This window comes from Magnetovibrio sp. PR-2, from assembly GCF_036689815.1.
GTDB lineage: Bacteria > Pseudomonadota > Alphaproteobacteria > Rhodospirillales > Magnetovibrionaceae > Magnetovibrio.
Genome location: NZ_JBAHUR010000006.1, coordinates 1 through 57671, shown reverse-complemented (window position 1 = coordinate 57671; position 57671 = coordinate 1). Strand labels below are relative to the sequence as shown.

Genomic DNA, 57671 nt, shown 5'->3' with positions numbered 1-57671 from the left:
TTGGGTTTCCCCACCAAAAGTCGATGCCAAAAAACACCATCTTCGGCTTGGATATCTCAAGCATATCGTCAATCAAGAGCTCGGCTTCGCGGGCCGAGTTCACCGTGCGGCCTAAGTTGATGAACGTGTCCTCAAAAAACGTTTCTCTCATTTGTAAAACGCGTGAAGAGCCGATGACAACGACATCGGGGCGCGCTGCGCGATACAGCTCCAATTTATACGCGTAGACATTGTTGTGCAGCGCAGTGCCATACAAACCGCCTTCGGCGCGTTGGTGCTCGACAACTTCGGTGATCGAATCAAGCTCACCCGAATTCAATAAGAAGACGTAGCTTGCAATGCCAAACGGAAATGACAAAGCCAGAGGAATGGCAAACGCGATGAAAAAGTTTCTGGTTTTAGCCTGCATTCTTATCCAACCCGGTGTCCGGGTTCCTCGCTCATCGAGCTTGCACTAGAACTGAAAATACAAAAATTCGCCGCCGTGAGACATATATATCAGGCACACGATACACATGCACGACAAGGCCCCGCCCCAAACCGGCGTCGCCGACCAACGCAGGCGTTTGGTGTGGCGCATCAATGCGTGCGTTCTTTGCGTTATCAAAGGTGATTCATACGCCGTCCATTCAAGCGTCGACGGCAAGAACCAGGCAACACCCAGCAAAGCGACCAACATCAGCACTTGGCGCGAACCTGCATACAGATAGCCTTCTTTGAATTCCACGCCCAATTGAACCGCAAGGTCTGCGTAGGAACCTAAATAGGCGCTGTAAGTCACCGGCAAGACGATGCCGTTCAGCCCGACCATGCCTTGGACGATGTTCATCGCGCCATCAAATGAGGTCGCGCGAAAAAACACCCAGGCGAAGACCACAAATAAGAACGTGACGATGCGCCCCAGCCACACCTGAACCCAGCTTTTTTTGAGCTGCTCGCTCGTCTCGCCTTTTAAGGAACGGTAGTAGTGATTGACGGTCAGTCCCACGCCATGAAGCCCGCCCCAGATGACGAAGTTCCAACTGGCCCCGTGCCAAAATCCCCCTAACAACATCACGACCAAGATGTTCATGTATTGGCGCGGTTCGCCTTTGCGGTTGCCGCCCAGAGGGATATACAAATAATCTTTCAAAAAGCGAGACAGCGTGATGTGCCAACGGTTCCAAAACTCAATCAGGCTTGAAGCTTTATAGGGCGAGAGAAAGTTGATCGGCAGCTTTAGCCCTAACATCAAGCCTAAGCCGATGGCCATGTCCGAATAGCCAGAGAAATCAAAATAGATTTGGAACGTGTAAGCCAACACACCACCCCAAGCTTCCAACAGCGGGATGGCTATACCGCTCTCTGCGGCCTCGAACACAGGCGTTGCATAGACCGCAATACCATCAGCCAAGATGACCTTCTTGGACAAACCCAATACAAAAATGGATAGGCCTTGAGCAAACTGGGACGATGAAAACCGTCCCAATGCACCGCCGACGATTTGCGGCATGATCTCTTTGTGATGAACGATTGGACCGGCGATCAGTTGCGGGAAAAATGTTACAAACAAAAAGTAGTGATGAAACTTGTGCTCATGCACTTTGTTTTGGAACACATCAACCAGATAGGCGATCTGCTGAAATGTAAAAAAGGAAATGCCGAGCGGTAAAACCACGCTTAGGAAACCGACGTCCCCGCCCAACAGAACGTTGAAGTTCTCGATAAAGAAGTTCGAATATTTGTAAAACCCAAGAAGGCCGAGGTTGAAAACGACGCCGGACACCAAAACCGCCAGGCGAACACGCGCCATAGCCGTATACCGATCCAACAACAGCCCAAGGGAAAAGTTGACCCCAATGGATAAGAAGATGATCCAAACAAGCTGCCAATTCCAAAATCCATAATAAACAATGGATGCGAGGATCAGAAAAACGATAACGGCGTCGCTGCTCTTTTTGCGAAAAAAGTACGTCAGCATCAAAACGGCTGGTAAAAAAAACAACGTGAATGTGTAGCTACTAAAGACCATTCAACAATCAACCTTGCCGGCCCGAGGTTGGAATCCTGGAAACGATCACACCGCCAAAATACAACAACACGCCCAGCCATGCCAAGCCACTCACAACCGCACCCCAAAACAGCGGTACAGAGTGGTATTCAAACACGATCTCGTGACTTCCAGCTGTCAGCTGCACACCGCGCCCAACGATATTGACCGGTAAAATATCAGCGGCCTCGCCGTCCACTGTCGCCGTCCAACCAGGATACACCACGTCTGAAACCACCAACAAAGTAGGACTGTTGTTGTCGGTCTGAACCATCACTTTGGTTGGCGTATAGACCAACTCAACAGGTGGGTGTGCGGTTTTGTTAGCTTGGGGTCGCAAGGCAATGTCCAGCGGCTGTCCGGATTTACGTTCGACAAGGGCCCGGGAAACAGACAAGCCGTGTTCATTCACATACGTCCGCGCATCGTCAAAATTCAAAACGACTTCAGCGGCCGGGTAAACGACTGCGCGGGGCAAGGCGAACGGGTCTTCGTAAAGATCAAATCCACTATAGTCGTCGTGTGCAACATGCTGAAAGCCTAAACCTTCGACAAACAATTTATCTTCCGGCCCGTCCAAGAAGAAGTACCGGATGTTCAAAGCCCGCGTCAGAGCGTGTCGATTAGGGGTGAAAAAGGCTTCGGCCGTTGACCAAATTGCAATGCGCTCACAAGCTGAACGCTGAGAGAACCCAAGACGTTTGACAACATCCCATGTGCGCGCCAGAGGGAAAGATGAAAAATTAAACGCCCAGTCAAGATTGCGTCCGCTCACAATCAACCGCGACGCATCACCGATATTGTCTTTGGTGCACAACGCCAATGCACGACCTTGATTGGGCACTTCAATATAGTGCTCGAAGTCCCGGTCTTGAATGTTTTGCAAGTAAACGAGTGTCCTATCGCTTCCGGGTCTTTCGCGGAAAGAAGACTGAATGGACCACGACCCGACATCAAGCAAGCCAATCACAAGCAATCCTCTAAGCAATCCTTGCCGGTCGATCTTCCCCATCTGGGCCGCAAACAAAACAACTGAAACGGCCAACCCAACAAGGATTGGACGGAGCAACTCCGCTGAAAAAACGGCCCCCTTCGCAAAGAGCAAATAAATGGCCCAGAGAATGCTCAAAGCAAGCAAAATAAATCCGACATTGCGGGCCTTCAAAAACGACACTTCATCCCCAAGTTTTTGCGCCGCTCGAACGACCATCAGCAACACAACAAAGTTGAGCGCCAAAAACCAAAATGCAGAAAGACGCACCGAGCCCATGCCCGGCATCATCCGGATGATTTCTTTAATCGGTGTCAATCCGCCTGCGGCAAAGACAATGGCGGCAATCAAAAGCGTAACGCCTAGGATTTGGTTTCGCCGCGCTGCGCTGTACCACACCATACACAGAAAAGCAGGGATCCAGCCGAGATAGGACAAGTTCGAGAATTCAAAAAACTGTCGGGATTTTTCCAAAGCGCCGGGAAACAAGAAAGGAGCTAAGAATAGCGACTTCGGATTGAAGCGCCCGGTGGCCACATAATCCTCAAACTTTTGATCTCGATGCACTGCGAACATGTCAAATTCAAGAACGGGCAAAATTTGAATGATGATGAGCGCCGCACACAGGCCGAAAAACACACCGCCCGCAACGAACATTCTCTTAAATGCCGGCATCCAGTTTTGGGCAACATTGGCATAAGGGGCGAGCAGATAAATGAAATAGCCCATCATAAAAAATGCAATGCTGGCGGACAGATAAAACCACGTGAACGAGGTCGACGCAAAAAAATGCAATGCGTGCAACACCGATGCAACCACCAAAAGCACGTTCTTTTGTTCGTTAAAGCCCTTCCAAAAAAAGTAAATCGTCCAAGGCACAAACAATATCCGTTCCGGATAGAGCCCAATCACGGAAGAAATAAACAAGATACCGCTTAGAACGAATGCCGCTCCCGCCAAGAGCGTGATCTCACGATCATCGCTAAAACATTCAAACAGTTTCCAGGCCCCAACGAGGCCCAAGCTGATACACGCAAACCAGGTGATGTAACTGCTGAAGGGCTCAGCCACCCAGTAGCCTAAGTACGCCGGCGGATAGAACGAGCTGAACAGCGGATTCCCTATTCGCGGGACGCCATATCCTATATTTGACAACCATTGAAAAGAGAGCTCAGGACTTAGTGCAGAATACAGCCCCGAAACAAACCACGCACGAAACATCAGGTTCTCGTTGGCAACCGGGGACCAATCGACAAGGAAGGGCGACAGCATGACTGCTGAGATCAACACGGCAAAAACATAACGCCAGTGTTTCTTGAGATGCATCATGATCGTCCTGTCCCTACTCCCGAATACCCTTTACACCGCCTGGTGTGACGATACGCTTATTTTTTCACAGCTACGCAGTATGCATTCCAGCCATAATCGTTCGCCGCCTCATCCGTGTCCCAGTCGTAAAAGCCCAACACGTCAAAACCCGCTGCCTCAAGCGGCGGGCGAAGGTCGGTTTCAGAGAGATGGCGAACGCTATGGGTTTCATCCAGCATCTGCCACAATTCTTCGTCGGGACGTTTGACAAAAATCTGATAGTTCACATCGACAATGTTGCTGTTTTCACAAAATCCGGGTTCGGCGATACGTACGACTTCAAGCTTTTCATCCTGAACGCGTTTGACCCGTAACGTGGGCGGATCGTTCAAAACAGCCGGACTGTTCCACATATCGAAGACCAACACACCGCCGGGCTTCAAATGTTCCGCCGCGGTTTTCGCGCTGTCCATTAGGGCCTGATCGGTGGTTTGATAACACATCACATGGAACAAAGAGATCACCGCATCGACCGTTCGGCCCAAACGATAGCTCTGCGCATTGCCCTGGTCCAATTCAATGCGCGATGTCAAATCCGGATAGTGCGCCACACGATTTTCAGCGTGCTTGAGCATTTCCGCACTGAGATCGGTGGCGATCAGGTTGTAGCCTTTTTGTGCCAAAGCCAGAGCATGGCGCGCCGTGCCGCAGCCCAATTCCAAAACCGTTCCGTCTTGCGTGACACCATACTTCGAAAGTAGGCCCGCCACTTTGTCGGCTTCTTGTTGATAGTTCTTATCCGCGTAGATCAGGTCGTAATAATCCGCGTAAAGATTGAAGACTGCATCGCTCAATGGTGGCCTCACTTTTAACTGCGTGGTTAGGCTTTATGAAAATCGGGTCAACGTGCAAAAATATCCTCGGCAACATCACAGACGCGTTCGATCTGAGCATCGGTAATGCCCAAACCCGAAGGGATATAAAACCCGCGACGTGCGATGCGTTCGGAAACCGGGTATTGCTCGCCTTCGAACAGGTTCATGTCACGCAGCACAGGCTGTTCGTGCATGGGCCAGAAAAACGGTCGGCACCCGATTTTGTATTCGGCAAATTTCTGCATGGCTTCTTCAGCGTCGAAACCGATGTCATCGTCCAAAACGATCGGAAACACCCAATAGACGTTTTCAGCATAATCGGTTTTGTCCAGGGGCAACTGAATGCCCTCGATGGGCGACAACGCATCGAGGTATGCAGCACCCATCTTGCGTTTTTTTGTGATGAAGTCGTCCAGACGCTCAACCTGGGCCAAACCGACGGCGGCTTGAATGTTGGTCATGCGCATGTTGCGGCCAAGTTCCGTGTGGCGAAACCGGGGCTGTTGGAAACACAAGTTGCGATACCAGCGACATCGTTCGGCCAATTCATCATCGTCGGTCACGACCATGCCGCCTTCGCCGGTCGTCACGTGCTTGTTGGCGTAAAAACTGAATGCCCCCAGGTCACCCATACCACCGCAGGGACGACCTTTGTATTTCAGGCCAATGGCCTCCGCCGTATCTTCGATAACCTTAAGACCGTGTTCCTCGGCCAGCGCCAAAATGGGGTCCATATCAACCGGAAGGCCGTAGATGTGGACCGGCATGATGGCTTTGGTTTTGGACGTGATTTTCGCCCGGACCTCGTCAATCGACATGTTCCAGGTCCGCGGATCGCAGTCCACCAACACCGGTTTCAGTCCATGGTTCAGCAAGGCGGTCATGCACGAAATAATCGTGAACGACGGCAAAATGACTTCGTCGCCTTCGGCCAAGTCCAAAGACCAAACGGCGACGTCCAACGCGTCTGTGCCGTTGGTCAGGGAAATGGCGTGCTTGCGATTGTGATAGGCGGCAAAGGCCTCTTCAAACCGCTTAACAAAAGGGCCTTCGGACGAAATCCAACCGTCGCGGATACACTCTTGGAGATATTCGCCTTCATTGCCGTCTAGCAGCGGCTCATTGACAGGGATGAAATTTGACACAGTTCCAACCTATTCGTCGGGATCTTGCAGCGGCTGGTCCAGCCCGAACGTGTCATCCTCATAGTTCTCACCACCGCGCGGGCCGCGGGTAAAGATATAAAACAGGCTATCTTCCAACGCTTTGACGGCATGCTTTTCCAAGATGTCGGTTTTGACCAGATCGCCCTCATTCAAGGTTTGTGCGGCCACCGGTTCGTCACCGGATTGAGACAAGTACCGTACGCTGCCGCTGTGAACATAGAGCCATTGGATGGTGTCTTTGTGATAATGGTTGGCCCGCACGGCGCCTTTTTTTGACGTGATCACGGTGATCGCATCGACAGGCTCGCGCACAAGAATATCTTTGATATATCCGCGATCATCTTCGAAAAAGATTTTGGGGGTAACGACGTCCATTGGTGGCTCCTTAAACAATCTCAGGCTTGGGAATCGGGATGATGAATTTCCCGCCTTTTTCTCTAAACTCAGTGAGGTTTTTAATGATCTCGTCTTTGAAGTTCCAGGCCAACAGCAGCGCATAATCGACATCTTCTGCAATCAGTTGGTCATCTGAAACCACGGGAATGTGCCCCCCCGGAGAATAACGTCCCAGCTTTAACATGGATTTCTCTGTGAGAAACTCCAAGGTTTCCGTTCCAATCTTGCAGTAGTTCAGCAAGGTCATGCCTTTGGCCGGCGCACTCACCCCAGCGATTTTTTTGCCTTCGTCTTTCAACGAGCGCAGCAACTTCATCAGTTCATCACGGTGATCAGCAACGCGTTGGCCGAACGCAGTGAGCGTTTCCATACCGTGGATGTCGCGTTCGTCTTCGAAGGCGACAAACTTGCCCACGCTCTCTTGAACCGGGTGACCGTCTTTCTGGCCGACAAAAATACGAATAGAGCCCCCGTGAATATCCATCTCCCGAACATCAAAGACTTCCATACCGTGCTTTTGGAAAAACGTAACCAGCGGTTTGATGGAAATGTAAGACAGGTGTTCATGATAGATCGTGTCGTATTCCAGATTATCGATCAAGTGGACCAGATACGGTGCCTCAATGATGAACACACCATCTTCAACCAACAAAGTTTGAACGGCGGAAATCATAGAATCCAAATCATGGATGTGGGCAAAGACGTTGCTGCCGGTGATGATTTTTGCTTTTTGATGCTTTTCAATTATCGTATCAGCCAGCGTGGGCGAGAAGAAATCCCCGATGGTCGGAATGCCGTTGTGCTCGGCAATAGCGGCGATGTTTTTGGCCGGATCGACACCCAAAACCTTGCACCCGCGACGCTTAAAGCCGCCGAGCAACACGCCGACATTACTGCCGACGTCAATGACCAAATCTTCATCACAAAGATTGAAATCATCAAAGACTTGTCCGGCAAAGCCGTCAAAGTGGCTGACCCCGGTTTTGGTCATGGACGATTCATATGGATAATCGTTTTGGTACAGAACGCTAGGATCCACGACGTGATCCAACTGAACAAAACCACAGCATTCGCAACGCACCACCCGTAACGGATAGTGGGTTTCCGGTTGATTCAAGTCCTCAGCCCGCACAAAACTATCGGCGGGCGGGGTGAAGCCCAGATCCAAAAACGGTTTTGAGAGCGCCCCATCGCACAAACGACATCGCAGCATAGAAATATCCAATCGCTTAAACTTTAGTCACAACTGACAAGCTTGCGTATTATCGATATTTCGAAACAAAAAGATATTAAGAAATGCCCCTTTTGGGGCCGTTTATGGGCGATTTTGGCTAAATTCTGCGTGTGACTAGGCCCATGATCACAATAAAGCAATCGAACATGATTTTCATCAGGGTGAAGGCACCGCTGGTGGTTTTCGATTCGCCGCGTTCGCGGGGCATCATCACCACCGGAACTTCTTCAACTTTGAAGCCCGCGCGCACCGTCTGAACCAAAAAACGAATGCAATAATCTAGGTATTTACCTTTGACTTCGATGGTATCAAAGACAGATCGGCGCACGGCGTAAAATCCGCTGGTATAGTCAAAATACTCCGGCTCCAACAGATTGCGCACCGTCCAATTGCCAATCTTCGAAATCGCGATGCCGAAAATGGAATCTTCGCTGTCTTGAATGTTGCGCAATAGCACGGACCACGACGTCTTGCCGTTTTCACTTGCACCTTTGATGCCGCCGCCCTCTTTGTAGCGCGAGCCCACAACCATATCCGCACCTTGGTCGAGCAGCCCCAAAAAGTGGTTCAAGTGATGGGGCGGCATGGTGAGATCGGCATCCAGCCAAACGATAACCTCACCTTGGGCTGCACGAATGCCTTCGTTGATGGAATTCACCAAGCCCTTGTCTTCGGTACGCACGATCAGCTTCAGATTCCCGTACTCCGACATCGCCTTCTTCACGACTTCCGCCGTACCGTCGGGGGAATCATCATCGACCACGATGATTTCACGATTTTGCTCATGCACATCCCGTTCAATGGCTTCAAACAAAGGCAACATGTTGTCTGCTTCGTTATAGCTGGGAACGATGATGGTGAGTTTATAAGTGGCAGCGTCCGTCAATTGATTACGGTCCATTAAACGTTTAAAAACGTTGTGTATTCAGTGCGCACGGCTCAGGATTTAAGCCGCACGTTTGTTGGATTCCGCCAGTTTCATAGCGCCCTTCGCCTTCGACATAAATTCGTAAAAAGACCGGGTCTTCATCACACTGCGGAAAATATATTTTATCCGGAAATAGAATTTTCGATAGGCTTCCTTTTGAAGATCCGTCAATTGAGCCAAGGTCAGGTGTTCATCCCAGTGGTCCACGAGGAAATTCTTCGTCGGCTTTTTCGCAAATTCCTGCCAACGGCCGGCCTCTGCAATGCCCTGGGCCACGGCGTCGTTATACATTTGCGTGTTGGGATAAAGCGTTAAGATCGAAACTTGAGCGTAATCCGGATCCAGTTTCATCAAGAAATCAATGTTTTTGCGCACATCTGCAACGGATTTCTCAAACGGCTGGCCGATGATGTAGTCGGCAACCGTGATGATGCCAAGCTCGCGGCACCACTTAAACGCCTGCTCGATCTTGGCCGTTGTCGTGGCTTTTTTCAAAATCTTCAGCCCTTCGTCCGTGCCGGTTTCGACGCCGAACGAAATCATTCGCAAGCCCGTGGCTTTTGCGCGGACCAGGGATTCATAAGTCACGCCGTTCACCCGGCCACGGAAGTCCCAGGTGATGTTCAGCTTGCGCCGCTCCAGCTCTTCGGTGAGGTCCAAGACCTTGCGTTCGTTGATGTTGAACAGATCATCATAGAACCGAAATTCCGTATAGCCCATCTCCAGACATTGCTCGATCTCGTCAACGACTAACTTCGCAGACCGTTCGCGGTAACTTTTGATGGGCACATCACAAAATGTGCAGAGATAAGGACACCCGCGCGAACTGAGAATGGTCGCAAGATTGTTGGTGATGCCCAAGATGTTCTGATAACGGTAGTGGCGGATCCATTTACGATCAACCATCGGCAGAGCATCAATATCTTCGACATAGGCCGCCGGGACCGACACACGCGCTAAAAAACGCTTATCGCGCACCGGGTTGTCGGCATATCGCTTGATGGATTCGCGCGTGTAGACGCCGCGAATGTGAGTGAAATCCTCACCCTTATCCAGGCAGTTCACCAGATCGGTAAAGGCTTCCTCACCCTCGCCGACGACAATGCTGTCAAATTCCGGCAATTGTGCCGCTTCGTTGGGATAGGCGATGGAGTGGTGCCCGCCCAAGCTGACGTGCGCGTTGGGGTTGACCTCTTTCGCCATCGCCCCCGTCATACACACGTCAACCAAGCTCACCGTAAAGCTGGTCACGCCCACAATGTCAGGTTTGATTTCTTCGAAGTAGGTGCGCAAGTCTTCATAGGAAATGCGTTCCGCGACACAGTCTTTGAAGAAGAATTCGTGGCCTTCAGTATGCGCTTCGAGATGCGAAAGGACATACAAGATCCCCAACGGCGGAAATTCGCCAAATGAATCCGCTTCCAAGAATTCCTCGCCATGCTCGTCTGGGTGCTCAACAACCGTGTTCAAAGCCGGGGGGTTAATCATCAAAATTCGCATCGAGAGGCCGTCCGCTAACTGTTCAAAACACAAATGGAGCGCACCAGCCGGATTTTCCAGCTGTTGTGACTGTCTTACTATAAAAAAACACCAATTAAAACCAGTTAGACAGTGTGGTTAACCAGCTCTTCTTCGCGTTCCAGATCCAGCTCATCATGGGGGGTCATCACCCAAACCATGCCGCCGATCAAGCCCGTCAATGCGTGAATAAGGCCATAGAACAACGAAAGGATTATCGCTTCATTTACACCCACGCCAGCAGCACCCAAAGCAAAGACCACCACGCCTTCGCGCACGCCCCAGCCCGCAATGGAAATCGGGGCTGCGGAAACCAGCAAAGCCGGCGGCAACAAAATCGCGCACGTGGTCCAGCTCAAGGCGATGTCACATACCTGGGCAACGATGAAAACCATCGTAATATCAAATATATGCATGATGATGGACAGCACCACGATGCGCGTGCCCGAGCCGGAGTTCACGATCACACCAATAGAGGCGTTGGAAATGCCCACAAGCCAGCTCAACACCTTCATCTGTTTCCAGCGCACCGGGAAGTGTTGGATGACATACAAGCTCACCACACCGCTAATACCGATGCCGATGACGATGCCTTCACCAATGGTCATCAGCTCGTTTTCGGTGAGGGAATATACGAACGGCCAGCCAAACAGGCACAAGAGCACCAATCCCATGAAGCCGAAAATCCGGTCCGAAATGATCGAATTGGCCGCAACTGAAATGCTCAGCCCCCAACGTTTCGCCAACCAGATGCGCACCACGTCACCGCCAATGGTGGATGGCAATACTTGGTTGAAAAACATACCGATAATGATGTTTTTTCCGGCATTGATCAGCGTCAAAGGGGATTTGAGAAAGCTCAAAATCAATCCCCAGCGATAGGCCAACACAAACGTAAACGACGCATTGACCATCGCCAGAGCGACCACGGTCGACAGCGTTGCGACATTGACATACGCCAACAAAGAAGACGTATCCAAGTTTATAAAGAGCCAACTCAGCAAGCCGATGGAAACGACCAGCTTAGCCAGTAGAGGGGCGGATTTTCGAAGCGTCATACGGATAAAACCGGCAAATAATGAGGATTGGCGAGCGAAACCCGGAGGTTTAGCTGCGTCATACTACCAATCTTGCGTAGAATTACATCCAATTTGTCAGTGAACCCGATCACGTACGCTCCAGCAATTGTGTAAAAATTTCGCGATGTCGTCTTTCCCAGTGGCGGATATCAAAGCGCTGCTCTGCGCGCTGTCTGGCTGAAGCAGCGAACGTCGGCAAATCTGCAACGATATCTTTCATCCCCTGGGCCATGGCCTCGTCCGTCGGCACTTTGGGGGCATCCCAACCTTGCTCACAAGCCAAGCCGATACCGGCTTCTCCAACAAGTTCTCCGACACCGCCGGTATCGGAATACAGCACTGGCAAGCCTGACGCCAAAGCTTCCAACACGGTATTGGGACACGGGTCGTTGTGCTTGGTCATGATGTAGGCATCAGCGGCCTGGTATATGCCCGGGGCCTCTTCTTGGGTGTAGCGCCCCAAAAAGCGAACCCGTTCAGCCACCTCCAACTCGTCGGCAAGGTTTTGTGCCTGCTTCAATGCCTCAGGAGCTACCCAACCGGCGACCAACAGCTCGGCATCCACATCCTTGGCAGCGGCTAACCCCTTGATGGAGCTTTCCACCCGGTAATACATGTGGTCGTCGATCTTGCCCGTGAGCAAGAACCGAACCGCATGATCGGTTGACGGGCTCGTTTTTTCCGCCGGGCAATAAAAGGTCGTATCCACAGCGTTGTAGAGGATTTCACCCGGACCTTCTCGCTCGCCTAAGAATTTGTCCGCCGAACGCTTGCAAAACTCGCTTTGATAAAACACGTAATCGGCCTGGTGGTAGGTGCGCGCCATGCGCTGATTTTGCCCCTGCCAATCCCCCGCGTACCAGCCCGAATAAAACACGCCATTTTGGTTGTGAACCAAGGGCACGCTGCGCCAAGCCAACACCTTTAAGGCGATGTCCGGCAAGTAAGGCGTATTCGACAGAGTGTAGACGAGGTTAAAGCCCCAAAACGCCTCAGCAAATAAGCCACGCAGACGCTTCACTTTGACCAACGGTCCACCCACGTCTCCCGGGCGAGCGCCGCCGTAGAAGACGCAGATTTCATTGCGCATTCTAGGGATCACCAGATTCAACGCGCCATGCAAGGCCAGGGCTCCGCCCCAACCCAACCGCATCAGTTTTTTGATCACCGGATCGTGTAACATGGCGCTATAAATGCCACATCTATCCCGATTAGGGAATCGGTCTTTCTGTCTAGAAAAAAAGAGCAGCATTTCCAACCAATCACTGTTATCATCCCGCCTCGCCGCTGCCATAGCTTCACCACGTCGCGTGGCCGCCGTTTCCAGACATGTTTCGATTGTTTTAGCTAAGCCCAAAGAATGCGTGATCCCCAAACATCGCCAGCGCCGCTCATCTCGGTTATTTTGCCGTGCTACAACACGCACGAATACTTGGGCGAAGCCTTGGATAGCCTACGTGCTCAAACCTTTCAAGACTTTGAAGCCGTTCTCGTAGACGATGGCTCAAACAACCCCGACACCGTCGCTTTCCTCGACAACTTAGGCCCCGACGTCCGCATGATCCGTCAGGTGAACATGGGCCTGCCTGCGGCACGAAACACCGCGTTTCGAAATGCCCGCGGCACCTATGTGCTGCCCCTGGATTGCGACGACTGGCTGGATCCGAAGTATTTGGAAACAGCTTACGAAGTTCTCAAGAACAGCCCCCCCAAAACGGTTGTCTACAGCCATTTGAACGCATTTGGCGATATCAACGGCGTTTTGTACAAAAACTATAATTTCTTCGAACAGCTGTTTCTCAACCAACTGCCCTACTGCCTGCTGATGCCGAAATCCGCTTGGTATGACCTAGGCGGATACGACGAAAGCATGCGCAGCGGCTATGAGGATTGGGAATTCAACATCCGCCTGGGACGCCACGGCTATTTCGGCGTCCCCATCGATGAAGCCCTGTTCCATTACCGTGTCAGCGAGTCTGGTATGTTGAAAAGTATCTCACGCAACAAGCACGGTTGGTTGTGGGGTGATATCCAGAAGAAAAACTTCCGTGCTTACAGCATCTCGGCATTGTTCAAAAGCTGGTGGAAATGGCGCAAAAAATCGTCTACCTATCCACTTGGCCTGTACTTCTTTTGGATCTTGCTGCACCGCGGCATGCCAAGTTCCGTCTTTGCATATGCGTTTGCCAAGCTGCTGCCGTATTCGCATTCAGCACGGGTTTCCCAGACGTCATCGTAATCGACTGCCCAAGTTAAAATATTGTGGAATAATTCATGTCAACTAAATCTGCCCTTATCACTGGTATCACCGGCCAAGACGGCGCGCTCCTTGCTGAACTGTTGCTCGAAAAGGGCTACACGGTTCACGGTATCAAGCGGCGCTCGTCTTCTTTCAATACCGAGCGGGTCGATCACCTCTATCACGACCCCCATGAAAAAGACGGTCGTTTCTTCATGCACTACGGCGATCTGACGGATTCGACGAACCTGATCCGTTTGATCCAAGAAACGAAGCCGGACGAAATCTACAATCTTGCGGCGCAAAGCCACGTGCAAGTCAGTTTCGACACTCCGGAATACACCGCCAACGCCGATGCCATCGGAACGTTACGTATTCTTGAAGCCATGCGTATCTTGGGCATGGAAAAAACCTCCCGCTTTTATCAGGCGTCCACTTCGGAATTGTTCGGCGATGCACCCGCACCCCAATCCGAAACCACGCCGTTTCAGCCGCGCAGCCCGTATGCCGCGGCGAAGCTCTACAGTTACTGGATCGTTCGCAACTACCGCGAAGCTTATAATATGCACGCGTCGAACGGCATTTTGTTCAACCACGAAGGGCCGACACGCGGCGAAACCTTTGTGACGCGTAAAATCACCCGCGCCGTTGCTGCGATCAAACACGGGCTACAAGACAAGATCTACCTGGGCAACTTGGATGCGTGTCGCGACTGGGGTCACGCCCGCGATTATGTCGAAGGCATGTGGCGCATCGTCCAACATGACACCCCAGACGACTTCGTGCTGTGCACCGAAGAAACCCATTCCGTTCGCGAATTCGTAGAACTGGCCTTTTCGCACATCGGGCGCACCATCGAATGGAAAGGCGAAGGCGTCGATCAGTTGGGCATTGATGCGGACAACGGTGACGTGTTGATCGAGATTGATCCGCGCTACTTCCGTCCGACCGAGGTCGAGTACTTGCTCGGCGACTGCTCCAAAGCCAAAGAAACCCTGGGCTGGAAACACACCACACCGTTCAGTGACCTCGTCAAAGAAATGGTGGAATACGATCTGAATTTGGTCCAACAACAAACGAACCGTAATTTTGGCCATGACGGATAAAGTCTACTCTCTCGCAGGAAAACGTGTCTGGGTCGCCGGACACAAAGGCATGGTCGGCTCGGCATTGGTCCGGCAGCTGTCCAAGTTGGATTGCGAGGTTCTCACTGCGGATCGAAACGAACTGGACTTGCTGCGCCAAGAGGCCGTGGAACAGTGGGTGCATGACAAACGCCCGGACGCCATTTTTTTGGCTGCCGGGAAAGTTGGCGGCATCTATGCAAACGATACGTGGCCTGCGGACTTCATCTACAACAACCTCATGATTGAGGCGAACATCATTCATTCGGCCTTTTTAAACAAGGTGGAGAAGCTCTTATTCTTGGGATCGTCCTGCATCTATCCGAAGATGGCGCCCCAACCCATGACCGAAGACGCTTTGTTGACCGGCCCCTTGGAGCCCACCAACGAATGGTATGCCATTGCTAAAATTTCTGGCATCAAGTTGTGCCAAGCTTATCGCAAGCAACACGGTTGCGATTACATCTCCGCCATGCCGACCAACCTGTATGGCCCCGGCGACAACTACGACCCGGTTTCCAGCCATGTGGTTGCGGCACTGATCGCCAAAGCCCATCGTGCCAAAGTCGAAGACGAGCAAAATATTGAAATCTGGGGCACAGGCACGCCGAAACGAGAATTCTTGTTTGTTGACGACCTGGCCGATGGATTGGTCTATTTGATGGAACACTATTCCGATCACGATCACATCAACATCGGCAGCGGTATAGAAGCAACCATTCAAGAGCTTGCCAACATCATTGGCGAAGCAACAGGCTATGATGGCGGTTACACCTACAACACGGATAAGCCCGATGGTACGCCACGCAAGTTGATGGACTGCTCACGCATTCATAACATGGGCTGGAAGTCGCAAACATCGCTGCGTGACGGCATGGTCAACGCGTATCAATGGTACCTAGAGAACACTCTCTCTTAATCACTGAAATCCATGCGAGATATGACACAGACTCACACCGGCAATCTCAACCTTGCAAAGGTTACCGCTCTTTTGATCGGTGCCGGTGTGCCGCTGATGATGTTTGGACGCAGCGTGATGCAAGCTGACTTGGCGCTGGCATTGCTCTGCACGCTGGTTTTTGCATGGCGCACTCCAGGTGTATTTTCCCGCGTAGCGCAAGCGGGAACACCGCTTATCAAAGGGCTGATGGTGCTCACGGCTCTGCTATGGCTGCCTGGCTTCTTCGAAAGCCTGGACATCACCAAATCCTTTAAAACCTGGTCCAGAACTTTTGTGTTCATTGCCCTATGCGCGTTGATCTGGGCGTTTTTGCGACACGACAAAAGTTATCGCGAGCTCGCACTCAAGACTCTTGTTGTCGTTACCAACACCCTCACCGCGATTTCGTGCATCAGTTTCTGGTTTTGGCCGGAGCTGATGGAGTTTTTGAGAAACGAGCACGACCTCGTGTTGCGCCCGGATCTTTGGCTAAAGTCTTACGGCGCATCGACCTTATGCTTAGCACCCGTCATGGTCTGGGCTGCCTATAAGCTGCCAAAGAACTGGACTGCGAGCTGCCTCGCTGCAATGGTAATGTGCTGCATCGTCATTTTCGAAACGTCAAACCGTGCTTCGATCGCGGGGTTGATCGGTATCGTGCTCACCTTGGCAGCGGTCTTCAGTTTAAGAAACCAAAGGGCCCGCATGCCGATCCTTGCAGCAGCAGTCTTGTTGGTCTGCGTCATGTTCGTCTGGCTGCTGAACTTCGGGCCAACGTTTTTGTCCCCCCCCAACGCCTATCTGCCGACGTGGCTGATTGATCCGCACCGTCAAATTATCTGGAAATTCACTTTCGAACACACCCAAGAAGTCATGTGGTTCGGTCGCGGCATCGATACCATTAACCTCACGCCCGGCACCGACGGAGATGCTTCCCCGGGGAATTTGCCCTTGATACCGTCCCATCCGCACAACTGGCTCTTGGAAATATATTCTGAAACAGGATTGGCGGGGCTGATGTCTTTGTTGTCTCTCTTGGCCATGGTATTGTGGGCCCATGTCAAATCGGCATTGAAAAACCACGATGGGAATATGCATGAAAGCCTCACCATCTTAGCGCTCAGTGCAGGCTTTTGGGTCTCAGCATCGTTCAACTTTTCGATCTGGTCAACGTGGTGGCTTCTGACATATTTCATGCTTTTTGCGTTGGTGACATCTTTCCGCAACCCTGAAACGATTCCAAACGAAGTCGCAAGTTAATCGTCTTCATCACGTTCCCCCCCCCTTATTTTGCGCCATGATAATAAGTTTAACATGTCACAAATCATGGGATAGAATTCGCCCATCGTGATGCAATGCAGGAGATCACTTCATGTCCGTTCTTGGTGACGTAGAACAGCTCGTTTCAACTTTGAACACCAAGGGAATTATTTCTTTCCCTGGTTTTTTCGACACGCAAATCGTTGAGGCTTTAAAGGCCCAAGGACGGGAGTTGATGGATGCGGACGAACCTTATCTGAAGTACTTTCGTGACGGTCCAAACTGCCGCATTGCGGCGGCCCCATGCAACTTGGATGAGCACAATGCTTGGGACAAACTTTCAGCCTCGCAAAAGGCTTTGGAAAGCTGCGGTATTGATGAAATCGCCAAAGGCTTCTTAGGTGATGGGTATGGCTTGGCGCAGATGATCTGCGATTATTCCCAACCGCCACATGATGGCGAGTTGTTCCCGCTCCACTTTGACAATTTCGACGGTCAGAAATGCCTTAAGGCATTCATCTATCTAACCGACTGCGACAAATCCAATGCTGCTTTTCGCTATGTTCCCTATAGCCAACACATTGCCAATGCCCACGTTGCATCTGTACGCAAAACCACCACAACACGTCGTGATGATGACAATGCTTTGTCAGAACTGCTGGACACCAAAGACCAACATCTAAAAGAGTTCTTGGCTGAAAGCCCTGAGAACCGCGCCATGCTTGAAAAACTTGAATTCTTGGCCAGTTCTCCCAATGACAGCTATGAATACTGTGTGGAAGGTCCTGCAGGAACGTTGGTGATTTTCGACACCATGGGCATCCACGGCGGTGGCAAGATTGAGAGTGCCGAACGGATGGTTTTCCGTTGCCATTATGTGGATTCAGATTACGTCTTCAAGCACTTGTCGGATCAACTCCCGCCACTTCAGGCCATTGCCTCTAAGGTTGCGCGTAGATTCCGAAATGCTTTTGCCTCATAACTAGCAAGGCTGAAACGCAGGCACGAAGATGGCGGTTGTAGAGCAATAGCCCCCTCTTATGTCGCCCCTGTATGCGTACGAACAACCTTAACAACATGCTCAACATCTTCATCGCGCATGGACGGGAAAATGGGCAGGGATAAAGCTTGGTTGTAGGCTTGCTCTGTTCCGGGGAAGTGTTCGGCAACGTCTCCCAATCGTTTGCGATGATAGGGATGACGATAGACCGGAATGTAGTGCACCTGGGTGCCGACACCATCTGCGCGCAGCTTTTTCATGAACTGCGTTTTGGTGCAGCCCAGTCCTTCAAAATCGAACAGGCCGACATACAGATGATGCGATGAGCGTTCGCGGTACTCCGGTCGGTTTTGCGCAGGACGCATGTGGATGAGATCGCCAAAACACTGGTCGTAATATTTTGCAATTTCTCGACGGCGTTTGGTGAAGGTATCTAGTTTACCCAACTGCGACAAACCCAGGGCGGCTTGGATATCGGTCATACGATAATTGTAGCCCAACACCTGTTGCTCGTAATACCAAGGCGCGCTGTCAATCCCATCGCTGGCTTGTTCGATGTCGACGACATCATCGCCGCGCACAATGCCGTGGCCTTTGAACTGCAACAACCGCTTGTAGAGTTCTTTGTCGTTGGTCGTCACCATTCCGCCGTCACCGGTGGTGATTGGCTTGACCGGGTGGAATGAGAAAATCGCCATATCGCTATCGGCGCATGAGCCAATCGGCCGCCCCTGTTCATCATCGCCGCCCAAGCTGTGGCTTGCATCTTCGATGATGATACTTTTGGGGCTGATATCTTTTAAGGCTCCGACGTTCACGCTCAAACCGCCATAGTGAACAGGGACGATGGTCTTCACATCGTATGAAGATTTGTCGACATACGCAGCAACTGCATCATTTGAAAGGCAGAGGGTATCAATATCTATATCGCCAAGGTCACTGTCCGCTCCACAGTAGAGAGCGGCGTTGGCCGACGCAACAAATGTAAACGCACTGGTGAGACTGACGTCGCGGGGGCTCATGCCCGAAGCGAGCATGGCAATATGCAAAGCCGCAGTTCCGCTGGTGACGGATATCGCATATTTGGCGCCAACGCGCTCAGCCAGTGCTTCTTCGAAGCGCGTGACCGTCTGACCCTGCGTTAGCCAATCGCCCCGCAAAACGTCCTCAACGGCACGTCTGTCGGCTTCATCGACGTAGTGACGACCATAGGACAGAAATTTGTGATTTGATGTCATGAAAGTTTCTCTCCCATATACCTTTTACTCCCGTTTCTCGGGAAACACATTAATGAAACCCTAAATTACATACATCGTCCATATATATCTTCATATCTTTCGATATCGTCTTCGCCCAAATAACTGCCCGTTTGCACCTCAATGATGCGAAGTGGTTGATCTGCCTTGTTTTCCAGGCGGTGTTTCACATTGGCGGGAATATAGGTCGATTGGTTCACATCCAGGGTAATCTCTTCCTCGTCACGCACAACCGAAGCCTGTCCCGAAACCACGACCCAGTGTTCAGAACGGTGCTTGTGGCTTTGCAGGCTCAAAATTCCGCCAGGTTTGATCGATAGCTGTTTCACCTGAAAATGGTTTGCTTGCTCCATGCACTGATACCACCCCCAAGGGCGATAGACGCGTTTGTGGAGCATGTGTTCATCGCGCCCTTCGTCTTGAAGTTGGCTGACGATGTTCTTAACATTTTGGGCGTGGTCCTTGTCCGCGACCAAAACAACGTCGTCGGTCGCCACCACAATGGTGTCGCGCACACCCAACGAGGCAACCAGTTGCCCGGACGAGCGGACATAAGACCTTTGAACATTGTGAGCAATCACGTCACCCAGCAAGATGTTCCCGTCTTCATCTTTGTCCCCGACGGCCCAAAGTGCTGACCAAGAGCCCACATCGTCCCAGCCCATATCCACAGGAACGATAGCGGCATGTTCGGTTTTTTCCATGACGGCGTAGTCGATGGAATCGCCTTTGATGTCGTGAAAATGGTTTTCAGCTAAGCGGAAGAAATCCATGTCCCGCTGGCCTTCGACGACGGCTGTCTTGCACAAGTCCACCATATCCGGGTGGCTGCGGGACAGCTCTTCAAGATAATCACGGGCTTTGAACAAGAAAATGCCGCTGTTCCAATAATAATCGCCCTGTTGCAAATACTGCTCAGCCGTCGCCAGATCAGGTTTTTCAACAAAGCGGTCAACCGCAAAGCATCCTTCATAGGCGTCTAAGTCGCTGCCCTTTTGGATGTAGCCAAAACCCGTTTCCGGAGCCTTGGGCACAATGCCAAACGTCACAAGCGCTTTGTCTTCGGCAGCGGCCCGCGCCTGCGCACAGGCCTTGAGAAACACATCTGGTTTCGTGATCAAATGATCGGACGGCATCAACAACATCAAAGCATCCGGATCGTCTTGCATCAACACTTCTGCAGCAACAGCAGCTGCCGGTGCCGTGTTGCGCCCAACAGGTTCCAAAATGATGGACGCCGGTTTTATCCCTGCTTTGTGCAATTGTTCGGCAATGATGAAGCGGTGTTCCGCGTTACAGATCACGACAGGCGACCCGAAATTGTCACCTGAAACGCGCGCCGCAGTTTCCACCAACATGGATTGATCGGAATACAGAGACTGAAGTTGTTTAGGGTACAAAGTTCGAGACATCGGCCAAAGGCGCGTGCCAGAACCGCCGGATAGAATAACGGGAACAATGGTGCTCATGAGCGGACAACTTTATCGGCAATTAAGGGAATTTAAGAAACTTTGGCCAGCGTTTCCGAAGAGGCATGAACCCGGACTTCGCGGCCCATCAAATCCAAAAGCAAAATGACGCGCTTGTCGTCGCAGACTTCTTCCAACAGGGCTGTATGATCGGCAAACGCACCTTCCAGCACACGCATGTTGTCGCCTTTTTTCAGACCTTCAGGCGCAATGGAAATCACGCCATCAATGTCTTCACGCCGTCGGATCATATCGACGATAGAGCCGTCGATCGATTGCGGGTGGGGGCCGAACTGCACTAAGGACAAAACGCCAACCGTGCCGTTGATGGAGCGCCAAGGCTGAGAGGCCGTATCCATGTTCACAAATAAATACCCCGGGAACACCGGACGCAAGACTGACTGGGTTTTGCGCGCATGGCGGACGGTCTTGCGGTACTTGGGCAAGTAGACTTTAAAGTCCTGGTTCCTCAGGTGCCACGAAGCCCGGTCTTCATATGAGGTTTTGACGCGGACGACATACCATTTCGTCATGGCTTGTCCTCCTCAGGTGCTTGTTGGCGGACATGCAACAGGGGCACCGCATAAATCGTGTCCTTGCCCATTACCTTGCACATGTCGTCATAGACCTGCTGGGGCTGTTCGCGACATGTGATAACCAATGCATCCGCATCGACTTCGTCAGCGTTCTGCACCACCTTCAATCCGCACATTTCAGATTGATTGGAGCCTTCAGCAACGACACCGACCAGCTCAAAGCCAGTCTCTTGTGCAGACAGCATGGCGATTTCCGCCAACTCTCCGGCACCGTACAAAACGGCCTTTTTCTTGTTTTGACGCAGCAACTCTTCGAACAAAGCCGTATACTCGTTTCGCCCCTTGCGAAAAAAGCTGAGCGAGGCCGCCAGATAGTCCGCAACAAGACGGCTTTTTTCAGCAAACCCCTGTGGGGTCACATAGTAGGCATACCGCTTAGCGGGCGCCTGCTGGACTTTGATCAGTCCCTTTCGCACAGAACGCTTCAATAAGCCGTTGGCCATACCAAGCGCAACGCCCATACGGGTGGCCAGGCTGCGTTGCGAAACGTGCTGATCTTCTTCCAGCGTAGAAAGCAAATCCAAAGTCGCCTGATCGCCGAAATTAACGCTGTTTTGGGATTCTCGAGAATCCGTCATGGCATCTGCAGTCCCTGCATGTTCACATTATGAACGCAATATACATGAGAACGGATTCGTTGCGCAAGCCTCAACACGCAGAGTTATTTTTATTCAATAAATACAATGATTTAAAACTGTTTACAGCAAACACGACAAGCAGCGCGATCAAGACAGGGTCAAACACCACCGTATAACGGGTGAAAGCCGTATTGCCGAGGCTGATCAAACCGTAGCCAGCCAGCACGCTGATGCTGAGCACCGCCCCCGCAAGAACATCGCCTTGTCCCCAGCCCCGAAACCGCAAAATCTGCCAACAAAACCAAATCGATACCATCAGCGCGAGATAGGCCAGCCCCTTTTGGAAGGCCCCCAACACGAGGCGCGGCCATTCGATCAAGCGCAAACCTTCTTGACCGGTCGTGCTGAGAGCTAAAAGCGTATCCGCCTCAATCAAAGTGCCGCCCCCACCTGCTCCGGAGATCAGTTCCGCGTGTTGCGCATAAACATCCGTGTTCATGGTGGCGCATCGAGAGAAATACTGGGCCATGGGCACCCGGATCGGGAGGCTCTTGTTCCAAGCGCTGATGAAATTGCTCGATACAATTTGGACCGCGCCCAAGGGATCGTTCAGAACCGCACTTTTCGCCAAATCGCCGGTGATTTGCGATATGCGGGGATCGTATTCGAACGCCACCGCTTTGGGCTCTGCCAGATCCAGATGTGTGCGCACAGACGGCAAGATGATCCGGTAAATCGCCCCAACCGTAGTCAGCTCCGCAACCTTGGCCATTTCGAAGGGGTACCCACGCTCAGAAAACGGGGGGAAGTCGCGGCTGTAATGCGCCAGCTTTTGTTCCAACTGTGCAGCCAGTTCCGGATTGGCACTGCCCATATCCGCTCGGATCAAAGGTGCGAAATTGCCTGACAGGGAAATGGCCCCAAACTTGTGCAAACCGAAGAAGGCATAATTATAATGGTGGTAAAGCCCTTGGGCTCCAATAATGACAATCAACGGAAGGGCCAGCGCCAAAACGACCCGCCGCCAGACATGGCGCAGCATCCACATCAGCATCAGGCCTGTGACCATAAACGAAATGCCGTTGGGGCGAACAACAATCATCAAACCCAATGTGAGGCCAACGCCCAACAGTACAATCCACGAAGGGCTGCGCAGCGCCCATAAAACGCCCGCAAGGTGGAAACAGATCAGTGCCGCGAACAGCGCTTCACTCATCACGGCCGGCGCCAAGATCAACAAACCGGAGCTCACCATCGGTATCAACGCGACGATCAAGCCCGCCCCAAAGCTTCCGACAACCCGGCGCACGCTCAACCCAAGGGTGGCAAAACTCAACAGCATCAGGTTCAACTGAACCGGATAAATCCACTTCATATCCCCCGTCAGCGTGACAATGGCGTCCAAAAAGAACATGTAGCCCGAAGACCGGATCGCGCTGGGCTGCAGATAGCCAACTGTGTCGGGTTCTAAACACGCGACGATGGGCAAGCGCACCAGCATCTCGACATTGACCCAAACAGCGACCAGCCCAATGGCCCCCCAAAAAGCTGCGGTTGAACCTTCTGAAAACCCGCGTGCCAGGCGGTGCGCAATTCTCTCTGCCCAACGGCTGAGATATAGGACTTTCAGGACCTTGGGTGCTTCGCCCCAGTTCACGACAAAGACTGCCAGCGCGGCAAAACTCAAAACCCCGAGGCTGGCCGCCCCTTGCAACACGGCTAAGCGCGAAAGGGTCGTGCCGGGGAAGCGGTCCAAGATGTCTACGCCAATGGGGCCACTGAACAATGCCAACACAGCCATAACGGTGCACAAGAGCACAAGGGCGCTGCCCACGAGTGTGCCCGTCAAAGCACCTTGCGGATGTTGTTTCGCCCACGTGTCAATGTGTTGGGCTATCTTGTGCGCGCGCGTCGCCATCTCAGGGGTTCCCCGGAAAAGTGGAGTCGTATATGTATACGGATCACGTCATAAAGGAAATCCTCGTTCGTGCACATTTCCACCTGCCCGCTTTGCCACAGCGACGAACTCACGTTCTGGTTCAAGACACCCCACAGCCGGGTTGAACGCTGCCCGTCGTGTGGGCTGGGCATGCTCAACCCCCAGCCGGACGATGCCACGCTGGAAGGCATTTATGATTCCACCTACTTCATCGGCTCCAACAATGAACGGCTCCGCGCCCAGGGCAATGCGCTCAAACGCGGCACCGCGCGACTGCAGTTAGACACAATTGCTGAATTTCTGAACACGGATAGCACCGAAAAAAAACATCCTAAGCTGTTGGAAATCGGCTGCGGGCTTGGCAATTTCTTGTACGTCGCCGATCAAGCCGGATTTGATGTGCAAGGCATCGACGTTTCCCAAAGCGCGGTCCAACATGCCAATGACGCGTTAGGCAAACCGTGTGCTCAGGCGGGTTTGCTCGAAGACATGAACTTGCCCCAGGGCGGCTATGACATTGTCGTCTTGGCCGATGTGATCGAACATGTGCGCGATCCCAAGGCGTTTTTGGCGCATGTGCAGACCTTGGTGAAACCTGGCGGCATCATCTTCATGGCGGCCCCCAGTCTCGACAGTTTTACGGCCCGTCTGATGGGGCGCTATTGGATTGAGTTTAAGCTCGAACACCTGTTCTACTTCAACCGCAAAACGCTCAGCCAACTGCTGCGCACAACTGGTTTTGAAGATATCCGCATCACCGCTGGGCACAAAATTTTGAGCTTCGACTACATCGTTGGGCACTTCGTCCAGTTCCCCGTGCCGGTGATGAGCCCACTGGTGCGCTTGGTCAATTGGGTCTTGCCCACAAAACTCACCAAACGCCCCTTAACGATCGTCGCATCCGGCATCAATGCCGTGGCACGAAAGCCGCTCGACGCGCAAGACGCACGGCATGTATCCGGAGCCATGCCCGAAAACAGCTAAACCCGGCCCAAACGCTTGATGTAGCCGGCGTGATACCCGTTTTGAGCTCAAAATCATCGATTTCTTGTGAACGCGACCCCATATACACTTCCACTTAGCACACCGTCAGTTCATCCCCTGTGTGGCTTTACACCAAACCGTGGATCCTGGCGAGTTTATGCGTGTCCGCGCCAACAAATGGCTGTATAACTCTAGTTGTTCAACACCACCTTGAGAAACACATGCTGAAATATTTGTCATTGGATAAGCTCTCTTTTGGTTTGGTATTTGCCGTCTCTGTCTGCCTCTTGCACGTCGGCCAAGCTGGTGCAGCCGACCAAATCAAACTTCTGCAATCCAAACTCTCTCAAGTCGCCCAGGGGGAGCGCGCTTTTCTCGATCAAGTGTCGGTGCGTGATCTTTATCTGGAAGACGTGAAGCTCAAGTCCCACGGGGTTAATTTCTTTAACGGCTGCCAAGAACAAAAACTCAACAAGCACAAATTGCTGCCCATAAATGACGTTCCTGTGGTGAACTACAAAGGCATTCCCATTGTCGGAAGCCCCTATTTTTCGATCCCTGTCGTCACGAAAAAAAATAACAATGCGCTGTACATCCAGCGCCTGAAACGCGCGATTGATCTGGTTGAAACCCATCTGCCAAAAAGCTTTGCCAAAATTCAGAGAACCATGCGGGCTGCGCGGGGGTATATGATCATCGACAACATATGCCCGACCCAGGGCGCTTTGGCTTACGCAGCGTTTGTCCCGCGCCTCAAAGAACGACACTTTGTGGTTTTGGTGTCTTCGACACTGTTGTTGGTTGACGACCTGTTCAGCGACTACGATGTTGCGGCTCAACTGGTTCACGAAATGGAAGGGCACGCAGTGCAGTTCTTCCAAGAAGGCACCACAGATGAAATCAATGCGTTCACCAAACAAGCCGCATTTGCCCAAGCGACGGGGAACGACAAGTTCAAAGACGTGAACAACCGAGCGCAAAACATCAAATCAAAGATCAAACTGAGCTTGTCGACCACAGGCACTTACGTCAAAAACAAAACCGACGTGCCGTCTTTTTCCGTGAAATAGTGTCAAAGATTTGAAGCGCTTGGACTTTTTCGCGAACACCCTTAAACTACCTTTCAGGTCATAGAGGTGGAGGACGAATGATGAAAGATCGTGGGTTAGATTACGGCATGGACGAAGTTCAAGCACCGCCCGGTTCGCGCAATGCAAACAAGTCCCCCTTAGACCACCTGTGCCGCTTTGTTTTATTCGAGAAAGGACAAACCTTGTTTGAAGAGGGCGGGCGTGGCAACGAAGCCTACATCATCAAGTCCGGCAGTGTGAAAATCAGCCAAGCTTCCAGTTCCGACTTGGGCACATTCGGCCCAGGTGAGATTATCGGTGAGCTGGCCGTGATCTCCGACATGGGGCGCATTGCCACCGCGACGGCGTTGGAAGAAACCGTCTGTGTCGGCCTATCACGCCAAGCCATGCAACACATGATGGACAGTGTCGATATGGAAATGCGCACCATCATCGAATTTTTGGTGGACTACATCCGCGACGTCACCGAAGGTACATTTATCGACGACAGCGAAGCCGATCGCAGCAGCCGGATTTTACAAGTCCTGATCGACAGCCCCGAGACCCAAAACAAGCTCGCCCTGCAAGAGCCGTTTTTCCAGCTGTTGTGCAAAACGCTGTTGGACCGCGCCGGGCGCAATCACACCTAAGTTATTCAGCGGCTGAGGCATCTTCACCTTCCGGCTCTTCCAAGCGCACGCTGGCCAGGGCTTCAAACACTTTACGTCTGTGGCTCAACTCGCTTTCCAGCTGTGCCACTAATTTGGCGGCCCGTTCCGGGTCTTTGCGCGCCACTTGGCGGAAGCGATTTTCTTTATCCAACAAGTCCGAGATCGGCCTGGTTGCGGCCTTACTGTCCAACTGCAGTGCAGCTTTGCCCTGATCGATTAAGCGCGGGTCAAACCGATACAGCGGCCAATACCCCGTTTCCACCGCCAAGGTTTGGTGTTCCAAGCTATACGCCAAGTCATAACCATGCTCACCGCAGGGTGAATTGGCGATGATCAACGAGGGCCCGTCAAACTGTTCGGCTTCTTGGAACGCTTTGACGGTTTGTGCGTCCTTCGCCCCAAGCGCCACCGAGGCCACATAAACGTGACCGTAGCTGATCGCCATCAGGCCCAGATCTTTCTTGGGCAAGGCTTTGCCGGCACTGGCGAACTTCGCCGTTGCCCCCAAAGGCGTCGCTTTGGATTGTTGGCCGCCGGTATTGGAATAGACTTCGGTGTCCAGCACCAAAATGTTGACGTTGGCCCCCGACGCGATGACGTGATCCAAGCCGCCATAACCGATGTCATAGGCCCAGCCGTCTCCACCGATGATCCACAGGCTTTTCTTCACCAAGTGATCCAGAATGTTGGCGAGCTTGCGCGCCCCTTCCCCATCCATATCGGCCAAACGCGCACGCAGGGTTTCCACGCGGTCGCGTTGTTCGTTGATGCCCGCCTCCGTGCTTTGATCCGCCGCCAAGACGGCGTCAACCAAGTCGTTGTTGGCAAATTCAGAGCGCATCCCCGCCAATAGGTCCTTAGCGATGGCGTGGTGTTTGTCGAGCCCTAAGCGCAATCCCAAACCAAATTCAGCATTGTCTTCGAACAAGGAATTCGCCCACGCCGGGCCGCGCCCGTCGGCGTTGCAGCTGTACGGCGTGGTCGGCAAGTTACCGCCATAAATGGACGAACAGCCCGTGGCGTTGGCGATCACCGCGCGGTCCCCATACAGCTGGCTCATCAGCTTAATGTACGGCGTCTCGCCACAGCCCGAACACGCCCCGGAAAATTCAAACAACGGTTCGGCCAATTGGCTCATCTTCACATTGGGGCGCAGCGCCGTTCGATCGGCCTCGGTAATGGCATCGAAGAAAGCGAAGTTTTTACGCTCCAACGCCCGCAAGGGCGCTTGGGATGCCATAACCAAAGACAAGCGGTCCGGATCTTTTTTATCTTTGCCCGGGCAGACCATGACGCAGAGCTTGCAACCGGTGCAATCTTCCGGCGCGACCTGGACGGAATACTTCGCCCCCGCACCAAACTCCTTACCCTTGTAGTCCATGGATTTGAACGTAGGCGGTGCGCTGGCCAAAGCGTCTTCGCCAAAGGCCTTTACGCGAATGGCGGCGTGCGGACAAACCAGCGCGCACTTGTTGCATTGAATGCAGAGCTCTTCAATCCAGGTGGGAATTTCCGACGCCAAGTTACGCTTTTCCCATTTGGCGGTGTTGGTCGGCCAGGTGCCATCAATGGGAAAGGCACTGACCGGCAACAGGTCACCCTTGCCTGCCAACATGGTGGCTGTCACGCCCTGAACAAAGTCGGGTGCATCGGGGGAGACCACCGGGGGAATATCGAATTCGGACGTGACGGTCTTGGGCACCTCGACCTGTTCCAGCTGCGCGAGGGTGGAATCCACGACAGCGAAGTTTTGCTTCACAACGTCTTCACCCTTCCCCCCATATGTCTTTTCAATGGCCGCTTTGATGTAACCCATGGACACGTCATGATCCAAGAAATCCGACAGTTGGAAGAAGCACACCATCATCACCGTGTTGATGCGTTTGCCCATGCCTGCGTCTTGGGCAATTTTGCGCGCATCAATGACGTAGAATTTCAGATGTTTGTCCACGATCTGTTGCTGAACCGAACGGGGTAGCTTGTCCCAAACGTAGTCCTTTCCGTACGGCGCGTTTAGCAAAAATGTACCGCCCGGCGTTGCGTGGCTCAGCACGTCGAGGCTGTCTAAGAAATGGAATTGGTGACACGCCAGAAACTCGGCTTCGTGAATCAGATAGCTCGACCGGATTGGTTCGGCGGCAAACCGTAAGTGCGACACGGTAACGGCGCCGGCCTTTTTGGAATCATAAACGAAGTAGCCTTGGACATAGTTATCGGTGTTGTCGGCAATGATCTTGATGGCATTTTTGTTAGCCCCCACCGTGCCGTCAGAACCCAGGCCGAAAAACATAGCGCGATGCATGGTGCCCGGCTCATAACAGTTGCCGCATTCGTCCCAGTCCAACGACAGTTGTGAGACATCGTCGATGATGCCGATGGTAAATGTCGGCTTGGGGGCGTCTTTGGCCAGCTCGTCGTAAACCGCACTGGCCATGGACGCGGTAAATTCTTTGGACGACAAACCATAGCGCCCGCCGATCACCTTGATGCTGCGCCCAGCCCTGTTGAGCGCGCCGACAACGTCCATATACAGCGGCTCACCCAGCGCCCCGTTTTCTTTGGTGCGGTCCAAAACGGCAATGGACTTCACAGACTGCGGAATGGCGTCGACAAATTTTTCCCACGAAAACGGACGGAACAGGCGAACTTGCAGCACGCCCAGCTTTTGTGCGTCGGTGTTCAACACGTCCACCACTTCCCGCACAGTTTCACCGCTGGAGCCCATAATCACCACCAAGCGTTCCGCATCCGGTGCACCGTGGTATTCAAACAGCTGATATTGACGCCCCGTCAGCTTGGCGAAATCATCAAATCTGTCCTGCACGGCATCGGGCACGGCGTCGTGATAGAGGTTTCGCGCTTCTTGCATCTGGAAGAACGTGTCTGGATTTTGGCTGGTGCCGCGCACCACCGGATGGTCGGGGCTCATGCCATGGTCGCGGTGTTTGTGAAGCGCCTCTTCATCCATCATGGCCTTCAACACGCAGTCTTCCAGATAGTCGATCTTGGAGACCTCGTGCGAGGTGCGAAATCCGTCCATGAAGTGCATGAACGGCACGCGCGTTTTAAACGTCGCCGCCTGAGCAATGCACGCGAAGTCGTGGGCTTCTTGCACCGTGGCGCTGGACAACATCGCCAAGCCCGTTTGACGACACGCCATCACGTCCGAATGATCGCCAAAGATCGACAGCGCATGTGTCGCCACCGTGCGCGCCGCCACGTGCATGCAAAACGGCAAGAGCTCGCCGGCAATTTTGTAGAGATTTGGGATCATCAACAACAAACCCTGCGACGACGTAAACGTGGTCGTCACCGCACCCGACTGCAGCGCACCGTGGACTGTGCCTGCGGCTCCGGCCTCGGACTGCATTTCGATCACTTGGGGGACGTCCCCCCAGATGTTCTTTTGTCCATCGGCTGAACGCGCGTCTGACAGCTCCCCCATGGGTGACGACGGCGTAATGGGGTAGATCGCAATGACCTCGTTCATGCGATGCGCGACGGATGCCACCGCTTCGTTGCCGTCTACGGTGATTTTTTTGGGGGCGGCCTTTTTTGGGGCGGTCTGGGCCGTCTGATCCATGGGTTAATCTCCACATTTTTTGTACGGCTTTTGTTTGTAAAATTATACAGTCTCAAATGTGTTCAAACAATGTCCGTTCGCGCTGTACTGCTTTATTTTTTTATAGGCGGTGTACCAGGTGTTTGGGGCGTAGCGGATTGGGCCGGACGGGGTGCTGGCTTTTTCGCTGCGGGTGTCGGTGTGGCGGTTGGTGTGGCTGTGGGGGCCGGTTTCGGCTGGGTGGGCGCAGGCCTTGGTGCGACGGCAGGCTTGGCAGCGGCTTTGGGCTGAGCCGCCGCAGCAGGTTTAGGTGCTGATGTCGGGGCCGCTGTTGTAGGCGTCGCCACCGGTTGAGCTGGGGCTGGCTCAGGCTTTTGAACTGCGGCGGGTTTTTCATCGGCTGCTTTTGGGGGCTCAGCTTGAGGTTCGGCCTTTGGCTCTTCTTTGCGCGGCACATACCCGTCCCACTGGGCAAAATACGTGGAGATGGGTTCATCAAAACCCTTCATGTCGCAGTCGGGTCCGCGATCGAACTTCAAGTTCTTGCCTTGGCTGAGGCCATGCACGGAGCTCGACACCAAAATTTCCCCCGCTTGCGCTTTGTCCACAATACGTGCCGCCAACTGCACGGTGGTGCCGTACAAATCGTCTTCTTCGGATATCGGCTCACCTGCGTTCAGCCCAATCTTCAGACCTAAGGGGCGTTCCTTACCCCGTTCGCTTGCGTTGTGCTTTTTGGTGTACTTCTGCATGTCCATGGACGCTTCAACACCTTGGACGGCGGACGGGAACGACGCCATGATACCATCGCCCGTGTGCTTGATTTCACGCCCGGAAAACGTCTTGATCGCGTCGCGCACGATTTGGTTGTGAATCCGCACCACATCCTGCGCGCCCGCATCGCCCAACTTTTGTGTCATGGCCGTCGAACCCGCAATGTCGGTGAACAAAACCGTAACGGACTGGTTGGCAGCCTTGCTGGCAGAGCCGGGTTTTTTCCACGCCTCCATGGCGTCGGACAAAGCCAAACGCGGGCCTGTTTCGTCCTCTAAATACACACCCATGGCGCCGCGCCCGGCCTGGAACATTTGCGAATAGCTGGGATTGGCAATGAGATAGTCATCAATGGAACTGATGAAGTGCTCGATCCGGTCCTTGGTCAGCCCTGCACTGGCAAGCGCTTTGTGCATGACGGTTTTGCTGACGCTTTCGGACAAATTGCGCTGCGAACTCATTGCTTGAACGGCACCGACCAAGAACAAAACCAATCCAAAGACCGTGTGCGCGTCTTGCTTCTCCTTAGACGTATCCAACACGTCGAACGCATCGTCGGTGAACGCCTTCATGGTGATGATTTCGGTTAGGGCATCAGCTTCGGCTTTGTCCTGGGCTTCTTGCTCGGCTTTTTTCTTCGCGTCCTCTTCGGCGCGCTTGGCGTCTTCCTCGGCCTTTTTCTTTTCGTCTTCGCTTTGTTTCTGTTCGGCCTCAGCTTCGCGCGCGTCCTCGGCAGCCTTTTCCAGCTCTTCGAGTTTTTTGTCTTCGGCTTTGGACCGTTTCTTTTTCTCTGGCGTTAAGCGCGGATTGCGAACGTATTTGGGCTGCTGCGGTTTTGCGCCACTCCCCAGGGGAATAATCCCGCCCAGCTTTTTCACATTGACCAAAATTCGCGTCACCATCGCCAGCGCGATAATCACAAACACCACAACAAAGATAACGTTCAGCAAGTCTGCATGCGACAGAGGACCGAATTTGTGAACGCCCTTCAGCACCATGGATGCCAAACGCGTCATGCCGATGGCCGCCATCAGGGCAAAACACAACGACAACAGAATCTTTACAATCACCAAGAAGATTGAATTGCCCTTGGGCTTTTCCTCGTCTTGAACCTCTTGGGGAGCCTCTTGGCTTGGTCTGCTGGAGCGTAGGGATTGCTGAGCGCCAGGTCCGCGCGACACGCTGCCTTGCCCCGGTTTGTGTTCAAAAACGGTGAGAGAACGGCTGGCACCCGCCTTGGCGTCGTAGAATTCTTTGACGACTTTCACACCTTGCACGGTAGACACCTTCGCCAAGGATTTGGCGTCGGACACGGCAAGGTGTTGTTCGTTAGATTCATAAACGCTTTGCGCCTCCCAACGTCCGTTGGAAAACAGCAAGACCTCGTATGTGACTTCTTCGCTCTGAGCCATGGTCCCCGATAACCTAGCTTTTGGTGCGTATTTCTCACACACCTGTACTTCTGCCGGATTGCGTTTAGCCGGCCCCCAAAAACACAAGTGCTTAATTTACGCCGAAAATCGCCAAATCCCAAGGGCTTGCATAAAAAAATGACAAATTAAACGTGCATCGGCATACAAGGGGTTTGCCAAATCGGTGTTATTTTCCTACCCTCCGCCCCGTTTTGATGCCAAAACGCTTGAAATCCAAGGAAAAGGAGCCCGCCCGTGAAGGTCGACGCGTTCGATTTTGACCTACCGCCTGAGCGCATTGCGCAGCACCCCGTCCAGCCCAAGGACCGGGCGAAAATGCTGGTGGTCGAAGACGACGTCATGCGCGACGACACGGTGGCGAACTTGGCGGATTTCTTGGAGCCGGGCGACATCGTCGTGTTTAACGACACCCGCGTCATCCCGGCACGCATGAACGGCAGGCGCGGAGAAGCCGGCATTGAAGTCACCCTACACAAACGCGAAAGCTTAGACACATGGTGGGCCTTCGCCCGCCCGGCCAAGAAGCTCAAGCCCGAAGACATCATCGATTTCGGCCAAGGGCTAGAGGCCCGCGTCGCCGACAAAATCGATGGCGGCGAGGTTCAGCTGGTCTTCAACCAAACCGGCGATCAGCTGATGGCGGCCCTGGAAACGGTCGGCTATATGCCGCTTCCGCCCTACATCAAACGCCCCAAAGGCGGTGAAGCGGATGATTTAGACGACTACCAAACCTTGTTCGCCAAAGAACCGGGCGCGGTCGCCGCCCCCACGGCGGGTTTGCACTTCACGGACAATATGATGAACAAGCTGAAAGAGCGCGGCGTGCTCACGGCCAACGTCACCTTGCATGTGGGCGCAGGCACGTTTTTGCCGGTCAAAGTCGAAGACACCGAAGATCACAAAATGCACAGCGAATATGGCGAGGTCAGCCCAGCCACCGCCGACGCGGTCAATCAGGCGCGCCAAAACGGCGGGCAGGTGGTCGCCATCGGCACCACGTCTTTGCGCGTGTTGGAAAGTGCGGCGGACGACGACGGCCAACTGCACCCTTTCAGCGACGAGACCGATATCTTCATCACGCCCGGCTATCGCTTTAAAATCGTTGATAAGCTGATGACCAATTTTCACTTGCCCAAATCGACCTTGTTCATGCTGGTGGCCGCCGTCGCGGGCATGAAACGCATGAAATGGGCCTACCGCCACGCCATCCGTTATCGCTATCGCTTTTACAGCTACGGCGATGCCTGCCTGCTAAGCGTTGGGGAGGACATGGCATGACCGCGTTCGGCTTCACTCTATCTGCCACAGATGGCAACGCGCGCTTGGGCAAAGTCTCAACCGCCCACGGCGACATCAACACACCGGCCTTCATGCCCGTTGGTACAGCAGCGACCGTCAAGGCCATGCGGCCCGAAAGCGTTAAGGAGACGGGTGCGGAAATCATTCTCGGCAACACCTACCACTTGATGCTGCGCCCTGGCGCCGAGCGCATCGCAAAACTGGGCGGGCTGCACGAATTCATGAATTGGGATTTGCCGATTTTGACTGACAGCGGCGGCTATCAGGTGATGAGCTTGACGGATTTGCGTAAGCTCACGGAAGACGGCGTGACGTTCCGCAGCCATATCGACGGCAGCTATCACACGCTGACGCCCGAACGTTCCATCGAAATCCAACACCTGTTGGACGCCGACATCACCATGTGCTTCGACGAGTGCCCACCGTTCCCGTGCGAAAAAGACGAAGTCGCGCGCGCCACCGAACTCAGCATGCGCTGGGCACAGCGGTCCAAAGACGCCTTTGTCGAACACCCGGGCTATGGCCTGTTCGGCATTTGCCAAGGCGGTGTGCACGAAGATTTACGCGAACAGTCTGCGAAGGCACTCATTGACATCGGGTTCGATGGTTACGCCGTGGGTGGGCTCGCCGTCGGTGAAGGGCGCGAGCGCATGTTCGCATCCTTAGACGTCACCACGCCACACTTGCCCACCGACAAACCGCGCTACTTGATGGGTGTCGGCAAGCCCGAAGACATCGTCGGCGCGGTGGCGCGCGGCATTGATATGTTCGACTGTGTTTTGCCGACCCGCTCGGGCCGCACCGCCCAGGCCTGGACCCCGCGGGGGCCTATCAACATCCGCAACGCACGCCACAAAGAAGACACCCGCCCCTTAGATGAAAGCTGCACGTGTCCCGCATGCCAAAACCACAGCCGCGCGTATTTGCATCACTTGAACAAAGCGGACGAGATTTTGGGCGCCATGCTTTTGACTTGGCACAACTTGCACTATTATCAGCAATTGATGCAGGGCGTTCGCGCGGCCATCGCCGAAGGCCGCTTTGCAGACTTCCAAGCCGAGTTCCAAGCGACACGCGAACTGGGCGACATTGATCCGATCTAAAGGCACGAAACATGAGTGACATGACTGGTAAAGGAATGGGCGAAAGCCTCACCCAACTGGGCACCCAAGTCGAAGCCCCCACTTCGCCGCAAGACGCGGTGTTGGAAACCGTACCCAATCCGCAAGCGGGTACGGACTACGTGGCGCGCTTTACGGCACCGGAATTCACGTCGCTCTGCCCCGTCACGGGCCAGCCGGACTTTGCCCACTTGGTGATCGACTACGTGCCGGATGAGCGTTTGGTGGAAAGCAAATCGTTTAAGCTTTATCTCACCAGCTTTCGCAATCACGGCTCGTTCCACGAAGACTGCACCATCTCCATCGCCAAAAAGATCGTCGACGCAGCCAAACCGAAGTGGCTGCGCATCGGCGGCTACTGGTATCCGCGCGGCGGCATCCCCATCGATGTATTCTGGCAAACGGGCGAAGCGCCGAACGGTGTCTGGGTGCCGGACCAAGGTGTGCCGACGTATCGCGGGCGGGGCTAAATCTGTTAAGCCGTCATCTCCGCCAAACCCAACGCCATGTCGTTTAAGTTCTGCACGATAGTGTTGATTTCTTGGGTGGCGTTGGCGGTTTCTTTGGCGAGCTCTTTGACTTCACCCGCAATCACCGCAAAGCCCTTACCGCGTTCGCCTGCCGCGTTGGCTTCGATGGTGGCGTTGAGGGCCAACAAGTTGGTTTCCGACGCGATTTCACTGATGGAGCGCGAAATGTCGCCCGCCGTTTCAATCTCTTGCACCAAGGCGATGATCTGATCGCCGATGGCGGTGCTGCCGGTGCTGTCTTTGATGGTGGCGATCAGCTCATTGATCAGGCCCGACATGCGTTTGACGGCTTCGTAAACCCCATCCGTCGCTTTGCTGGAACGTGCCGCCAAATCTTTCACATCGTTGGCCACCACGGCAAAACCTGCACCCGCTTTGCCGGTCCGCGCCGCTTCGATGCGCGCGTTCAAGGCCAGTAAGTTGGTTTGTTTGGCAACGCCGGAAATTTGGTTGGCAACATCGGTAATCAGGCCGACTTCGGTGGTGAGCTTATTGGCTTGTTCACCGATGGCTTCGTTGTTGGAGGGATCGTCTTCGATAGACCCACTGTCCATTGATGCCGAGACAACAGAGGTATGGGCAACAGAAGTATGGGCGGCCAAGGCAGCCGCGTAATCTTCTTCAGATTCCGCCACGGCAAATGACGACGTTGTACCTGCAGGCTCACGGCTCATGGCGGCTTCACGCATGATGCCGGACAGCATCATCCAGCACGCTTGCCACGCATCGCTGGTTTCCAACGACATTGAGCCCATAACAGACGTCAAGGCGTTCATCAGCGCGGTTCGAAACTGGGTGTAGTGATGATCCTTCACACCGTTGTCGTCCAGACGCTCGCCCAAACGCGCAACCTGATCGGCGATGGTGTCCGGCACGTGAAGCTGTTCGACCAACGGCCAAACGCTTTGCGACAGCGCAGCCGCCAACGTGTCTTCTTTGCCGCCAATCAAGGCCGCAATTTCCGCATCAGAGCTTTTTAATTCGGCCAAAACGGCATCAATCAGCGAACCATCGCCGCCGGGCAGTTCAGTAAATGTTTTTTGGACGATCTCAGCCTGATCAGGAGTCACGACATTTTCCTTTATATAATAAGGGACTATGCGCTCAAATGAACGCACAGGATAAGTTTTTCGTTTTTCCCGGTCCCCCTAAACAATAACCTACGATGCACACTTTTTCACAGTCAATCAATGTTGTTTTTTGTTGGGTTTCAATAAGATCATCAAAATGTCTCGAAACATTGTTTTTCTGGACGATAGATCCGTTTTAGACGAACAATAACTCCCAGCACAAAGGAGAGATAAAATGGCCAAACCCGAGCTGATCATCGGCAACAAAAACTATTCATCGTGGTCTTTGCGTCCCTGGTTGGCACTAAAGGTCGGCGCCATCGCATTCGATGAAACGTTGGTGCGTTTGTTCGAAAACGATTGGGACCACCACAAATCCAAATTGCCCAGCGGCACCGTCCCGGTCTTGAAGCACGACAATATCGTGATCTGGGAAACCATGGCGATTTTGGAATACGCTGCCGAAACGTGGCCGGACGCCAAACTGTGGCCCGAAGACAAACACGCCCGGGCGGCTGCACGCGCCGTTTCCAATGAAATGCATGCAGGATTTCCCCAAGTGCGCTCCCACATGCCCATGAATATTCGCGCAAGCTATCCCGGTCGCGGGCGCGGTGAAGGCAAGGATGCGGATCTGATCAACCGCGACATCCGCCGCATCGAAGAAATCTGGACCGACATGCGCGATCAGTTTGGACGAGACGGAGATTTCTTGTTCGGCAGCTTCACCATCGCGGACGCCATGTTTGCGCCCATCGTCAGCCGCTTTACGACCTATGGCGTGACGCTCAACGGCATGTGTTCGCGCTACATGGACGCCGTCCAGGCCCTTCCGGCCATGGTTGAATGGTCCGACGCGGCGCGTGCGGAACCGTGGACCATCAAAGAAGACGAAATCGACTTTGTGGAAGGTGTCTGGAAAGACGAAGACTAGGCTGATTTACGCCGCCAGTGTGCCTTGCTGTTCACGGCGGCGCATCAGCCACCACACGGCAATCGCACCCAACAGTTTGGATGCCGACATCAACGCGATGCCGATGGGCGTGGCAAAACCCAAACCGATCAAGAACACGGCGCTGTCTACCGGCGCGCTGATCACGGACGAATAGATCACCCGTTCCGACAGGGGCCGCTTGGTCCAGGTATAAACCGCCCAGTCCGCCAGCTCGCTCACCATAAAGGCGATGGCCGACCACATGGCCACGTAGGGGTCTGCCATGACGTAGCTGAGCCCCACACCAACGGCCATGGCGAACAAGACCCGGTGCCCGATTTCGCGCTGGGCGAAATCGCGGACGATGAACACAAAACCCACCACCAAGGACATGGGCGGCCAGAGCTCTCCGCCAAACAATTCGATGGGGGGGACGACGCTGAAGCCGTAGTTCACGGCGACGATCAGCAAAATGTAGAGCGCGGTGAAGCGCAGTTTCATAAACATGTTCATCAGAGCGGGACCTTATTGATCTTCTGCTTTGTTTCCTGGGTATGTGGGGGGTGATTTAGCCCGTCAAGCCGCTCGGCGCAAGGAAAATCAAGGGCTCTGGTAGATCACAGGATCTTGAAGACCGGCCTCAGAAAAGCCTTTGAGACGTAATTGACACGCATCGCAATGCCCACACGCATGCCCCTGCAGGTCGGGATCATAACAGCTGATGGTCTGGGCATAATCCACGCCAAGGCTTTGACCCAATTGTATGATTTCCGCTTTGGTGAGCTTGAGCAACGGCGTGTGAATGCTCACCGGAACCGTACCTTCCACCCCGCCCTTGGTCGCCAAATTGGCCATGGTTTGAAAGGCGTCGATGTATTCGGGGCGGCAATCGGGATAGCCGGAATAATCCAGCGCATTCACACCGATGAAGATGTCACCCGTGCCCAGCGTTTCCGCCCAGCCCAGCGCGCAGGACAAAAACACCGTGTTGCGCGCGGGCACGTAGGTGACGGGAATATCTCCGCTCATCTCGGCTTCGTTTCGGTCTTTCGGGACCTCAATATCCGACGTCAGCGCCGAACCGCCAAACTGGGACAAGTCCAAATCCAAGATCACATGCTGGGCCACGCCTGCAGACGTGGCGATGGCTTGGGCGCGATCCAGCTCAAAACTGTGGCGTTGGCCGTAGCGAAAGCTGAGCGCATGGACTTCGTAACCTGCGTCTTGGGCATAAGCCACCACGGTGGTGGAATCCAACCCACCGCTTAACAACACCACGCATTTTTTGCTCTCAGAACTGGACACGTGCTTCTCCACTTGCTCTATAGAGAGAGGATTTAGCCTTGTTTTAAGAGAGATACAAGAGATGAGCCGAGATGAGCTCAAAGAACGCGTGCGCCAAAAGGCCTTAGACATCGGTTTCGATGCCTGCGGTTTTGCGCCTGCACGCTTGGACGCTGAGCACAGCAAAAACCTCAAAGCCTTTGTCGACCAAGGCCGTCACGCAAGCATGTCTTGGATGGAAACCCGCCAAGAGCAGCGCGCCAGCCCCGACGGTTTGTGGCCGGATGCCAAGTCCGTCATTGTGCTGGGGCTCAATTACGGCCCCCTGTACGACCCCACGGCCATTTTTGACAAAAAAGACCGCGGCGCCATCAGCGTCTATGCCCAAGGCAAGGACTACCACGATGTGGTGAAAAAGCGCTTAAAACAGCTGGGCCGCTGGCTGGTGGAGGAACAAGGCTGCGAAATCAAAGTCTTTGTCGACACCGCACCCGTCATGGAAAAGCCATTGGCACAACTCGCCGGGATCGGTTGGCAAGGCAAACACACCAATGTGGTTAGCCGCGACTTTGGCTCGTGGCTGTTTTTGGGTGAAGTCTTTACGTCCCTGGAGATCGCGCCCGACACGCCGGAGGTCGACCACTGCGGCACCTGCACCGCATGTCTGGACGCGTGCCCCACGGGGGCTATCACACCCTATGAAATGGATGCCAATAAGTGCATCAGCTATCTGACCATTGAGCATCAGGGCGATATCGCACCGGACTTGGCCCAGCGCATGGGCAATCACATTTACGGTTGCGACGACTGTTTGACGGCATGCCCCTGGACCAAGTACAGCCATCCCCATTCCGAGCCCCACTTCATGCCCCGCGCCGAAACCCTAGCCCCGCGTCTGAGCGATTTGTTAAAGCTCAACGACGACGCGTTTCGCCAAGTCTTTTCCGGCAGCCCCATCAAACGCACAGGGGTTGAATCCCTGCAGCGCAATGCCCAAATCGCCTTAACCAATTCGACTATGGACGAATAAAGCGAAGCGGCTTTAAACTCTTGGATATGCACTTGAAATTTCCCGCGCTGATCATTGTACTCGCTACGCTTACGCTGGCGACCACGGCGTGTGCCCAATCGGCGTCCACGTTTAAGGACTGCGACACCTGTCCCGAGCTCGCCACCATTCCGGCGGGCAATTTCGTCATGGGCACGGACAGTCGCCACAAATACGAAAAGCCGCCCCACCCCGTCACCATTCCCAAGTCGTTCGCCATGGGGGTTTATGAGGTCAGCTTTGACGAATGGCAGGTGTGTTTCGATGCGGGCTTTTGCGGCGAAGACATGCCCGACGACCACAAATGGGGCGAAGGGGCGCGGCCCATCATCAACATCACTTGGTGGGATGCGAAGAGGTATTTGGCCTGGCTATCCGACACCACAGGACAATTGTACCGCCTGCCGACCGAGGCCGAATGGGAATACGCGGCCCGCGCGGGCACGGACACCGAATACTGGTGGGGCGACGAGATCGGCCAAAAAACCGCCAACTGTCGAAACTGCGACATCAAAGTCAGTCATGAATCGCTCCCCGTTGACAGCTTCAAACCCAATCCTTGGGGTCTGTACAACGTGCACGGCAACGTTTGGGAATGGACCGAGGATTGTTGGAACAAGACCTACGACGGCGCGCCCCAAGACGGGTCCGCGTGGTTGGACGGCGATTGCCGCCAACGCGTCATGCGCAGCGGGTCTTGGTATTATTTCTCAAAAAATTTACGCTCGAGCTGGCGCGCCAAAAACCACGCAAAAGTCAAAAGCTACGGCATCGGTTTCCGTGTCGTTCGTGAATTGCCTTAAAGATTAAGGAACTCCCTATGGAAGATCAAACTCAAGAAATTTCTCAAAACGTTCAAGAAATCATCGATCAAGTGGTCGCCGTCGTGACCACCTATGGTCTCGATGTCTTAGGCGCCATCGCCATTTTAATTTTCGGTTGGATGGCTGCCGGCTGGGGCAAATCGGCCACAGCCAAAGCCTTGAACAAAGTCAAATCCATCGACGACATGCTGACGGGCTTTTTCTCGTCCATGGTGCGTTATGCCATCTTGGCCTTCACCGTGGTGGCTGTGTTGGGACGCTTTGGCGTTGAGACCACCAGCTTCGTCGCCGTCATCGGTGCCGCCGGCTTGGCCATTGGCTTGGCGCTGCAAGGCACCTTGTCCAACGTCGCTGCCGGTGTGATGCTGTTGATGTTTCGTCCCTACAAAGTCGGCGACTTTATTGAGGGCGGCGGGCTCACGGGCACGGTGAAGAACGCAGGCCTGTTCACCACCGAGATGGCCACAGGTGACAACATCCACATCATCGTGCCGAACTCCCAGCTTTGGGGCTCTGCCATTCACAACTATTCCCACCACGCGAAACGCCGCGTCGATTTGGTCATCGGCATTGGCTATGACGACGATATCGACAAAGCCATGGAGGTGATCAGCGCCATCGCAGCTGCCGATGATCGCATCCACAAGGACCCCGAAACCTTCGTCGAAGTGGGCAACTTAGGTGACAACGCCGTGGAATTGATCGTGCGTGTGTGGGCCGACACGTCGAACTATTGGCCGGTGAAGTTCGGGCTGACCAAGACCATCAAGCAGACGTTCGATAAAGAAGGCATTTCCTTCCCCTACCCGCAACGCGACGTGCACATTCATCAGGCCTAGCCTTAGGGATACATACGAAACATGGCGATGGCGAATAAGGACCGGATTGCGGCTTTGCTCAAAAGCATTGAAACCGGCGACCCCGGTCCTGTCGCCGTCGTCAATGAAGCCCAATATATTCAGCACAATCCGCAAACCCACGAAGGCAGTGAAGGCTTAGCCGCCTTGTTTCAGCGGCTGTCCAAAACATCGCCGCGTGTGAACATCGTTCGTGCCTTTGAGGATGGCGCGTATGTCTTCGCCCACACCGAATACGATTTCGCAAAGCGCAATATCGGCTTTGAGGTCTTTCGCTTTGAAAACGGACAAGCCGTCGAACATTGGGACAATATCCAAGCCCGTCTAGGCCCAAATGCGTCCGGGCACACCATGGTTGACGGCCCCGTAGCGGCCCAACAGCCAGAACACACCGAACCCAACCGCACCTTGGTGAGGACGTTTGTTGAAACCGTGCTGATCGCCAAACAGTTTGCTCAGCTGAGCACTTGGGTGAACGCGGATGCTTTTGTGGAGCACAGCCCCCAACTCTGCGACGACATCTCAGCATTGCCGAAGGCCTTTGAAGGGGCGGATCTCCACTACCGCCAACTTCACCGGGTTCTGGCGGAAGGCAACTTTGTCCTCAGCGTTTGTGAAGGGTATATGGGCGAGACACACACATCATTTTACGATTTGTTTCGCATCGAAGACCAAATGATCGTCGAACATTGGGATACGACGGAAACGGTCGCCCTGCCCGAAGACTGGAAAAACGACAACGGAAAATTTTGACGCATCCCAATAGATTTCGTGATCCACAACGCGACGTGCATATACATCAGGCTTAGATCAAAACCGCTTTCCACATTGGACATAGATGAGGTCGCGGTCCTCGTCGTCCAGGTCATAGTCGAACTGACCGACGGCAAGGACGTGTTGCTTGGCAAAGTCTTTACCGTCCAGGCACACCATGATGCCTTCGAACATGACATGGTCGATGTCTTTATCCGCATAACCTAAGTTGCCAACCAAACGCAACGGCTTGTCGGCTTCCAAAGCCCGATGGTGTAGGGCCAGCGTGTTTTGAGCACCTTGTTGGCCGTAGGTTTCTGTGACCCGCTTGCCGGAGCAATTGACCTTGTACACAAATTCAAAATCCCCGCCCCAATAGCGGCATTTTAAATCCTTGCCATCGTCAACCACGTCGCGGATGCAGATGGACGGCGCGATTTTGTAGAGATCCATCAGATCGATATCCGACAGGGAAGGGCGCACACGCTCGCCTCGTTTTTCGACGATGTAATCGTACAAACGGCGGGTGTTGGAGGCTTTAAACTGATCGGATTCGACGACGGCGACGTGTTCCGTCACGGGGGAAGACATATGTGTGGCACCACTGGTTCAACAGGTGGCATATACTGCCCGAAACTTTTTAATCATTCCACTATACAAATGTACGACATGGCTTAAGTGTCTCTTTTGCAACAGAAGTTCCCTCAGGTTGCAAAGCCGCTCTCAATTTTCGAAACAGACTCAGAGCCGCTTTCGCGCGCTCGTCGCGGCCCTGCTTCATCATTTGATCCAAAGTCTGGTGCGTCCCAGTTCGGGGGTTATAGGCTGTTTGAGACGTGAACGTTTGTTGTGCCATGGTTTGATCCTTTGTCCGCAAGCGGCGATAGGAGAACAATGGCACTTTGCTAAAGTTAAACAATCAGCCTTGATTGCAAAATATTATTTGCTAAATTAAAATAATGTCGTTCGATCCCACAACGTTGGAACTGTTTGTGCGCATTGCGGCCCTGGGCGCGTTTGCCAAGGCAGGGCGTGAGTTCGGTCTATCCCCCACCGCCGCCACCCAACGGATCAAAGGGTTGGAAAGCGAGCTCGGCGTTCAGGTGTTCAACCGCACCACCCGCGCGGTGTCTCTCACCCCAGACGGCGAAACCTTTTTGGGCCATGCCGAACGTATTCTCACCGACATCGAAGATGCGCGCTCTGACCTTGCCGGCGGTGTGCAAAACATTAAAGGTGAGCTGCGCGTTACCGGGCCCGCGTCTTTTGGACGCTTGTACATCACCCCTGCCATCGCCGAGTTTTTGGAAACCTACCCCGACGTTCGCGTACGACTGGATTTGAACGACAACGTCGTGGACATTGTTGAGCAAGGCTACGATGTGGCCTTGCGCATCGGTGCCTTGGCGTCCTCGACCCTTGTTGCCAGCAAAATTTCGGACAACCCGCGTGTGTTGGTGGCCGCGCCGTCTTATCTGGAAAAAAGGGGTACACCCACACAGCCACAAGACTTGACGGTGCACAATTGCATCGTCCTGCGTGACACCCGGTCGTGGCAATTGCGCGACCCCGCAGGTGACATCCACGACGTGCGCATTGGCGGCACCTTTGTCACCAACCACGGTGACGCCATCACCGAAGCGGCCGTGGCAGGCGTCGGAATTGGTCTCAAAACTCTACGCGATGTGCGCCAGCATTTGGCGGATGGGGATTTGGAGGAGGTGCTGCGCGATTTCGTGATCGAGCCCGAATGGAACCTTTGGGCCGTGCGCCCCCCCAGCGAAGTGGTGCCGGCCCGCGTGCGCGTCTTCATCGACTTTTTGGAACAGAAATTCAAAGTGCTTGAAGCCTGAACCCATCCGCACATTTGCCAGACTTTTTCCCTTATACGTGCTAAATTGCGCACATAAATTTTAAAGGGGAGGACTATCATGAAATATTTTATCACCATGGCCGCTGTTGCGGCTGTGGCTTGCGTCAGTGTTTTTTCAACATCTGTGCAAGCGGAAGACCAATCGTCCATCGCACGCGGTGGATTGCTCTATGACAAATGGTACGCCGTCATCGACGCACCAAAACCTCCAGAAACGCACAAGGCCTGGCCATCCTCCAACACCAAGAAAAAGGGTGCGACGACGTGGCGGTGCAAATCCTGCCACGGTTGGGATTTACGCGGTAAAGACGGCGCATATGCCAGCGGGTCTTACAAGACCGGTATCCCCGGCGTGCGCGGCCTTGAAGGTGCTTCGCTGGACAAAATCGTCGCCATTATTAAAGACGACACCCACGGCATGGGCGGCATGATGTCTGACGCGGACTACCACGACTTAGCCATGTTCATTTCCAAAGGCCAAGTGGACATGACCAAAGTCATCAACGCCGATAAATCCGTGAACGGTGATGCGGCCAAAGGTGCGGCGTACTACAACACCATCTGTGCCGGTTGCCACGGCTTAGACGGCAAACTGCCCAAAGAACTGCCCAAACCCATGGGCAAAATTGCCTCTGGCAATCCTTGGGAAACGCTTGCCAAAATCATGAACGGACAGCCGAAAGAATCGATGCCCGCCCTGCGCGCGCTTCCGCTTCAAGTGTCCGTCGACATTTTGGCCTACACCGTCACACTGCCCCAAGAATAAACGGGCAATACCGACCGACGCGCACCCCAGCGAAAGCTAGGGTGCGCCGTTGGCGTTGGGGGATAGACCATGTTCAAAGAACTTTGGAAAAGCTTTTGGGCCCCGTCCAGGCGTTTCGCGGTGGGCCTGATTTTCATCTGCGGTGCGGGAGCCGGGATCGTGTTTTGGGGTGGTTTTAACACCTTCATGGAATACACCAACACCATGGAATTTTGTGTGTCGTGCCATGAAATGGAACAAACCGTTTATCCCGAATACAAAAAATCCGTGCACTACAACAACCCGTCCGGCGTGCGCGCGACGTGCGCCGATTGCCATGTGCCAAAAGAATGGACCGCCAAGTTGTGGCGCAAGATCAAAGCCAGCAACGAGCTGTATCACAAGCTTGTCGGCACCATCGACACCAAAGAAAAGTTTGAAGCGCAGCGTCTGATCATGGCTGAGCGGGTGTGGGCTCAAATGAAAGCCAACGATTCCCGCGAGTGCCGCAATTGCCACAGCTATCACGCCATGGACTTTCCCAAGCAGCGCCGCCGGTCGCGCGAAAAGATGGAGCCCGCCATGCAAAAAGGACAGACGTGCATTGAATGTCACAAAGGCATCGCGCACAAACGCCCCGTGTCTGAAGACGACGATGACGATTAACAAACCGCCTTTTTAGGCCCTAATAATCCGTCGAGATGCCGTCCCAGACCACCTGATTGCGGCCGCGTTCTTTTGCCAAATACAGTCGTTCATCGGCAATGCGCATGCAGTCGTCCACGTTGTCTTGCATATTGGGGATCTTGGATGCAACCCCGATGGACGCGGTCATCACATCGCTGACGCCGCTGCCTTGATGCGCCATTTGAAGCTCTTCGATGCCTGCGCGCAAAATCTCGCCAAACACCTGCGGCTTTGTGGCTTCTACACCCGTGGTGAGGATGCAAAACTCTTCTCCGCCCATGCGAAAGGCGTAATCGCCCGGACGGCGGCACAGCTCGCTGAGCTTGAGGCCCACACGCTCCAGGGCCAAATCGCCTTCCATGTGACCGTAGATATCGTTGAAGCTTTTGAAGTTATCCAGATCGATCATGAAATAAGTGAGCTGATGCTTTTCCCGACGTGCGCGGCGCAATTCGTCATGAAACACCGTTTCAAAATGACGGCGGTTATACAGCCCCGTCAGCTGATCGGTGATGGACATTTGCTCCAGGCGTTTGTTGGCTTCCATCAGCTCTTTTTCCGCCTTGGCGCGCGCGCGGCGTTCGCGCATCAAATCCAAGGTGCGCGAAGACAGGCCGTCATACATGTTCAAGATGGTCTCGATGAGCACCCGCATGGAGCCACTCATCCTTTTATCCGCCGCCAACTTGGCTTCGTCCAAAGTCGCGCCGTTTTGAATGTTTTCCACCACAAATGCCAAGCGCTTGTCATCGTCAATGATGTGAAAGGCCAGCCAACGGATCAAGAACTTCACAATGGTTTCGACCTTGTCGCGCAAGGGAACGCCCGTGTCTTGCTCTTTGATTTCCAAAACTTTGGGCAAAAACGCCGCGTGGCTCATTTGATGAGATGTAAGCCAAGAATCGTCAATGAAATGTTCCGCCCAAATGGCTTCTTCTTCATCAAAATGCTTATTGGCATACGCCGCCAATTCAGCAAATGCATCATTGATTTCAATGGTTTCGTCAACCACCAAAGACATGGCCAGCTTGTTGAGCATGGACACCAGAACCTTGTGCTGCTCATCGATCGTCTCATGCCCGGTTTCGAAGTTTTGATTCCAAGGAAAGACTTCGAAATTGTCGAGTTCCGAAGGGGCGATTGCGGTGATGATGTTGTCCAAGGTTTGCGTCCCAATTGCCAAACGTTCTCAGCATCATACAGGAAACCTGGGAAATGTATAATGGTCAGACAAAAAGCCCCCGGTTTGATCCGAGGGCTTTTTGATCAGGTGGTGCTCTTAGTAATCCAAGAAACTGCGCAATTTGCGCGAACGGCTCGGGTGTTTGAGTTTGCGCAAAGCTTTTGCTTCGATCTGACGGATACGTTCGCGGGTCACAGAGAACTGTTGACCAACCTCTTCCAAGGTGTGGTCGGTGTTCATGCCGATACCAAAGCGCATGCGCAGCACGCGTTCTTCGCGCGGCGTCAATGAAGCCAACACACGGGTCGTGGTTTCGCGCAGGTTGCCGTTAATGGCGGCGTCCAGCGGCTGAACCGCATTTTTGTCTTCGATGAAGTCGCCCAGGTGCGAATCTTCCTCATCACCAATCGGCGTTTCCAAAGAAATCGGCTCTTTGGCGATCTTCAGAACTTTACGGACTTTTTCAAGCGGCATGCTCAAGCGCACAGCCAGCTCTTCCGGCGTTGGTTCGCGGCCGATTTCGTGCAGCATCTGACGGGACGTACGCACCAGCTTGTTGATGGTTTCGATCATGTGCACCGGAATACGGATAGTGCGTGCCTGATCCGCAATAGAGCGCGTGATGGCTTGGCGGATCCACCACGTGGCATAAGTGGAGAACTTATAACCACGGCGGTATTCAAACTTATCGACGGCCTTCATCAAACCGATGTTGCCTTCTTGGATCAAGTCCAGGAACTGCAGGCCACGGTTGGTGTACTTTTTGGCAATGGAAATCACGAGACGCAGGTTGGCCTCGATCATTTCTTTTTTCGCTTTGGCCGCTTCGCGTTCACCTTTTTGCACGGTGGACACGATGCGTTTGAACTCCACAATCGGCAGGCCGGCTTCGGCGGCCAGATCGGAGATGGAGTTGCGGATTTTGGTAATGTCGTCTTCGTACTTGGTGGTGAAGCGTTCCCACCCTTTGCCGGGCAGCTTTTTGACTGTGTCGAGCCACTTCGGATCAAGTTCATAGCCTTGGTAGTGTTCGATGAAGTCTTCGCGTTTCACACGGGACTTGGTCGCCATGCGCAACAATTTGCCTTCCAAGCTCATCATAGAGCGGTTGAGCTCATAAAGCTGGTCAACCAATTGTTCGATGCGCGCATTGTTCAGGTGCACCGTGTCCATCAGCTCGATCAGCTCCTTGCGTAGCTTCTCATAACGCTTTTCTTGAGACGGCTTGAACTCGTCGCCGCCCTGCATGGCGTCCAGGCGTTTAACCTGCAAGCGGTGCATCTTTTTGTAGGTCTTGGCGATTTCTTCAAAGGTTTCGACCACGACCGGGGTCAGCTTGGCTTCCATCGCCGCCAAGGACAGGTTGTTTTCGGCATCGTCATCGTCGTCGTCATCGTCGGTGCGTTCACCTTCGGTCTTTTCGCCCTCTTCGCCGTCTTCTGATTTTTCTTCCGGCTTTTCTTCGGTCTTTTCTTCTGCAGCGGGGGCTTCAGCTTGGGCTTCACCGCCTTCGGTGTTTTCGCTGTTTTCGTTATTTTCGCCGTCTTCCGCGTTGGCACCGTTCGGGCCACCGCCATAGGTGGCGTCCAAATCGATGATGTCGCGCAGCAAAATCTGTTCGGCGATCAAGGCGTCGTGCCATGCCACGATGGCGCGGATGGTCAGCGGGCTTTCGCAGATGCCGCCGATCATCATCTCACGGCCGGCCTCAATGCGTTTGGCGATGGCGATTTCACCTTCGCGCGACAGCAGTTCGACCGAGCCCATTTCGCGCAGGTACATGCGCACCGGATCGTCCGTGCGGCCCACGTCACTTTCCGACACGTTGCCGGCCGCGGCTTTTTCTTCTTCACCGCCTTTGGCTTCGGCCTCACCTTCGGCGGGGGCCTCGGCGTCGCTTTCTTCGCCTTCGATGACGTTGATGCCCATTTCGGACAGCTGGCTCATGGTGTCTTCGATCTGTTCCGAAGACACTTGGTCCGGCGGCAAGGCTGCGTTCAATTCGTCATAAGTGACGAAGCCGCGCTCTTTGCCGAGCTTGACCATTTTTTTGACGTTGGCGCCAAGAGAGTCCAAAAGGGGGCTGTCTTGAGATTCACCTTCTGCAGGCTGTGCTTTTTGGGTGGTGGTTTTCGATGCCATGTGACGCGTTGTTTCTTTCCCTTACGTAACTTCCAGGTCCCCCCAAAAGTCCGTATTTATTTCAAACAAATGCGCTGGATGATCCCCAAAGGAATTTACCAACACGGATAGCCCCAATTTGCGGGGCTATTTGGCGATCAGTTCTGCGGCCGACTGTTCTTGCATTTTCAGGGCTCGGAAACGTTCAAAGTTTTCCGGCGTCATGTTTGCGGCAAGTTGCCGCTGGGCATCTTCAAGTTCGGCCTGCAGGTCACGCCTGCAATAAAGTTCGTAGGTCTCAATCCAGCCTTCTAACGCGCTTAACGTCTCCTCATCGGGGCGGGCGAAGTAAGCGTGTTCGTAAACCCTTGGGCTCAAAAGCGAGTCCAATTCGGACGAAAAACCACTTTCCCTGAGGTGGCGTTGGAAGGTATCCCTGTCAAGACCTTGTTCCCCGGAAAGTGTCTTTAGAGCTTCTTGTCGAAGGTTGTCAAGCGTAAGCGTTGTAAAAGCTAGATTTCCGAGCTTTTCTCCGACGTCCTCAAACACGTCCGGATGGTTCAAAATGGTCGCGAGCAGAACCTGTTCGCGGGTCCGGGTCAACTGGACTTGCGCCGATTTCACCGCACGTTGCTTGGCGTCGCCTTCAAACACAGGCGGTTTTTGCGGCTTGAACAGACGTTTAAAGCCGCCCTTCCAGCCATCAGAGCCCTTGGAATTCTGCCGATTTTCACGTCCCAGCTGCCACACCCGGTCTTTGAAGCTGGATTGGAAGTGGCTGCGCACGGTGACGTCTTCGATGCGCCGTACATGATCGTCCAGACGCTTTTGCAGCGCCGCGCGATCTTCCGGCGACGCAGTTCCACCCGCTTGAAGTTCCAAATCCCACAAAACTTGGCTCAAGGGCTTGGCTTGGTCTAAAATCTCTTCGAACGCCGTCTTGCCTTTGGCCTGAACCAGGCTATCGGGGTCCTCGCCATCCGGCAAAGTTGCAAATTTCAAGCCCACGCCCGCCTTAATCAGCGGCAAAGCCCGCTCTGCGGCCCGAGACGCCGCGCGTTGGCCCGCATTATCGCCGTCAAAACAAAGAACCGGTTCGGGCGTAATTTTCCACAGCTCCATAATCTGGTCTTCGGTCAAGGCCGTGCCCAAGGGCGCCACCGCGCCTTCGAAGCCCGCTTGGGACAGCGCGATGACGTCCATGTAGCCTTCGGTCACCACCAAGGGCTGGCCCGCCCGCGCCGCCACCTGAGCCGTATCCATGGCGTACAGCAGCCGTCCTTTGTGAAACAGATCGGTTTCGGGGCTGTTCAAATATTTGGCCGCCTTGGCGTCCGCATCCAAAATCCGCCCGCCGAACGCCACCACGCGCCCACGCCGGTCCAAGATGGGAAACATCACCCGCCCGCGAAAGCGGTCATAGGTCGAGCCGTCGTCGCGTTTGATGATCAGACCCGCCGCAATCAGCTCGGCTTCTTTGATGCCGTGAGCCCCCAAAGCCTGCTTGATACCGTCGCGTTTATCGGGGGCGTAACCTAAGCGGAATTTCTGCAGGGTTTGTTCTGTCAGCCCACGGGCCACCAGATAGTCGAGCCCTTGTTGGCCCTGGGGACCCTGCAACATGGCCTGGAAATACTGACACGCCAAATCGGCCACGTCGTACAGCGTCTTTTTGCGCTCGGCGCGTTCGCGTTCTTGGGGGCTGTCTTGAGGCACCTGCATGCCCACTTCGCCTGCCAGCTTTTCAACGGCTTCGCGAAAGCTCAGCCCTTCGGTTTCCATCACAAAGTCAAATGCTGAGCCATGCGCCCCACAGCCGAAACAGTGGTAGAAGCCCTTGTCTTCGTTGACCGTGAACGAGGGCGTTTTTTCTTTGTGAAAGGGGCACAGGCCCGAATGCTCGCGGCCTTTTTTGGTCAGGCGCGTGCGACGGCCAACGATATCGGCCAAGCCGATCCGCTCCCTCAAATCATCTAAAAAACGCGATGAAATGGCCATGAACCCATATGCCCCTAATCAAACGGTGCGCAAACGCGCAGCGCATCTTAACTCCACACGCTTTATATAGGGAGCGATCTGTTATTCACATGATTTGGACTGACTTTTCCACAAAGTTATCCACAAGCCCTTACGAAGCCTTCACCTTGCCGAACACACCCCAGTCGATAAGCATTTCCGTTAAGGTGTTGGCGTAATCGCGGGTTTTGGGCAGGATCGAAACATTGTCCGGCACGTGATGCAGATGATCGTCGCCCATTTCATAGGTGGTAAACAACACAAAGTGCGCTTGGCTGAGCTTGTCGATGCTGGCGAACACGCGGGCCAGCTCCAATCCGGTAAAGGGCGAGGTCTCATAGTCTGAAATCACAATGTCCGGCACCACGTCCATGGCGTAGGACAACGCATCCAACGTGTTGATGGAACGGCGCACGTGGAAGCCACACGACAGCATTTCCGCCGCAATGGTCCGGCGCACGATGCCTTCGGGCATGACCAACAGCACATGGACGTCATGATGGACTTGGCCTGAAAATTCTTCGGGTTTACCGGACGGCAGCGTGCGCAGCATGGCTTCGGGGTCGGGCAAGTTGTCTTCGCTGCCAGCCATAAGGATGTCGCGCATGGTGTCTAGGAATATACGAATGTCGCGGACCGCGCCCAACTGCACGCCCCCGACATTTTTCAAATAGTCTTCGCACAAATGCGCGATGCGCCCCACCAAAGGAAAGCCGAAGGTCGAGCCCTGACCCTTAATGTTGTGAATAGAGCGCTGCACGCCGAACAGCTCTTCACTGTCGATGTTTCGCCCGGATTCAAACCAATCTAAGCAGGTTTCGATCTCGTCGATTTGATCGCGGGCGGTTTCGATGAACTCCTGGCGCAAGCGCGCAAGGATGGATTCGACATCTTTGTCTGGCATAGACGCGTTCCGTCGCTTTTTCGCTAAATTAAGTTTTGTCGGGAGGTCCCTCCACACCCTTTAATCTTACCCCAGTTGGGCAACTTTTCAAAGGAGAGGAGTGGAAAATTAGTTGGTTTTTCAGCCGCCGCTGAGGCTATTTTTTTTCAGCCACCGCTGAGCCGGGCTTTGACCACGCCGCTGGCTTTGCCAAAGTCCATGCAACCGGCGTGGCGTTCTTTCAACGCAGCCATAACACGGCCCATGTCTTTCATGGCGTTGGCGTCGAGTTCGTCAATGACCTTGTCAATGGCCGCCGCAGCCGCATCGTCGTCCATTTGTTCCGGCAAGAAGCGTTCGATGACATCGATTTCTTTGGCTTCACGCTCGGCCAGTTCCGGGCGTCCGCCTTTTTCGTACATTTCAATGCTGTCGCGGCGCTGCTTGATCATGGATTGCAGCATGGACAAAATTTCATCGTCGGAAATGCCGTCGTTGTTGCCATTGGAACGCGCGGCAATGTCACGGTCTTTCAAAGCCGCCTGAATCAAACGCACCGACGCTAGGCCGATTTCGTCTTTTTCCTTCATGGCGGTTTTCATGGATTGAGTAAGTTGATCGCGAAGCATGTTTTCCCTCTTTCGCTTGAATCATCACCCCCCAATTGGGACGATTCCGCGGAAAGGCGAGAGATTAGCCCAATTTGCCCAGAAAGGCAAATTCTGAAAAGTTTCTAACATATTGATTTTAAATGATATTTTTATGAAACTGAGTCTTGACGAGCGGCGACATTTACCTTAAACACACCCAAATCGCCGCTTTGGGGAGCGACGCGCGGAGCTGTGCGCGCGACGCCCCACCGAAACGGCTCGAAATCTCCAGAGTTTGAGGCTCTCCAGCCTAGAGGATGTCTGCCATGGCCGACCCCAATTCGAACGCCCCCGCTTCTCAGCAGGGGACGATTCTTTCTGCGCCCAAAGGTCCAAGTCTTGATCATCTCAACTCCACCCGCCCTCAAGGTTGTAACGCCGCACTGGTCCTCGAAGACGGTGCGGTTTTTTGGGGCTTTGGCGCCGGTGCCACCGGCGTCGCCATGGGTGAGGTCTGCTTCAACACCGGATTGACGGGGTATCAAGAGACCATGTCCGACCCGTCCTACGCGGGTCAAATCATTACGTTCACATTCCCGCACATCGGCAACGTCGGCACCAACTTCGAAGACGTGGAAACCGACAAGCCCGCCGTGCGCGGTTGCATCCTGCGCGCCGACATTACCGAGCCCGCAAACTTCCGCGCCGCGTCTCACTTGGACGAATGGTTGAAGGCGAACGAGCTGGTGGCCATCTCCGGCTTGGACACCCGCCGCCTGACCCGCCGCATCCGCGACGGTGGCGCGCCCAACGGCGTGGTTATTCACTTGCCTTTGAACGAAGTGGACGAAAGCGGCATCGACACCGATGCCCTGGTGACCATGGCGTCTAACTGGCCTTCCTTGAAGGGCACGGACCTCGCCAAAGAAGTCACCTGCGAAGAAAAATATGAATGGCATGAAACCGAATGGGCCTTGGACGGCGGCTTTGGCATGCAACAAGACCCGACGCATCATGTCGTCGCAGTGGACTTTGGGGCCAAGAAAAACATCCTGCGCTGCCTGGCCAACACGGGGTGTCGTGTGACGGTGGTTCCGGCCTCCACGACCGCAGCTGAAATTTTAGAGATGAACCCCGACGGTGTGTTCCTGTCCAACGGCCCGGGCGACCCGGCGGCCACGGGCGAATACGCGGTGCCCATGATCCAAAAGATTATGGAAAGCGGCAAGCCGCTGTTCGGCATCTGCTTGGGCCACCAAATGCTGTCGATTGCTTTGGGCGCGTCCACGGAAAAAATGCACATGGGCCACCGCGGTGCCAACCACCCGGTGAAGGACCTGGAAACGGGCCACGTGGAAATCACGTCCCAAAACCACGGCTTCTGCGTCGTGCGCGACACCCTGCCCGACGGCGTGGTGGAAACCCACACGTCTCTGTTTGACGGCTCGCTCGAAGGCATCAAGGTCGAAGGCAAGCCGATCTTCTCCGTCCAGCACCACCCGGAGGCCTCTCCGGGTCCGCAAGATTCCCATTACCTGTTTGAGCGCTTTGTCGCACTGATGGAGGCGAAGTAATGCCCAAACGTACAGACATCAAAAGCATTCTCATCGTCGGCGCTGGCCCGATTGTTATCGGTCAGGCGTGTGAGTTCGACTATTCCGGGGCTCAAGCGTGCAAAGCGCTGCGCGAAGAAGGTTACCGGGTCATTCTGGTGAACTCCAACCCGGCGACGATCATGACCGACCCCAACATGGCGGACGCGACGTATGTCGAACCGATCACGCCGGAGTTTTTGGAAAAGGTCATCATCAAAGAAAAGCCCGACGCCATCCTGCCGACCATGGGTGGACAGACCGCGCTGAACGCCGCCATGTCGCTGAGCGAAAACGGGGCGCTGGAACGCCACAACGTCGAGCTGATCGGGGCCAACGAAGAAAGCATTTCCAAAGCCGAAGATCGCCAGCTGTTCCGCGACGCCATGGACAAGATCGGACTGAGCACACCACGCTCGGCGGTTGTGAAATCGCTGGAAGAAGCGCGCAAGGAAATGGAGCGCATCGGCCTGCCCATCATCATCCGCCCAAGCTTCACGATGGGTGGTATTGGGGGCGGCATCGCTTATAACTCTCAGGAATTCGATGAGATCGTGTCCGGCGGCCTCGCTGCAAGCCCGGTGCACGAAGTTCTGATCGAACAATCGGTGTTGGGCTGGAAAGAATATGAGATGGAGGTCGTGCGCGACAAAGCCGACAACTGCATCATCATTTGTTCCATCGAAAACGTCGATCCCATGGGCGTTCATACCGGGGACAGCATAACCGTCGCCCCGGCCCTGACGCTGACCGACAAAGAATACCAAATCATGCGCAACGCCAGCTTGGCCGTTTTGCGTGAAATCGGTGTGGACACCGGCGGGTCCAACGTGCAGTTTGCCGTAAACCCCGAAGACGGCGCGCTGATTGTTATTGAGATGAACCCGCGCGTATCACGTTCCTCTGCTTTGGCGTCGAAAGCCACAGGCTTCCCCATCGCCAAAATCGCGGCGAAGTTGGCGGTTGGCTATACGCTGGACGAGCTGCGCAACGACATCACCGGCGGCATCACGCCCGCGTCGTTCGAGCCCACCATCGATTATGTCGTCACCAAAATCCCGCGCTTCACGTTTGAAAAATTCCCCGGTGCCGATCCGTACCTGACCACAGCCATGAAGTCCGTGGGCGAGGCTATGTCCATCGGCCGCACCTTCCAAGAGTCTCTGCAAAAAGGCCTACGCTCTATGGAGACGGGGCTGACAGGCTTGAACGAAGTCGACATCGAAGGTGCGCCGGACATGGACAGCATCGTCAAGGCGCTGTCATCCCCCACACCCGACCGCTTGCTGGTTATCGCCCAAGCCTTCCGTCATGGTATGTCGGTGGAGCGTGTGCAGGCCGCGTGTAAGTACGAACCGTGGTTCCTACGCCAGATCGAAGGCATCGTGAAGGCGGAAGAAAGTCTCCGCGAAAACGGTATGCCGGGTAACGCGGTGGATTTGCTGCGCTTGAAAAAAATGGGTTTCTCGGACGAACGTTTGTCCGAAGTATCGGGCAAAGACCTGGGCAAAGTCACATCGTCGCGCATCACCTTGGGCGTGCGCCCGGTCTACAAACGGGTGGACACGTGTGCGGCTGAATTCCCGTCGAAAACACCATACATGTACAGCTGTTACGAAGGCGACGGAATTAACCCGCCGGAATGTGAAGCCGAGGTTACGGATCGCAAAAAAGTCGTCATCCTGGGCGGCGGTCCCAACCGCATCGGCCAAGGGATCGAGTTCGATTACTGCTGCGTGCACGCCGCCTACGCCATGAAAGACGTGGGCAATGAAGCCATCATGGTGAACTGCAACCCCGAAACCGTGTCTACCGATTACGACACCTCGGACCGTTTGTATTTCGAACCACTGACGGGTGAGACGGTGATCGAACTGATCCGCCGCGAACAAACGGCGGGCGAAGTTCTGGGCGTCATCGTTCAGTTCGGCGGGCAAACGCCGCTGAAGCTGGCCGCCGCACTCGAAGACGCCAACATTCCCATCCTGGGCACTTCGCCCGACGCCATCGACTTGGCCGAAGATCGCGAACGCTTCCAGGTGTTGCTGCAAGAGCTCGACCTCAAACAACCCGCCAACGGCATCGCGCGTTCCATTGAGGAAAGCGAAAAGGTTGCCGAGGACATCGGCTACCCGCTGGTGGTTCGCCCCAGCTACGTTCTGGGGGGGCGCGCCATGGAGATTGTGCACGACCACGCCAACCTGATGCGCTACATGACCACCGCCGTGCAAGTGTCCGGCGACAGCCCGGTCTTGCTCGACAGCTACCTGCAAGGTGCGGTCGAAGTGGACGTGGACGCTTTGGCCGACGGCACGGGCGACGTCTACATCGCGGGCATCATGCAACACATCGAAGAAGCGGGCATTCACTCCGGCGACAGTGCGTGTTCTCTGCCGCCGTACTCCCTGTCTGACGAAATCATCGCCGACATCCGCGCGCAAACCAAGAAGCTTGCCGTGGCGCTCAACGTCATCGGCTTGATGAACATCCAGTTCGCAGTGCAAGGCACGACGGTGTATCTGTTGGAAGTCAATCCGCGTGCATCGCGCACGGTTCCGTTTGTGGCCAAAGCCACGGGCTTGCCCATTGCGAAAATCGCCGCCCGCGTCATGGCCGGTGAAAAACTCGCCAGCTTCGATCTGGGCGACACACCGAAACTAAACCACGTCGCGGTTAAAGAAGCCGTGTTCCCGTTTGCGCGCTTCCCCGGCGTCGACATCATCTTGGGCCCCGAAATGAAGTCTACGGGCGAAGTTATGGGGCTGGACGACACCTTCGAAAAAGCCTTCGCCAAATCCCAGCTGGGTGCCAGCGTCAAGCTGCCCACCTCCGGCACGGCGTTTATTTCCGTGAAAGACGCGGACAAATCCGCCATGTTGGAGGTTGCCCGCAACTTGACCGAACAGGGCTTCAAGCTCATCGCCACAGGCGGCACCGAACGCTTCTTGAAAGAGCACAACGTGGAGGTGACCAAGGTCAACAAAGTCTTGGAAGGACGTCCGCACTGCGAAGACGCAATTTTGAACGGCGAAGTCCAGCTGGTGGTCAACACCACTGAGGGTGCGGAAGCCGTGGCGGACAGCTTCTCCATTCGTCGCTCGGCGCTCACCCAGAACGTTCCCCACTACACCACGGTGGCGGGCGCGCAAGCGGCGGCGGGTGCGATTAAGGCGCTTAAAACCGGAGCACTTGAAGTTCAGCCGCTACAGGCTTATCCTTACCGCTCGTTGTAAGACGAAACGGGATACCGCAACGGCCCCGCCCTTTGACAAGCGGGGCCGTTGTTTTTTTGACTTTTTGATCAATCACATAGAAGAAGATCCATCATGGATAAGATCCCCATGACCGCACCCGGTCTGAAACAATTGGAAGACGAACTGCGCATTTTGAAGGACGACGAACGCCCCGCCGTGATCGTCGCCATCGCCACCGCACGCGAACACGGCGATTTGAAAGAAAACGCCGAATACCACGCCGCGCGCGAAAAGCAGAGCTTCATCGAAGGCCGCATCAAAGAAGTCGAGGCCATCATCAGCCACGCCGATGTCATCGACCCGACCACGTTGTCGGGCGACGTGGTGCGCTTTGGCGCGACGGTGTTGTTGGTGGACGAAGAAACCGACGAAGAAAAGACCTACCAGATCGTCGGCGAACACGAAGCCAGCCTGGAAAAAGGCTCGATCTCCATCACATCCCCCATGGCCCGCTTCTTGGTCGGCAAAAGCTTGGGCGACAGCATCGAAGTGAAAGCGCCGGGTGGGTCGAAGTACTTTGAGATTTTGAAAGTGGATTACGTGTAGGCGTTTTCCTTAGACGAATTGCAAAAGGCCGCAGGTTTTCCT

Annotated in this window: 49 protein-coding genes (1 of these 49 running past the window's edge); 22 read left to right on the top strand and 27 right to left on the bottom strand. The window is 54.2% G+C overall.

Going from position 1 to position 57671, the window contains the following annotated elements:
• From V5T82_RS08750 to V5T82_RS08700, 11 genes are all read right to left on the bottom strand, one after another.
• Positions 1–409, bottom strand: partial view of a hypothetical protein gene (locus V5T82_RS08750; protein WP_332895243.1) — the 5' portion only. It extends 770 nt beyond the left edge of the window; 409 of the gene's 1179 nt are visible here — the first part of the coding sequence; it begins with the start codon at positions 407–409; the stop codon falls past the left edge of the window.
• A gap of 45 nt (positions 410–454) precedes the next feature.
• A complete protein-coding gene (locus V5T82_RS08745) occupies positions 455–2011 on the bottom strand; it encodes an MBOAT family O-acyltransferase (RefSeq protein ID WP_332895242.1) in 1557 nt (518 codons plus the stop codon).
• 7 nt (positions 2012–2018) lie between these two features.
• Positions 2019–4349, bottom strand: a complete 2331-nt coding sequence (locus tag V5T82_RS08740; RefSeq protein ID WP_332895241.1) for a hypothetical protein — start codon at positions 4347–4349, stop codon at positions 2019–2021.
• Between the two features lie 56 nt (positions 4350–4405).
• On the bottom strand, positions 4406–5182 hold the full coding sequence (locus V5T82_RS08735; RefSeq protein WP_332895240.1) for a class I SAM-dependent DNA methyltransferase: 777 nt from the start codon (positions 5180–5182) through the stop codon (positions 4406–4408).
• Between the two features lie 47 nt (positions 5183–5229).
• The gene (locus tag V5T82_RS08730; protein WP_332895239.1) at positions 5230–6348 is read right to left on the bottom strand and encodes a DegT/DnrJ/EryC1/StrS family aminotransferase; all 1119 of its coding nucleotides are present in this window, start codon (positions 6346–6348) and stop codon (positions 5230–5232) included.
• Between the two features lie 9 nt (positions 6349–6357).
• Complete coding sequence (locus tag V5T82_RS08725; protein ID WP_332895238.1) at positions 6358–6744, bottom strand: hypothetical protein; 387 nt, start codon at positions 6742–6744, stop codon at positions 6358–6360.
• Between the two features lie 10 nt (positions 6745–6754).
• The gene (locus V5T82_RS08720) at positions 6755–7978 is read right to left on the bottom strand and encodes a class I SAM-dependent methyltransferase (RefSeq protein WP_332895237.1); all 1224 of its coding nucleotides are present in this window, start codon (positions 7976–7978) and stop codon (positions 6755–6757) included.
• 118 nt (positions 7979–8096) lie between these two features.
• Positions 8097–8885, bottom strand: coding sequence for a glycosyltransferase (locus tag V5T82_RS08715; RefSeq protein ID WP_332895236.1), 789 nt, complete (start codon positions 8883–8885; stop codon positions 8097–8099).
• A gap of 60 nt (positions 8886–8945) precedes the next feature.
• Positions 8946–10415, bottom strand: coding sequence for a B12-binding domain-containing radical SAM protein (locus V5T82_RS08710; protein WP_332895235.1), 1470 nt, complete (start codon positions 10413–10415; stop codon positions 8946–8948).
• Positions 10416–10531: 116 nt separating this feature from the next.
• Positions 10532–11503 (bottom strand): lysylphosphatidylglycerol synthase transmembrane domain-containing protein, encoded by a 972-nt coding sequence (locus tag V5T82_RS08705; RefSeq protein ID WP_332895234.1) that lies wholly within the window; start codon positions 11501–11503, stop codon positions 10532–10534.
• A 109-nt stretch (positions 11504–11612) separates the two neighbouring features.
• Positions 11613–12707, bottom strand: coding sequence for a glycosyltransferase family 4 protein (locus tag V5T82_RS08700; RefSeq protein ID WP_332895233.1), 1095 nt, complete (start codon positions 12705–12707; stop codon positions 11613–11615).
• 177 nt (positions 12708–12884) lie between these two features.
• Between V5T82_RS08700 and V5T82_RS08695 the strand changes: the two genes are divergently transcribed.
• The 5 genes from V5T82_RS08695 to V5T82_RS08675 all read left to right on the top strand — a co-directional run bounded on the left by V5T82_RS08695 (position 12885) and on the right by V5T82_RS08675 (position 18069).
• Positions 12885–13763 carry a glycosyltransferase family 2 protein gene (locus V5T82_RS08695; RefSeq protein WP_332895232.1) on the top strand — a complete coding sequence of 293 codons (879 nt, stop codon included), beginning with the start codon at positions 12885–12887 and terminating at the stop codon, positions 13761–13763.
• A 35-nt stretch (positions 13764–13798) separates the two neighbouring features.
• On the top strand, positions 13799–14869 hold the full coding sequence (gene gmd / locus V5T82_RS08690; RefSeq protein ID WP_332895231.1) for a GDP-mannose 4,6-dehydratase: 1071 nt from the start codon (positions 13799–13801) through the stop codon (positions 14867–14869).
• Complete coding sequence (fcl, locus tag V5T82_RS08685) at positions 14859–15806, top strand: GDP-L-fucose synthase (protein WP_332895230.1); 948 nt, start codon at positions 14859–14861, stop codon at positions 15804–15806. Before gmd ends, fcl begins: the two co-directional genes overlap by 11 nt.
• 72 nt (positions 15807–15878) lie before the next feature.
• Positions 15879–17087 (top strand): O-antigen ligase family protein, encoded by a 1209-nt coding sequence (locus V5T82_RS08680; RefSeq protein ID WP_332895229.1) that lies wholly within the window; start codon positions 15879–15881, stop codon positions 17085–17087.
• A 112-nt stretch (positions 17088–17199) separates the two neighbouring features.
• Positions 17200–18069 (top strand): phytanoyl-CoA dioxygenase family protein, encoded by an 870-nt coding sequence (locus V5T82_RS08675; protein ID WP_332895228.1) that lies wholly within the window; start codon positions 17200–17202, stop codon positions 18067–18069.
• A gap of 56 nt (positions 18070–18125) precedes the next feature.
• Here the strand turns inward: V5T82_RS08675 and pseC are convergent, their stop codons facing one another.
• The 5 genes from pseC to V5T82_RS08650 all read right to left on the bottom strand — a co-directional run bounded on the left by pseC (position 18126) and on the right by V5T82_RS08650 (position 23904).
• Complete coding sequence (pseC, locus tag V5T82_RS08670) at positions 18126–19325, bottom strand: UDP-4-amino-4,6-dideoxy-N-acetyl-beta-L-altrosamine transaminase (RefSeq protein ID WP_332895227.1); 1200 nt, start codon at positions 19323–19325, stop codon at positions 18126–18128.
• Between the two features lie 65 nt (positions 19326–19390).
• Entirely contained in the window at positions 19391–20812 is a 1422-nt protein-coding gene (locus V5T82_RS08665) for a mannose-1-phosphate guanylyltransferase/mannose-6-phosphate isomerase (RefSeq protein WP_332895226.1), read from the bottom strand.
• Positions 20813–20844: 32 nt separating this feature from the next.
• Positions 20845–21345 carry a transcription termination/antitermination protein NusG gene (nusG, locus tag V5T82_RS08660; protein ID WP_332895225.1) on the bottom strand — a complete coding sequence of 167 codons (501 nt, stop codon included), beginning with the start codon at positions 21343–21345 and terminating at the stop codon, positions 20845–20847.
• Entirely contained in the window at positions 21342–21986 is a 645-nt protein-coding gene (locus V5T82_RS08655) for a winged helix-turn-helix transcriptional regulator (RefSeq protein ID WP_332895224.1), read from the bottom strand. The genes nusG and V5T82_RS08655 overlap by 4 nt, the downstream gene beginning before the upstream one ends.
• 70 nt (positions 21987–22056) lie before the next feature.
• Positions 22057–23904, bottom strand: coding sequence for a hypothetical protein (locus tag V5T82_RS08650; RefSeq protein ID WP_332895223.1), 1848 nt, complete (start codon positions 23902–23904; stop codon positions 22057–22059).
• A 69-nt stretch (positions 23905–23973) separates the two neighbouring features.
• Between V5T82_RS08650 and V5T82_RS08645 the strand changes: the two genes are divergently transcribed.
• From V5T82_RS08645 to V5T82_RS08635, 3 genes are all read left to right on the top strand, one after another.
• A complete protein-coding gene (locus tag V5T82_RS08645; protein ID WP_332895222.1) occupies positions 23974–24909 on the top strand; it encodes a class I SAM-dependent methyltransferase in 936 nt (311 codons plus the stop codon).
• Between the two features lie 221 nt (positions 24910–25130).
• On the top strand, positions 25131–25979 hold the full coding sequence (locus V5T82_RS08640) for a hypothetical protein (protein ID WP_332895221.1): 849 nt from the start codon (positions 25131–25133) through the stop codon (positions 25977–25979).
• Between the two features lie 77 nt (positions 25980–26056).
• Positions 26057–26629, top strand: coding sequence for a cyclic nucleotide-binding domain-containing protein (locus tag V5T82_RS08635; protein ID WP_332895220.1), 573 nt, complete (start codon positions 26057–26059; stop codon positions 26627–26629).
• A gap of 1 nt (position 26630) precedes the next feature.
• On the opposite strand, the gene nifJ is transcribed toward V5T82_RS08635, so the two are convergent.
• Together nifJ and V5T82_RS08625 are read right to left on the bottom strand one after the other, a co-directional pair.
• Positions 26631–30233, bottom strand: coding sequence for a pyruvate:ferredoxin (flavodoxin) oxidoreductase (nifJ, locus tag V5T82_RS08630; RefSeq protein WP_332895219.1), 3603 nt, complete (start codon positions 30231–30233; stop codon positions 26631–26633).
• Between the two features lie 92 nt (positions 30234–30325).
• A complete protein-coding gene (locus tag V5T82_RS08625) occupies positions 30326–32398 on the bottom strand; it encodes an adenylate/guanylate cyclase domain-containing protein (protein WP_332895218.1) in 2073 nt (690 codons plus the stop codon).
• Between the two features lie 255 nt (positions 32399–32653).
• Here V5T82_RS08625 and queA point away from each other — a divergent pair, with 255 nt between their 5' ends.
• Genes queA through queF form a run of 3 tightly spaced genes read left to right on the top strand, consistent with a single transcriptional unit; the run spans position 32654 to position 35309 of the window.
• Positions 32654–33697, top strand: a complete 1044-nt coding sequence (gene queA, locus V5T82_RS08620) for a tRNA preQ1(34) S-adenosylmethionine ribosyltransferase-isomerase QueA (protein WP_332895217.1) — start codon at positions 32654–32656, stop codon at positions 33695–33697.
• A complete protein-coding gene (gene tgt, locus V5T82_RS08615) occupies positions 33694–34821 on the top strand; it encodes a tRNA guanosine(34) transglycosylase Tgt (RefSeq protein WP_332895216.1) in 1128 nt (375 codons plus the stop codon). Before queA ends, tgt begins: the two co-directional genes overlap by 4 nt.
• A 35-nt stretch (positions 34822–34856) precedes the next feature.
• Positions 34857–35309, top strand: coding sequence for a preQ(1) synthase (queF, locus tag V5T82_RS08610; protein ID WP_442917521.1), 453 nt, complete (start codon positions 34857–34859; stop codon positions 35307–35309).
• Between the two features lie 5 nt (positions 35310–35314).
• Here the strand turns inward: queF and V5T82_RS08605 are convergent, their stop codons facing one another.
• Entirely contained in the window at positions 35315–36439 is a 1125-nt protein-coding gene (locus V5T82_RS08605; RefSeq protein WP_332895215.1) for a methyl-accepting chemotaxis protein, read from the bottom strand.
• A gap of 235 nt (positions 36440–36674) precedes the next feature.
• On the opposite strand from V5T82_RS08605, the gene V5T82_RS08600 reads away from it, so the two are divergent.
• Positions 36675–37373 (top strand): glutathione S-transferase family protein, encoded by a 699-nt coding sequence (locus V5T82_RS08600; protein ID WP_332895214.1) that lies wholly within the window; start codon positions 36675–36677, stop codon positions 37371–37373.
• Between the two features lie 6 nt (positions 37374–37379).
• On the opposite strand, the gene V5T82_RS08595 is transcribed toward V5T82_RS08600, so the two are convergent.
• Together V5T82_RS08595 and queC are read right to left on the bottom strand one after the other, a co-directional pair.
• A complete protein-coding gene (locus tag V5T82_RS08595) occupies positions 37380–37886 on the bottom strand; it encodes a preQ0 transporter (RefSeq protein ID WP_332895213.1) in 507 nt (168 codons plus the stop codon).
• A gap of 87 nt (positions 37887–37973) precedes the next feature.
• Positions 37974–38789, bottom strand: a complete 816-nt coding sequence (queC, locus tag V5T82_RS08590; protein WP_332895212.1) for a 7-cyano-7-deazaguanine synthase QueC — start codon at positions 38787–38789, stop codon at positions 37974–37976.
• Between queC and queG the strand changes: the two genes are divergently transcribed.
• From queG to V5T82_RS08570, 4 genes are read left to right on the top strand one after another with little or no spacing between them, the layout of a single operon-like run.
• A complete protein-coding gene (queG, locus tag V5T82_RS08585; RefSeq protein ID WP_332895211.1) occupies positions 38740–39687 on the top strand; it encodes a tRNA epoxyqueuosine(34) reductase QueG in 948 nt (315 codons plus the stop codon). The two genes, queC and queG, sit on opposite strands and share 50 nt — an antisense overlap.
• A gap of 32 nt (positions 39688–39719) precedes the next feature.
• Positions 39720–40508 carry a formylglycine-generating enzyme family protein gene (locus V5T82_RS08580; RefSeq protein WP_332895210.1) on the top strand — a complete coding sequence of 263 codons (789 nt, stop codon included), beginning with the start codon at positions 39720–39722 and terminating at the stop codon, positions 40506–40508.
• Between the two features lie 17 nt (positions 40509–40525).
• Positions 40526–41368 carry a mechanosensitive ion channel family protein gene (locus V5T82_RS08575; RefSeq protein WP_332895209.1) on the top strand — a complete coding sequence of 281 codons (843 nt, stop codon included), beginning with the start codon at positions 40526–40528 and terminating at the stop codon, positions 41366–41368.
• Between the two features lie 21 nt (positions 41369–41389).
• Positions 41390–42139: a nuclear transport factor 2 family protein gene (locus V5T82_RS08570; protein WP_332895208.1), complete on the top strand. Its 750-nt coding sequence runs from the start codon at positions 41390–41392 to the stop codon at positions 42137–42139.
• 57 nt (positions 42140–42196) lie between these two features.
• Here the strand turns inward: V5T82_RS08570 and V5T82_RS08565 are convergent, their stop codons facing one another.
• Positions 42197–42730 (bottom strand): PAS domain-containing protein, encoded by a 534-nt coding sequence (locus V5T82_RS08565; RefSeq protein ID WP_332895207.1) that lies wholly within the window; start codon positions 42728–42730, stop codon positions 42197–42199.
• 368 nt (positions 42731–43098) lie between these two features.
• Between V5T82_RS08565 and V5T82_RS08560 the strand changes: the two genes are divergently transcribed.
• From V5T82_RS08560 to V5T82_RS08550, 3 genes are all read left to right on the top strand, one after another.
• Positions 43099–43992: a LysR family transcriptional regulator gene (locus V5T82_RS08560; protein ID WP_332895206.1), complete on the top strand. Its 894-nt coding sequence runs from the start codon at positions 43099–43101 to the stop codon at positions 43990–43992.
• 78 nt (positions 43993–44070) lie between these two features.
• Entirely contained in the window at positions 44071–44778 is a 708-nt protein-coding gene (locus V5T82_RS08555) for a c-type cytochrome (protein WP_332895205.1), read from the top strand.
• A gap of 69 nt (positions 44779–44847) precedes the next feature.
• Entirely contained in the window at positions 44848–45423 is a 576-nt protein-coding gene (locus tag V5T82_RS08550) for a NapC/NirT family cytochrome c (protein ID WP_332895204.1), read from the top strand.
• A 19-nt stretch (positions 45424–45442) separates the two neighbouring features.
• Here V5T82_RS08550 and V5T82_RS08545 read toward each other — a convergent pair whose 3' ends face one another.
• The 5 genes from V5T82_RS08545 to V5T82_RS08525 form a co-directional block, all read right to left on the bottom strand.
• Positions 45443–46606, bottom strand: coding sequence for a GGDEF domain-containing protein (locus V5T82_RS08545; protein WP_332895203.1), 1164 nt, complete (start codon positions 46604–46606; stop codon positions 45443–45445).
• Between the two features lie 117 nt (positions 46607–46723).
• On the bottom strand, positions 46724–48769 hold the full coding sequence (rpoD, locus tag V5T82_RS08540; protein WP_332895202.1) for an RNA polymerase sigma factor RpoD: 2046 nt from the start codon (positions 48767–48769) through the stop codon (positions 46724–46726).
• Positions 48770–48895: 126 nt separating this feature from the next.
• Entirely contained in the window at positions 48896–50746 is a 1851-nt protein-coding gene (dnaG, locus tag V5T82_RS08535; RefSeq protein ID WP_332895201.1) for a DNA primase, read from the bottom strand.
• A 130-nt stretch (positions 50747–50876) separates the two neighbouring features.
• Entirely contained in the window at positions 50877–51668 is a 792-nt protein-coding gene (locus V5T82_RS08530) for an Hpt domain-containing protein (RefSeq protein WP_332895200.1), read from the bottom strand.
• A gap of 146 nt (positions 51669–51814) precedes the next feature.
• The gene (locus V5T82_RS08525) at positions 51815–52276 is read right to left on the bottom strand and encodes a GatB/YqeY domain-containing protein (RefSeq protein ID WP_332895199.1); all 462 of its coding nucleotides are present in this window, start codon (positions 52274–52276) and stop codon (positions 51815–51817) included.
• A 287-nt stretch (positions 52277–52563) separates the two neighbouring features.
• Between V5T82_RS08525 and carA the strand changes: the two genes are divergently transcribed.
• The 3 genes from carA (at position 52564) to greA (ending at position 57629) form a co-directional block, all read left to right on the top strand.
• Complete coding sequence (gene carA, locus V5T82_RS08520) at positions 52564–53811, top strand: glutamine-hydrolyzing carbamoyl-phosphate synthase small subunit (protein ID WP_332895198.1); 1248 nt, start codon at positions 52564–52566, stop codon at positions 53809–53811.
• Positions 53811–57062, top strand: coding sequence for a carbamoyl-phosphate synthase large subunit (gene carB / locus V5T82_RS08515; RefSeq protein ID WP_332895197.1), 3252 nt, complete (start codon positions 53811–53813; stop codon positions 57060–57062). Before carA ends, carB begins: the two co-directional genes overlap by 1 nt.
• A 93-nt stretch (positions 57063–57155) precedes the next feature.
• On the top strand, positions 57156–57629 hold the full coding sequence (gene greA, locus V5T82_RS08510) for a transcription elongation factor GreA (RefSeq protein ID WP_332895196.1): 474 nt from the start codon (positions 57156–57158) through the stop codon (positions 57627–57629).
• Positions 57630–57671: the final 42 nt, after the last annotated feature.

What these genes read in the sequence shown, in the direction of transcription:
- V5T82_RS08635 (WP_332895220.1), top strand. Translation starts at nt 26,057, where the DNA reads ATGATGAAAGATCGTGGGTTAGATTACGGCATGGACGAAGTTCAAGCA.
- V5T82_RS08570 (WP_332895208.1), top strand. Translation starts at nt 41,390, where the DNA reads ATGGCGATGGCGAATAAGGACCGGATTGCGGCTTTGCTCAAAAGCATT.
- V5T82_RS08740 (WP_332895241.1), bottom strand. Translation starts at nt 4,349, where the DNA reads ATGATGCATCTCAAGAAACACTGGCGTTATGTTTTTGCCGTGTTGATC.
- V5T82_RS08695 (WP_332895232.1), top strand. Translation starts at nt 12,885, where the DNA reads ATGCGTGATCCCCAAACATCGCCAGCGCCGCTCATCTCGGTTATTTTG.
- carA (WP_332895198.1), top strand. Translation starts at nt 52,564, where the DNA reads ATGGCCGACCCCAATTCGAACGCCCCCGCTTCTCAGCAGGGGACGATT.
- fcl (WP_332895230.1), top strand. Translation starts at nt 14,859, where the DNA reads ATGACGGATAAAGTCTACTCTCTCGCAGGAAAACGTGTCTGGGTCGCC.
- V5T82_RS08560 (WP_332895206.1), top strand. Translation starts at nt 43,099, where the DNA reads ATGTCGTTCGATCCCACAACGTTGGAACTGTTTGTGCGCATTGCGGCC.
- V5T82_RS08640 (WP_332895221.1), top strand. Translation starts at nt 25,131, where the DNA reads ATGCTGAAATATTTGTCATTGGATAAGCTCTCTTTTGGTTTGGTATTT.
- V5T82_RS08745 (WP_332895242.1), bottom strand. Translation starts at nt 2,011, where the DNA reads ATGGTCTTTAGTAGCTACACATTCACGTTGTTTTTTTTACCAGCCGTT.
- tgt (WP_332895216.1), top strand. Translation starts at nt 33,694, where the DNA reads ATGACCGCGTTCGGCTTCACTCTATCTGCCACAGATGGCAACGCGCGC.
- queG (WP_332895211.1), top strand. Translation starts at nt 38,740, where the DNA reads ATGAGCCGAGATGAGCTCAAAGAACGCGTGCGCCAAAAGGCCTTAGAC.
- queF (WP_442917521.1), top strand. Translation starts at nt 34,857, where the DNA reads ATGGGCGAAAGCCTCACCCAACTGGGCACCCAAGTCGAAGCCCCCACT.
- V5T82_RS08650 (WP_332895223.1), bottom strand. Translation starts at nt 23,904, where the DNA reads ATGGCGACGCGCGCGCACAAGATAGCCCAACACATTGACACGTGGGCG.
- greA (WP_332895196.1), top strand. Translation starts at nt 57,156, where the DNA reads ATGGATAAGATCCCCATGACCGCACCCGGTCTGAAACAATTGGAAGAC.
- V5T82_RS08525 (WP_332895199.1), bottom strand. Translation starts at nt 52,276, where the DNA reads ATGCTTCGCGATCAACTTACTCAATCCATGAAAACCGCCATGAAGGAA.
- V5T82_RS08600 (WP_332895214.1), top strand. Translation starts at nt 36,675, where the DNA reads ATGGCCAAACCCGAGCTGATCATCGGCAACAAAAACTATTCATCGTGG.
- rpoD (WP_332895202.1), bottom strand. Translation starts at nt 48,769, where the DNA reads ATGGCATCGAAAACCACCACCCAAAAAGCACAGCCTGCAGAAGGTGAA.
- carB (WP_332895197.1), top strand. Translation starts at nt 53,811, where the DNA reads ATGCCCAAACGTACAGACATCAAAAGCATTCTCATCGTCGGCGCTGGC.
- pseC (WP_332895227.1), bottom strand. Translation starts at nt 19,325, where the DNA reads ATGACATCAAATCACAAATTTCTGTCCTATGGTCGTCACTACGTCGAT.
- V5T82_RS08710 (WP_332895235.1), bottom strand. Translation starts at nt 10,415, where the DNA reads ATGATTAACCCCCCGGCTTTGAACACGGTTGTTGAGCACCCAGACGAG.
- nifJ (WP_332895219.1), bottom strand. Translation starts at nt 30,233, where the DNA reads ATGGATCAGACGGCCCAGACCGCCCCAAAAAAGGCCGCCCCCAAAAAA.
- V5T82_RS08565 (WP_332895207.1), bottom strand. Translation starts at nt 42,730, where the DNA reads ATGTCTTCCCCCGTGACGGAACACGTCGCCGTCGTCGAATCCGATCAG.
- V5T82_RS08530 (WP_332895200.1), bottom strand. Translation starts at nt 51,668, where the DNA reads ATGCCAGACAAAGATGTCGAATCCATCCTTGCGCGCTTGCGCCAGGAG.
- V5T82_RS08720 (WP_332895237.1), bottom strand. Translation starts at nt 7,978, where the DNA reads ATGCTGCGATGTCGTTTGTGCGATGGGGCGCTCTCAAAACCGTTTTTG.
- V5T82_RS08575 (WP_332895209.1), top strand. Translation starts at nt 40,526, where the DNA reads ATGGAAGATCAAACTCAAGAAATTTCTCAAAACGTTCAAGAAATCATC.
- V5T82_RS08595 (WP_332895213.1), bottom strand. Translation starts at nt 37,886, where the DNA reads ATGAACATGTTTATGAAACTGCGCTTCACCGCGCTCTACATTTTGCTG.
- dnaG (WP_332895201.1), bottom strand. Translation starts at nt 50,746, where the DNA reads ATGGCCATTTCATCGCGTTTTTTAGATGATTTGAGGGAGCGGATCGGC.
- V5T82_RS08655 (WP_332895224.1), bottom strand. Translation starts at nt 21,986, where the DNA reads ATGACGGATTCTCGAGAATCCCAAAACAGCGTTAATTTCGGCGATCAG.
- V5T82_RS08675 (WP_332895228.1), top strand. Translation starts at nt 17,200, where the DNA reads ATGTCCGTTCTTGGTGACGTAGAACAGCTCGTTTCAACTTTGAACACC.
- V5T82_RS08705 (WP_332895234.1), bottom strand. Translation starts at nt 11,503, where the DNA reads ATGACGCTTCGAAAATCCGCCCCTCTACTGGCTAAGCTGGTCGTTTCC.
- V5T82_RS08550 (WP_332895204.1), top strand. Translation starts at nt 44,848, where the DNA reads ATGTTCAAAGAACTTTGGAAAAGCTTTTGGGCCCCGTCCAGGCGTTTC.
- V5T82_RS08555 (WP_332895205.1), top strand. Translation starts at nt 44,071, where the DNA reads ATGAAATATTTTATCACCATGGCCGCTGTTGCGGCTGTGGCTTGCGTC.
- nusG (WP_332895225.1), bottom strand. Translation starts at nt 21,345, where the DNA reads ATGACGAAATGGTATGTCGTCCGCGTCAAAACCTCATATGAAGACCGG.
- V5T82_RS08725 (WP_332895238.1), bottom strand. Translation starts at nt 6,744, where the DNA reads ATGGACGTCGTTACCCCCAAAATCTTTTTCGAAGATGATCGCGGATAT.
- V5T82_RS08625 (WP_332895218.1), bottom strand. Translation starts at nt 32,398, where the DNA reads ATGGCTCAGAGCGAAGAAGTCACATACGAGGTCTTGCTGTTTTCCAAC.
- V5T82_RS08665 (WP_332895226.1), bottom strand. Translation starts at nt 20,812, where the DNA reads ATGAGCACCATTGTTCCCGTTATTCTATCCGGCGGTTCTGGCACGCGC.
- gmd (WP_332895231.1), top strand. Translation starts at nt 13,799, where the DNA reads ATGTCAACTAAATCTGCCCTTATCACTGGTATCACCGGCCAAGACGGC.
- V5T82_RS08700 (WP_332895233.1), bottom strand. Translation starts at nt 12,707, where the DNA reads ATGTTACACGATCCGGTGATCAAAAAACTGATGCGGTTGGGTTGGGGC.
- queC (WP_332895212.1), bottom strand. Translation starts at nt 38,789, where the DNA reads ATGTCTAAGGCCTTTTGGCGCACGCGTTCTTTGAGCTCATCTCGGCTC.